The organism is Kitasatospora sp. NPDC089509 (assembly GCF_044749365.1).
GTDB lineage: Bacteria > Actinomycetota > Actinomycetes > Streptomycetales > Streptomycetaceae > Kitasatospora.
Map to the genome: position 1 here is coordinate 1 of NZ_JBIVHS010000011.1, position 54,264 is coordinate 54,264.

The following is a 54,264-nucleotide window of genomic DNA, read 5'->3' on the forward strand; positions in this document are numbered from 1 at the left end:
GCGCGCCGTCTGCTCCGCAGACATGACGCGCCGTCACTACGTGACGGAGCGTTGTGGCGCCCCTCCGGGGCGCAGTAGCACAGAGTGATGTTGCGGCGCGTCGCGCCGCTGGTCGGGGGTGGCTCCGGTCGGCGGTCCAGTGCCCCTCCTTTGGGGTGCCGGCGCGTCCGCGCCGGGCTCTATGGCCCTGTCTCGGGCTGGTCTAACTTGGTAATTCTAATGGTGAGTTGGAGTTTTTGGCGCACTCCGTGCGCCTAGCTATCTGGGGAGAAGGGGGCTGGGGTTCGCCTTCGACTTTCCCCTGGTGGCTGCGGGCGAACCGGCCGGCCACTCACCTGCCATTGCATTCTGTTACCAGATTGGCCAACGGTACAACCCCTCCCGTAGGGGGCAAGGTGGCCAGCCACCCGGCCAAGGTGGTCTAGACCCATGGCCTTGATCGGCGACCCCGTGCAGCCTTGATGACGCCATCGATGCAGCATGAGAATCACATCATCGGATGATCTCACCATGTTCTGTCCCCTCATTCGGAAGCAACCATGGAATACTTCACCGCCCCGGATGTGTCACGGTCAGTTGTGTAACGTCATGAGTTTTCCATTCGTTACTTGTCAGGCCGTCAGCTCCCTCCGTATAAAGCGAAGTGACGTTACAGAATCCGGTCCTCTCAGATTTCGGCCCCTCACGGAAATCCGTCATCGGCGTCGTCCCTGGGCGGCCTCGGCGAAGGTAAGGCCGTTCCATAGTCGCCCGGTCTGCAGTGTGCGCCCGCGGTGTGACGGGGGTAGGGGCGGACAGCCTCGCATGTCTTCGGTGACGGCCCAGGGATAGTAGTAGTGAGCGGTGCTCAGGGGCCAGACGGTCTGTTGCTGCGTCTTGTGTCGTGTGGGACCTGCGCGTGGTGGCTGGGGCGGGCGCAGTTTGCAGGACTCGGCGAAACGGGTCACGAAAGGCAGGCCGGTGGTCGGGAAGGGCGGAGTGAACAACGGCCCGCCGGGGGCCGCGGCGATGCACCGCACTCGCCCCCTTTGGGCCGCCACAAGAAATGCATCAACAGCCCGAATGTGTAACGCCAGAAATCCCTCAGAAACACCAACCACGATCGGGTCCGTTCGGGCGAGGGTGGCTGATCGTCCCGGTCGTCCCGCAGCTGCCCAAGATCCCCGACAGCATCCGGCTCTCAGTTACCAACGTCATGGGGCACTTCAGGTTGTCACGGTCTTTGCCTGCTGCGGACCTTGCCTGAGGTTGATCAGAGCTCGATGCGGTAAAGCGCCGCGGCGTTGCCGCAGCTGAACTTCCGCCGGTCCTCCTCCGAGGTGAAGTGTCCGACGAAGGCGGTGATGTCGTCGTGGGTCGGGTGCTGGAACGGGTAGTCAGTCGAGAAGATCAGCCGGTCGACAGTGGTGACCGTCAGGGCGTGCCGCAACAGCGCCGGGTTCAGCATGCCGGAGGCGGTGATGTAGAAGTTCGACCGGATGTAGTCCGACACCGAACGCTGGAGGCCTGCGATGCGAGACAGGCTGTTGGTCCGGTCCAGCCAGAACAGCAGCATCTCGCCCCAGTGCCCGAGCACCACCTGAAGCTTCGGGTGCCGGTCGAACGTGCCGCGCAGGATCAGGCGCAGCGCTGCGGTGCCGGCGTCCATGTGCCAGCCCCAGCCGAACGTGGCCAGCGCCAGATCGGTTATAGCGTCGAAGCCGCGGTAGGAGGCGTCACGCAGTGCGTCGGAGGGGATCTGCGGGTGGATGAACACCGGCTGTCCCAGCTCCGCTGCGGCGGCGAAGAAGTCCTCGTACGCCGGGTCGTCCAGGAAGCGGTTGCCGGAGCGGCCGTAGACCATGGTGCCGACATGCCCGGCTCCCGCGGCCCGGGCGAGCTCGGCGGCGACGTGCTCCGGTGAGGACAGGGGCAACGTCGACAGCGCGCGGAACCGCCTCGGGTGGCCGGCCACAGCCGCGGCGGCAAGGTCGTTCGCAGCACGGCTGAGCCGCACGGCCTGCTCCGGGGGCAACGACTGGGTACCGGGAGGCGTCAGAGCGAGAACCGACACGTCGATCCCCTGGGCGTCCATGGCGGCGATCCGCCCGGCGCCCAGGTCTTCCAGGCGCTGAAGGTTATCGCCCATCTCGTTGAGGACGAGACTTTCGTCCGGGCGCGGCATCGCTTTGAGGGCGGCGGTCAGATCGGGGATGAGCCAGTGCTCTTCGATGGCGATGAGGGTCATGTTCCGATCCTTGTCCAGAAGTTGTCGGAAACCAGGTATGACCAGGGCGCTGTCTGACCCGAGCGGTGCGGGTGCGGCGGTGCGGGCCGTGCGCTGCCGTGGGTATGACGGTGGCCGGCTGGTCTTCGGACCGGCCCGGCCACCTGCTTGGCTTGATGACCTTGAATATCAAGCTAAGTGGTGTCAGATCGTGCGTGCCCCGTCAGGGCGATCACCGCGTGGGGAGCGTGGCTGCCGTCGTCTCAGGACCGGGACGCCAGCGCCTGATCGAGCCACGCGAAGGCGATCGGCCCGGCGCCGGGTTCTCCCATGTGCGCGAGCCTGCCTCGCACGACCAGGTCCGTATGCGTGGCGTCGCCGCGGGTAGCGGCGAGGAGGGTGTCCTCGATCGGGAAGATCGAGTCCTCCGTCCCGTTGATGACCAGCAGCCGGCAGGCCGGCGAGTCCAGCACGCCGGAGTCGACGAGGCTGAACCGGTGGGCGTCGGCAGTGTAGGCGGCCACCGCCGCCGCCGGGTCGGCGTTGCGATAGCCGAACTTGTGGGCCAGCGCCTCGGCCAGATCGAAGGGGTACTCCATCTGGTTCTGCGCGCCGATCCATTCGGCGTCGAACATGCGGTGGCCCCCGCCGCCCTGTGCCACCGCCGCGGACAGCCGGTCGGCGTGGGTGTGTGCGACGCGCTGCGCGTAGTATCCGCCGGTGCTGACCCCCCAGGCGAGGATCGTGGCGGGGTCGAAGCCGGACTCGGGGGCGCTGTCGGCGACCCAGTCGAGGATGCTGCTCATCAGGCGGTCGGCGGAGGCGGGGTCGCTCGGCGCCGCGGGGCAGTCCCCGGTGCCGGGGATCTCGAAGGCCAGCGTCGCGTAGCCGTGGTCGACGAGTGCCTGGACGCGCGGCGTCTGGTCGGTCCGGTAGCCGTCCAGACCGCAGATGAACAGCACCACGGGCCATCCGGCCTCGGGCCTCGGGCCGTGGGGTACCCACAGGTAGACGGGGATGTCGGTGTCGTCGTCGCCGGCGGCGAAGTCGGCGTGCTTGAACGGGATGGCGATGGGCACGACCGGCGATTCCGTCAATCTGCCGCCCTGCTCGTAGGCGGCCTTGCCCTTCTCCCACGCCTCCTGGCCCAGCGGCGAGCGGACCACGGGGAAGCGCGCGGTCCGGTAGACGGCCGCCGCGCGCAGGAACAACTCCCGCGCCCGGTCGGTCTCGCCCCGCTCCGCCGCTGCCCGCGCCTCGTCGGCGAGGCGGTCGCCGACCGGCAGGAACGGCCGGGCGAAGTCGTCCTGGCGGGAGAGGAAGGCCGGGTCGTCGCCGGAGACCGCGATCAGTTCGGCGAAGATCGGCTCGAAGTCCACCAGCCGCCCGTCTTCGAACGGGTAGACCTCGGCGGCGCACGGCCCCCGCCACTTCTGCTCCCACAGCGCCGATACCGACTCGTGGTGCGGGAAGTAGGGGAAGCCGTCGCGGAGAGTTTCGGCGGTGGACTGGACGTGGAATGGCGTGGACATGGCCGTTCTCCCGGTCAGAGGGCTCAGGGTGCTGGAAGTTCCGAGATTTCCTTAGAACTTGAAGCAAGTCCCACCGTAGCTTGCTTCGAATTCTAAGGAAATGGGGATGCGGAAGTGACCTACGTCATAGAGATGCTTTGAATTAGGAGCACTATGCTGGGCGGATGACCGAGAGCCGTCCCGACCCCGAAGCCCGGCCCGGTGGCGACGAGCCGCTGAACCCGGCCGAGCTGAAGACGCTGATCGCGCTCACGGAGTCGGTCAACCTGCTCCAGTACCGGCTAGAGCAGCGGTTGCGGGAGATCGCCGGCGTCAGTTTCGTACAGTTCCAGCTCCTGGTCCGGCTGCGCGACGCGGGCGGGACGCAGACCATGACCCAGATGGCGGACGGCGTGGTCTACAGCCGCAGCGGGATCACGTACCAGGTCGGGCTGCTGGAGAAGGCCGGGCTGATCACCCGCGGCCCGGACCCGGACGACGACCGCGCGACCGCCGTCACCCTCACCGACGCCGGCCGCGCGCTGCTGGACCAGGTCCTGCCCCCGTACGTGGAACTGGCCCGCCGCCTGCTCTTCGATTCGCTGACCGGCGGCGACCTGCCGCAGCTGGCCGAGATCATGGCGCGGGTCCGCGACCACATACGGGCCCAGCCCTCCCGCTCGGCCACGACGGTACGGCGCCGCCGCGACGACGCCGGAGCTTGACGCTGTCGGGAAACCGTCAAGAAGCTATCGGGAGGAACTGCGACAGCGTCAGAGCTCCGTTTCGGCTGCATCAGGGCTCTGCGTGATCGTGTGAGACCCCGCCACGCGCTGGTAGGTCTCGTCCAGCAGCAGCCGCAGCTCCCCGAGATGCCACCCAGCGCTCCCGGTCAGGTCGAGCCCGGCCGTGACCTTCTCCCGGGCCGCGCTCCACTCCGGCCCGGCCAGCGGCCTCGCGCGCGGATCACCCCACGTGTCCGCGCCCACGGCGAACACGTCGCGCCGCTCCAGGGCACCGTGCGGCGCGTCGAGCACGCAGAACGTCCACGCCGCCTTGTCGATCAGCCCGGCCGGCGCCAGCTCCGGGTTGCCCAGCACCAGCCGCTTCCACGTCCCGTCGCTCGGCAACCGCTCGTCGATGTGCACCGGGGCCGGCTTGCGCCGCGCCACCAACACCGGCAGGGCTTCGAGCACTGCGACCACCAGGGGCACCAGCCTCGGTCGCGTCCCACGGCACCACGTCCCCGAGCAGCGCAATGAACGGGCGCACCGTCGCATAGCGTTCCACCAGCTGCGCCCGCCACTGCGCGTCGGCGTCCCCGTCGGCTGGCGGCGGGAGGACCTCGGCGAGATCCGCCAACGCCACGATCAGCTCCTGACGGGTCACCACCGCCTCGATCAGCGCCCACGCCTCCGCCACGCCGACCGGGCCAGCCACGCCCTCGGCCGGGGTTTCCAGCAGCACCTCGACCGCGGCCCCGACCTTCGCCGCGGCCTTGCGCAGCTTCGGCCAGGTCCGCAGCTTCTCCTTCATATCCGCCCGCTGCGCCCGCGCCGGCAGCTTCGTGGACATCAGCACGTCGGAGAGCGTGAGCGCGTCGTCGACCGAGGACGATCGGAGATGTGCACGGTGTCGCCCGGGCGCGCGTAGGTGAGCAGTCCGCCGAACTTCGGGCGCTGGAGCGGGTGGAGGCGGATGGAGGTAGCCGGGTCCTCGTCGAAGGCGATCGGGTCCTCGATACTGGCCTCGGCCAGGACGAGATCCTGGCGGGCGCTCGACTCCTGGTCGGTCGACACCCGCTTGTAGAACGAGATTGGCCACGCTGTTTCCCGCTCCTGCCGCCGCATCGGACCTCGGCTGTCATCTTCCCCTGTCGTTAGCCCTCATCGGATCCCATTGGATCGGAGCCGCCGTCAGGCCCCGGAATCACCGGGTTGATTGGATGCCCGCCGCACCTGTCGTCGTTCGATCGTTTGACGACGGGCACCCACGATGAGCGATGGCAGTCTCAGGCCGCGCGGAGGCAGAAGGGATGTCCGGCGGGGCTGGCGTACACGCGGCTGCCGGTGCTGGTGTCCGAGCTGGGCTCCTCCGTGGGGCGCAGGCGGGTGGCGCCGGCGTCGGTGGCGGCGCGGTCGGCGGTCGCGAGGTCTTCGACGGCGAAGTCGAGGTGCATCTGCTGGGCGGCGCCGTCCGGCCAGCCCGGGGCGGTGTGGCCGGGGGCGGACTGGATGACGATCACGGGCAGGCCGGGTGCCTGGATGAAGTGGTGGGTGGGGGTGGTGGTGGAACCGCCGAGAAGGCGGTGCCAGAAGGTGCCTTCCGTCTCGATGTCGGCGGCGTCGATGGTCACGGAGGCCAGGGTGAGGGGCATGGCGGTGTTCCTGTTCTTGGTGCTGGCCGGTGTTCAGACGGTGGGGAGGATGCCGCCGTCGACGCGGAACTGTGCTCCGGTGAGCCACTTCGCGCGGCTGGAGGCTAGAAATGCGATCATCTCGGCGACGTCCTCGGGGTCTCCGGGGCGGCCCACGGGGACATTTAGGTGGCCCACGATCCGGCGGGTGATCTCGTCCGTGGTCACGCCCTGCTCCTCGGCCATGTGCCGCAGATGGGCGGTGGCGCCGTCGGTGACGACGAAGCCGGGAAGCACACAGACCACGCGTACCCCGCGTTCGCCGACCTCGGTGGCCAGTTCGCGGCTGTAGGCGTTCAGCGCGGCCTTGGCCGCGGCGTAGGAGGCTTCCGTGCGCTGGGGCAGCTGGCTGGCGATCGAGGAGACGTGCACGACAACACCGGAGCCCCGCTCGACCATGCCCGGCACCAGGGCCCGGTCCAGGCGCACGGCACTCAGGAGGTTCATCCCCAGGTCCGCCTGCCAGGACTCGTCCGACCGGCTCAGGGTCGGCGCCGGGGGGCTCGCCGCACCGGCGTTGTTCACGTGGCGGGCGGTTTCGGCGGGGGCGGGCTGTGAGCGCGGCGTCGCGGCGGCGTGGTGGGCGGCCAGTACTGGCGGTCGGCGGGCAGGTCCGCTTCCGGGGATTGCGGTGGCAGGTGGTCGCCCTGGCCGGCCAGCGGGTCCACCTGGTTGCCGAGGGCCGGGAGGAAGTGGTGCTGGCCGGGCACCTGTTCGCGGACGCCACGTTCGCTCTCCTCGGCCCCGAGCCGGGTGAGAAGGCTCAGGCGGCGCCGCAGTGGGGCCTGTTCGAGACCGCGCCGACAGCGGCCAGGGAACGGGCGCTGGCGTGGCACCGGCACATCCGCGAGGTGGAGACCGGCCACCCCGACGGGGCGGGCGCGGGCTATGTGGCCAACGCGCGCTACGACCCGAAGCGGTACACGCTGGCGCAGCGGGAGCGGGCCAAGGCAGAGGAGCTCACCGCGCTCGGCTTCGGACGGATCTCGCGTTCCACGGTGCAGAAGATGCGGCTGGACTACCGCAAGCAGGGACTGTGGGGGCTGGTCGACCACCGTTCGACCCGCGGGCCCAGCCCCGCCGGGCGCACGGACGAGCGGGTGGTGGCCGCGGTGAAGGAGGCGATCCGACGCCGGCGGGGGCGCTCCAAGGGGACCGTGAAGGCGCTGTTCCCCGTGGCCGCCCGGATCCTCACGGAGCGGCACGGGGACGCGGTCGCGATGTGCTCACAGGCCACCTTCTACCGGCTGGTGGCTGCGCTCACCGACCCGCGCGAGGGCCTGCCGGGCGCGGAGACGGCGTCCCCGGGCCGCGGGAAGGGCGGGCGTTCACCCCGACCGTCGCGCTGCGCCCGGGCGAGCAGGTGCAGATCGACACCACCCGCCTGGACGTCCTGGCCGTCTTCGACGACGGGGCCCTGGGCCGGCGACGGGTTCGACGAGCTCACGACGGGCGTGAGCTGAGGAGCGCCCGGCGGCTGCTCCCGCGGCAGGGTGGAGGGGTTTCCCGCGTGGGCCACTGGCTGCAACGGGAGTGGGCCGCCCCGAAACGGTAGGCCGAGGTGTCTCTCAGTCCTGGGCCCGGACGCTTCGGGTGCCGTCTGCATTGCGGCGGCATCGCCGCCAGCCCCACCGTCACTCCCGGGTAGTCGACCCGCTAGGCCCGCTCCGATTGGCCCCTGCCCTCCGACCGCCCGGAGGGCAGGGGCTGATGGCGTCCCAAGGGTGGAGTGCCGGGGCCGGTGTCCCGAGGTCAGCCGGAGGGCGGAGGCGGTCCGAGGTAGCTCGCTACGCCCTCGGCGGTCAGCGGGAACGACGCGCCCCTGCCCATCAGTTCCACGAGGCCGTCCGCGCCGACGGTCAAGTTGAGGTGCTTTCTGCGGTAGCCCCACTCGTCCGCGCAGTCCCAGCGGTACCCGAGCGTGGTCCGTTGTTCCACCCAGTACGGATCGTGGTCGAAGTCGCCCTTGAGCTCCCAGACCAGTTCTTCGTACAGGCGCTCGCCGCCGTCCCAGTGCGTCATCCCGGGAGCGGTCAGTGAGCCGTGGACCTCGAAGACCTTGCCGCCGTAGGCCCTCAGCACCTCGTCCAACCGCGCCCTGGCGGCGACCAGTATCTCCGTGGCCCGCTCCTTGTCACCCGAGGAGGAGATCACCTCTCCCTCGCGCCGCCGTGCCGCGGGCGGCGGGGACAGCGAACGCGTTACCTGCGCTGTCTCCGACGGTACGCCCGGCCGCTTCTTCCGGCGCCATCCGAAGATCCCCATCCAGCCCCCTGTGGTAGAGCCGCGATCATACCGGCTCGCCCCGGCGGCGAACACGCCCTCCCCGGCGGCCCGTTGGGCCGGGGCGCCAGGGGACCGACCCGGTCGCGGCGGCTCGCCCCGGCCAGGAAGGCGGCCGCGGCACCCGCGCGCCGGGCGAGGGCCTGAAGACGTCGGCCGGATCCACGCCGCCTTCGTCGCCGACGCCCGCACCCGCGGCGAGGCCTGCGGCCCCGCTCGACCTCCTCCCCCACCCGGAGCTGCCGATCGAGGGCGGCAGTGTGTGCCAGCCCGCCGCCGAGCTCGCCTACACCGCAGGGACCGGCGAGGAGCGGCACCGGCTGCGGGCGTTCGTCGAACGGCACCGCCCCGGTGTCGGTGCCGAGGAGACCGCGGCGCAGCTGGCGGCCTGCGCCGCCCTGTGGGAGCGGTCGGGTCCGGGGCCGGCCGGGGTCGGGCGTGGGAGCGGCGCTGGCGCTCCTTCCCGCGGCTGCTGGTGGTCCTGGTCGGCACGGCGGCCTCCGGGGTACGCGGCACGGTGGCGGACCTGCGGCTCGCCGCCGAGGAGAACCCGGCCGTCGCCGAGATGCTGGCCGCGGTCCCGGCCGGCGCCGCCCGGATCGAGGGCCTGGTCCAGCGCGGCCCGTCCGCACCGGTCTGGCACCCGCTCAGCAGCAGCGGGCGGGCGGGTGGGCCGAGTTATAGGCCTGGTTGTCACCACAAGGTTGATCACTTCGTTGCGCCCGCGCAGAACCGGATCTCGCGGCCCAGGGTGACGTCGGCACCGGCGGGGCGCGGCCGGGCCCGGATCCGGCCACACGTACGACTCCCAGCCGTGGACAAAGAGCAGAAGACCTTCGAGTACACCGACGACCTGATCGCGGCGCAGCGCGCGCTGGTGGCCGTACAGGCCGAGCGCCAGGCGTTCCTGGCCACGCTGCCGTCCTGGGGCGGTGACCTGGAGGCCGCGCGGCGCGGGGTGGGTGAGGAGCAGCTGGCCGAGTCCGCGCGGTTGGAGGAGGCCGAGCGGCAGGCCTCGCACGCGGTGTGGGCCGACGGGTACTGGGCCACGCTATCCGGCGAGGACCGCGTCATCGCCCGCAGCCGACTCCACTACATCGACGACAATCCCGGGGCGAACGCCGCAGAAGGCCCCGCTTCGTAGAGCGCCGATGCGACCGACCGGCCCGGCTCTGGCGGCCGTTCCCTGGCACTGGAGACCCGGTCCACTGCGCGCTCGGGGGCCTGGGCGCGAACCGGTCCCCTCACTGCGGGGGGCAGCGGGGGCGCCCGCCGTGCCAGTCCCAGCGACACGGGTCCGCGGGGCGCGGCTCATGAAAGGCACAGCCACCAACACCGTCCGGCCAGAGCTCGGCGACCGGCCTTGCCGGACGCTCCCAGTTCCGCAAACCGTCCCCGCGCCGTCGCTGGAGCCGCCACGATGGGCCTACAGGCACACACGATGAGCCGAGGCAGAGGCAAACATGGCAGAGCACGCCGATCGCGAACTGAACAGTGAAATCAATGCCTTGTGGGACGATCAACTCAAGGCAATTCCAGCCGAGTGGATTCCTCGCGATGCGGCGCCGAACGTCGCGGAGTTCCTGACGGTCGTGGGACTACCCACAACCGAGGTGAAGGGTATCGCGTTCGTCCATGACAAGCGGATGTCGCACTTGATCGAGCACCTTGATCGCGGCTACCTGCTTCTCGCCACGACCGGCGGGTTACCGTTCGTGGCGGATCCCATCGACGGTCAGGTCGGCACCTTCGTGGGGGGCCGCAGTCCACGCCTGCTCTTCGTTGGCTCAAGCCTGCCGCAGTTCCTGGTCGCCCTGGGTATCTGGCGCCGCGACCTCTGGGCGCCGCCAGCGGCCACGAGGACAGCCGAGTATCTGCTCTCGGCCTGCGCACAGTTCGAGCGGGTCTTAGCCGATCGCGATCCGGCTGCCGTCAAGGCTGGCGCCTACTGGCCTGGTCTGCTCGGGGGCCTCCGCGAAGGGATCGAGCTGTGATCATCGTCGCCGTCCGAGGCCAGCGGACGACCCTCGTGCAGCGTGTCCTGGCGATACTGGCCGCCCTGCTGGCAACGCTGCTGGCGGTTCCAGCGCCCGCGCTCGCGGATGACCAGGGGCCGGTCTTCCGCAGAGTCACTGAGGCAGACTCGGACTGGATTCTCATGATCCCGAATCTGATCTACCGCTCGCTGCATTCGAAGGTGCCGTACGAAATCAGCTACGACCGCAACGTCGGCACGATCTTCATACCGGACGTGGTTCCCGGGAAGGTCCTGTCCATCACGACCGCAAGCATCGACGGGGCCGCGCCAGCCACCCGCGCCAACGGCTGGGTCGCCCATACCAACACGGCTCTCATCCAACTCCTGCTCTTCGATCCGCACGCAACGACGTTCCAGCTCGTCAACTGGGACCTGGAGGCGCTCCGCGACGAGAACGACGCGACCGTCGACTGGCGGGCGCCGACCGAGGCCGGAACGAAGGCGGCTTCCAGCCTGACCTGGGATCTGTCGGACGCGCCCGCTGAAAGGGTCCAGGAGAGGCTGAAGGAAGGCATGATGCACTCCGAACCGCTCGACGGACTGGTCGCGTTCTACTTCAATCAGCTGGCCGAAAAGGCGTACGCCGCAGGCCAGCTGAAAAGCCGTCCCACCGAGCGTAAAGATCTCATCAACCGGACGTCTCAAGTCTCCACCGAGCAACCGCCCTGCAACTACAGCGAAAAGGGCTGCTACACGATGCTCGACACCCGTAGGATTTTCCCCAACGTGGTCAAGGTCGTACACGCCATCGACGATCCGGCCTCTTCGACGTCCGGCCCCGCGGTATCCAGCAGCGAGCGGCTGAAGGTGATCCGCGAGGAACGCATGCGCCTGGCCGAGGAGTTCGTGAACAGCGGCAAGAAGGTGACCGGCCAGGCATCGGCCCTGGTGAAGGCCGATCCGTTCAACAAGCCCGGCAATTCGCCCGCGCCGGGCGCCGCGGTAGCCGCGCTGAACGGCGCTGACCCAGGTGGCATCGACTTCTCCACGCTCCAGCTGCGGTATCTCAACGAGGGCGCCGACGGCCGGTTGCAGTACTCGTTCGCCGCCGCCTCAACGACCAGTCCTGACCACAAGGCCGCAGAGGGTAAGACATCGGTTAACCAGAGTTCAGACGCGTTCTTCGTCTGGCTCAGCCTGCCCGAGTCGACGTTCTGGGTGAACCTCAACCCGACCGAGCCCGACCGCATCGTCGATCCGAAGCTCGGCTCCACCGACGTCGGCCGGATCCTGCTCCAGGCCGACTTCCGGATGAAGACCACCGTGGGCAAGCTCATCCACCCCGATACCGAGCTGGGTAAAGAGTTCTGGGGCCAGTTCACCCCCGGCAAGCAGTCATGCATCTCCATGCGCCAGTGGATCGTCCCCAAGCCAGCCACGGTCTACGAGGAAAACGGCGGCCTGTACATCGTCGACGCCCCACTTGAGGTGAAGATGGAGGCCGACTACCTCAAATCACAGAGCGGCGACTCGGACTGCGCCACGTCGGACGACCGGATGGTGTCGACCTTCCGCTCCAAGGTGCTACCCAAAGTCGAAGAGGACGTCAACAAAGGCGCCGACTTCGCCGACCTGCGCCGCGTCTACCTCAGTCGAGTCGCCGCAGAGTGGTACCGCGAGAAGCACACCAACGGCAGCCTGGCCAAGCTGATCGACAACGGCGACGTGAGCCCGTGGCCAGCCCGCGAATCGTGGTCATCACGGCAGGTCTTCGATGCGTATGTGAAGTCGTACAACAAGAAGGAGTTCGACGTCCACCACACCGAACAGGTCGGAAGCTCCCTCTACGACGTGACCTACAGCTACGGCGGCGTCGACTTTAGCCAGGTCGACCTTGTACCGATGGCCCCGGCCTCATTCGCCGCCCAGCACCAGGGCATAACCGACGCGGTGGCCGCCTCGACCCAACGCCCAGCATCCGACCGACAGGGCGCAATGTGGCTGGGCGGCGCCGCCTACCCGGTCGACCACCACGACCCGCTCCCAGGCGCAGCGCCTGAGAAGACTACCGACCGTGACAGCGGCTTCCCCTGGATCTACGCCGGCGGCGGCCTGGTTCTACTGTGGCTCATCACCACATTCGGCCGCCGCGCCCGCAGGCGCGTCAACAAGTGACCGGCAAAGGACAAGAGGAGAGACAACCAGCTGATGTACGCGACCCCGGCTAAGCTTGACTCTGTCGGTGATCTTGGTGGTTGGGGTCAGGTTCCGAGGGTTCGCCAGGACTTCGACCGCGGGATTCCGTGCTGGTCCAGGTAGGTCTGGAAGGCGGTCGGTGGTCTCGGTGTGGGGGTTTCCTCGGTCTCCGGCCGGTCGCTGAGTCGTTCGATGTTCACCGCGATGGCTGTGAGGACGTGCTGCAGGTGTGCCTCGGGCTCGCCTCGGTAGCGGCAGTGGCGCATGCCGTGTCCGTGGGCGAACTCGTTGACGGTGCCCTCGATGCCGGAGCGGACCGCGTAACGGGCCTTCCACTCGGGGGTCTGCTGCTCGGTGAGCTTCCCCCGCTGGGCGGGAGGTGCTGATTACCTGGTCAGGGCTGGTGTAGGCAGTTCGGCGGTCACTGGTTCGGCCGCCGCCTGGTCGGCGTAGTACTTCGCCTCGTACTCGTCCGGGCTGAGCCAGCCGAGACGTTTCTGGATGCGCCGGGTGTTGTACCAGCCGTCGATGTAGGCGAACAGCGCCAGGTCGGCGTCCGTGCGGGTTGCGAACGTCGTGCGGCGCACGCACTCGGTCTTCAGCACGCTACGGGGCTGGCCCTTTGTCCTGTGTGTAGTCCGAGCGCCTGTTGTGCGTCAGCCCATCCGGGGGGACTCGCCGGGGGCGTTCTTGCTTGTGCTCTGGAGCAGCGTGTCCGCTGTCACTGCGGGTGCCGGTCGGTGCCTGGAACGTCGCCCGGACGTAAATCTGCCGGGCTGTGCGGAGAGGACGGAACATGCGCAAGCTGAGAACTACGGTCGCCGTTTCCATCACGGCGGCCATGGGGTTGGCCGGAGTGATGATCACGTCGCCTGCGGCCTGGGCCATCGTGCCTGTGGCTAGCTGCCGGGTGGATCTGGGAACCGCCGGGATGAGTGCCGTCTGCGAGGCGTCCCCGAACGCGGTGAGAGCGCGGAACACAGTCGTGTGCCAAGACGTCGATGGCGTCAACCAGACGGTCACCGGTCCGTGGACCCGCCTGAGTGTCTCCGAGAAGACCACCATCATCTTGTTCTGTCCGGAGGGGACGGTCTCTGTCGCCGGATCGATCGAGTTCGCGTGAGTGGCTTAGGCCTCTGCTCTGTCAGGACATGGTGCAGACGGGGACAAGCGGGCATGGCGTGATCGGTTGCGTCGGCGAGGGCCGGATTCCTCCAGGACCCCGTGAAGGGCCCGCCTCCCATCCGGAGGCGGGCCCTTCACGGGGTCCTGGGGGTGCGGCGCAGCCGGGGTGGGGGCGATCGCGTGGTCTGGTGCGTGTCGGTACTGCAGGGGCCGCGGGTCGTGTTGCGTGGGGTCCTGGCGGGGTGTCAGCGGCAGCGAGCGGGCCGTCGACGGCTACCGGGGCCGATTCGTACGACGAGGGTGCGTAGGCGGTCGTGCCGGAGGCGGTGGTGTGCACGGCCGTCGCGTCGCACTGGAAGCGTCGGTCGCCGAGCCGCTGGGCGGTACCGGGCAGGCGGTCGGTGGTGCGGGGCGGGGCCTTGGTCGGTGGTCATGGCCGGCCTTTCGTCAGGGGCGCTGCCCGGTAGGCCGGGTGGTAGGGACGGTGGCGGTGTGGCGGGGCCGCGGGGGCCGCGCCGCGCGGTCAGCGGGCCGGGGGCTGGTAGCCATCCTCTTTCATGATCACGATGATCAGTTCGACGCAGTCGGAGCAGACGTTGACTCCCGGTCCTACGACCAGGTGGGCGCTCTGGCTGGCCCGCCCCGAGCTCTCACTCACCGACCAGCACGCCGTCTTCCTTGGCTCCGAAGGCGAGACCGGCGTCGTCGCGGCCGACCCCGCCGACGTCCTGTGGGTGCTCGCCGGCCTGCCGCTCGGCTACCGAGAGACGGGGTCGATGCTCCAGGCGACCTCGGGTAACTCGGGGAGCCCTCTGCAGTCGTCTCGACCACGGTCGGCGCTGCCTCGGGACGGGAGACCCCGCTGCACGAAACTGGCTGTCTTCGAACCGAAGTTTGCTCCATGATCGCGAGGCGGGAGTCCGAGCTGCCGCCGCAGCCCCTCAACGACCAGGAGCCCGCATGTCCGTCGAGCCTGACTTCCCGGAATTTCCCTACGAGGAGCCTCCCCACGGGATCACCTGCTGGCAGAAACCCTGGAACGGCGTCCTCGTCAGGGTGGACCAGATCCCATGCAAGGCCGGAGACGAGCTCACCTTCGACGTCACGGTCTGCAGCGACTTCCACGGGCAGACCCCGGCCGCGACGATCCAGGGCATCGTGAGCATCACCGCCGACACCACCTCGGCCGACTACACCATCCCCTGGGACGGCGTCCTGGACGCCGTCCCCGAGGGTTCCATCACGGTCTTCTACACCCTGACCCCCTCCGACGGCAGCGAGCCAACGACCTCGGAGGGCACCATAGTCCGGTACTCCCGCCGGCAGCCGGGCGGCGACGTCTGCGGCCCGGACAGCTGAACAATCACCGGTCGGCACGTCGGTGAACAACCACCAGCCGTGCCGGCCCTCGCCGTGACTGACAGCTAAAGCAACAGCATTGGTACCCGGGGTACCCGGACGGCGGCGAGCAGGACCAGGACGGCGGCCCGGCGCAGCGGCACCGGGCCCGGGAGCCAGGCCGGCGGGCCAGGACAGCGGACGCACAGCTCCCGGACGGCGGTCCGGCTTCGGTGAGCAGGACACCGAACAGGACCCGGACGGCGGGACGGCGGCAGCGGGCAGGACACCGAGCAGGACGTCGACCGCCCCAACTCCATGCCCCACGCGAGGCATCCGACGACGCCAGGACCCCGCCCCCATGCCTCACGCGAGCCACCACGACGAACAGCAACCCCGACGCAACCAGGCGGGCAGACCGACGACGCGGCACCGGGCACAACGCCCACCAGGACGGCGCCGAGGCGGCACCGAGCGGGACCACGACCGGCGGGACGGCGGCGGGCCCAGCACCACCACGGCGGCCGCCACCAGGCGGACGCGAAAAAGGAGAAGCACAGCGCAGCGACCCACCCACACCGACCAACGCCCCACCCACAACCGCCCACACCACAGACAGCAGGGCCCAGGAAGGTAAGTCGGCCCGGTGAGTTCGGCGAGCAGCGCTCTGACCAGCACCGACAGCCGACCCGCCAGGTGGGGGCTGGACGCCGAACGCGCACCCGGACGAGCAGCCCAGGGCGCACCCGAACACGCACCCGAAAGCGGGGCCGTACGAGCACGGACAGCGGTGGGGCGCAGCGCCGAGAACGGCGGCGACGGGCCCGCGGACGAGCAGCGCGACGACCAGGCCTGCGCCGAGGGCTGGCGGGGGGCTCTGGGGGCCTTGACGGCCGCCGTACGGGCATCGGGGGCCGGGTGCGGCGGGGCGGCCGCCGAGCAGGTCGTGGGCGTCGCGACGCCACGGCCTCACGACGTCACGGAAGCGCCGCAGGCCACCCGCACCCGACAGCGCCCACATCAGAGGACGGCACAGGGAGGGTTGTCAGAATTTCCGGCGGCTCCGACTGGCGGTCTGATCTGCGCGGATGCCGCTGTTCGTTGCGTTCTGGGGTACTGGCATCAGGAGTCGCATCGGGAGTCGCGGCGCGGCCTGGACGGCGACCGGCGGGACGCCCAGGCGGCCCGTGACCCGTCTCAAGTTAATTTGACGAGTCTCAACGGAGTTTGACCGACTCCTCGACCGAGTGCTTCGGCCGGCGGGTTGAGTGTTCGGCGTCGGCTGCTGGGCCAAGTCGGCGGCACGCGGTGGCATGGGCGCTGGTTACACCGAGACCGTCCGCGTCCAGTCCGTCCGACCGAGAGTCCCGGCGCGCAGCCCGTCCGGGGCCGGCCAGGTCGCCACCAGATCCTGGTGGCTGGCGAAACGCGGGCCGGGGACGGCGTCTTGCATCGGTTCGCCGTTCAGCCAGCAGATCTGCCAGGTGACGCTCTCGGTGTCGAGCAGGCAGCAGATCCCACCGCTCGCGGCGGTCAGTGAGGTGAACACCTTCCGGATGCTGGCGGACCGCTCGAACGCCTGGCTCATGCCCGTCGTGGCCGCGGTGAAGCGGAGCGACACGTAGCCGGGGTGCCACCAGGACGTGAACTGGACCGCGAGGTAGATGTATCCGATCGCCAGCCTGCCGTGCTCGTCTCGTTCCCCCTGATAGGTCTCGGAGAACTCGCGGATCGCATCGTCGTCGACGTCGAACATGAGCGTGGTGTCGAGGTGCAGTGTGCTGCCGTCCGAGCAGTCGACAGGCTCGGTCTTGAAGTTCGAGGTGAACGGGAGAAGCAGCTGATCGCCCCCCGGCAGGGCCACCGTGGTCTGCGGCAGTCGACGCGTCCTCGGCACCAGCCCAGCGAGTTCGGTCAGTGCCCTGACGACGTTCCGGGCAGGAACGACGATCTCGTAGCAGTAGTCGATACCCATGCACTCCACCTCTCCGCTGAACAAACCGAACCGTCCCACAACACGCCTGCCCGGGCCAGGCAATTCTTCCCCGCCACGACAGAGTCGGCTACGAGAGTCCCAACACCCTCGAAGAGCGCTACCTCTGGGCTCGGTCAGACTTCGATGAGACAAATCCCTACCGGTCAAACTTCGTTGAGACAGATCAAACTTCGGTGAGACGGGTCACCGGACAGCGGCCCGGCCGTCGCCGGTCGGACTGGGACAACGACCGCGAAAACGTTCCCACCAGCCACAACAACCTGAGACCGTCCCAGCAGACCGGACACAACGGACAAGCTGAGACACCCCTGGAACGACGCCGGCCGACGGGCGCAGCGGCGAGCAGCAGGACGACCAGGCGGACCGGGGCCACGGCCTGGGCGGCGACGGGGGCCGTCGATGAGGTGGCCGGCCAGGTCGTGACGGTGGGGCGGCGCGTGCGGTGCGAGGACGGCGACGGCCTCCCCGGTACATCCGGCGGACAGGATGCCGGCGACGTGCTCGGCTGCGTACCACGTGCCGCCCTCGGGGTGGGGGCGAGCCGGCTCGGCGGCCGCGTCGGCTCCCTCGCCGGCGGCGACCGGCGGCAGCCGGTCGTCGGTCCGTCCCCGCCCCTGGGCGAGGCAGCGGTGCGCGGGCGCTGCCGTGGCGGGTCCGGGAGCCCGTTGTGCAACAGGTCGTCGACAGAGTTCCCGGATTCCCCCGCGCGGGATGGCCCCTGGGGCTGATCATGGCCGGATGCCCAGTGACGCGAACCAGCCCCCACCGACCGGCCCGACGTACTGGGAGGCGAGGTGCACGGCCTACCTCGGCTCGTGCGCCGGGCAGCTGACCCTGTGGGGCCACGACCTCACCGACGGCGCCTGGCCGGACGTGGAGGACCTCGGGATCCTTCTCACCCACACGATCCGGGACCTGGAGGCGGTAGAGGAGACGCGCACGAGCGCCGACCTGCTCTCCCACGCCCTGGTCCCGGTCCGGGCGGCCGACCGCTGGCTCCGCGCCCCCTGCCGCTCCTCGCCCGCCATGGCCGCCCTCCTGCTGCGGGAAGCGGCCGGACTGATGCGCTCCGCCCGCGAACAACTGCTGACCCAGGCACCGGGCGGACGCCCCTACCGGGTACCCGAGCGGGACAGGCAGAGCGGCCCGGCAGGGGTGTAGGGCACGGGCGCGTCAACCGGGCACGCCCGGACGCAGTCGTTCGAACGGATGACGGCCGACCTGCCGCCCCGGACGCCCCCGACCTGGCCGGCCAGATCGAGCGCCCCGGCAGTCAGACCCTCGTGCCCTGGATCTCGTGCACGTCCCAGCGGTCCCAGTCCCGGCCGGCGTGCGCGGCGAGCTCGGCGCCGCGGCACCGGTGACCGAGCAGGACGTCGACCGGGCGCAGCGGAGCCCGGCCCGGGGTTCAGGGCGGCGGGCCGGGCTGACAAAGGGGCAGAACCTGGATGGCGCCGAGCAGGGCGGCGGCGCGCGTGGCGAGCAGTACGTCCACCCCGACCCCGACGGCGGCACGTCACCCGAGCACGAAGCCAGGGCCGCAGTCGCCTGGTAGCAGCTCGCAGCCTCATGCTGTGATCGAGCGCACCTGGCCTGGGTCCAGGTGCAGCTCATACGCGGTGTTGCACTCGCTGATCAACGTGCCCACCTCCGCACCGCAAGGGCACAGTTGGTTCATACCGCTTTGGCCGTCGAAGCCGCAGCACCCCCCGGAGTGCTTCATCCAGTCCGGATGCGGCTGGAGGCCCGACGCGTCATCGGGGTGCAGGATCACCGTGTCCCGGGGGCCCGCGGACACCAGGAACCCGTCACCGTTCGGGTCACTGACGCAGGGCCCGCCAGCGAAGACCTCTCGACATTCGCCGCAGGGCAGGAGCGGGGCGCCCCACGGCTCGGGTTCCAGGGCGAAGAAGCCGAGCGGCAGAGTGGGAGTGGCTCGACGGGATCCGTCCGCTTTGGGAAACCCTTGATCCATCGGGCGAACGGGCACCTCGGGCAGCTTGGTCAACGGCCCAGCAATCGAACGATCGCAGGCCGTGCACACGAACACAGTCACCCGGAGTTAGTAGCACCCGACCAGCACCCTGCCAAACGAATTATCGGCTGCCGGCTTCCGTTCCGAGGCTCCCCGGACGCCGGCATCGAACACAGCGATGCCCGCCCCGACGCACCCAACCCAGTGCCCCACGCGAGGCATCAAGGTACGGCCGCAAAACCACCCCCATGCCGCACGCGAGCCATGGCAGCGCGGGCGCAGCCGGCCCGAGAACGCGTATCGCCCCCGCGCCCGGTAGCGGGCGCGGGAGCGATCGCGGCCGGTTTTACGGGTGGCCCATGATGACGTCTGCAAGGGCGCCGGTGGCGGTGGCCATGTAGCTGGCGGTCACCACGACGGTCGACACCGCGACCACGACAACCCGACGAAGCTTGCTCATTGCATTCCCCCTTTTTCAGCAGAACTGCTGGCGAACACGTGTGTGGCGCTACAGGCGGTGGTCCTGCTCCCCCGTGCTGGGCCGCATCCCTGCGCCCGCGTGGTGGAGGCACAGGGCCACTGGCCGACCTACGGGTGGCTCGCGATGACGTCCGCGAGGGCCCCGGTGGCGGTGGCCATGTAGCTGGCGGTCACCACGACGGTCGACACCGCGACCACGACAACCCGACGAAGCTTGCTCATTGCATTCCCCCAGTCCGACAGGCGCCCCCGCCCTGAGCGGAGGCACAGTTCGATGCTACGCACCGTCAGGGCCACTGCCCCAGAGACGGCCCGCAAACTGCCGGTGGAGCGAAGCCAGCACGACACCAGAAACGGGCGCAGCGGGCCAGCGGGCGTGGTGGTCCAGGGCGCGGGTGGACCGGGCGTAGCGGGTGGGTCTGGGTGGTGGCCGGTGCGCGGGCGGTCTGGGGTCCGGGCGGCGGCGGGCTCGGAGCCGAAGTCGGCCGCTGTCACCGGGCGGCGTGATCTCGGGCTTGGGCTATCTCCTGGGGTCTCTGTTCGGTCGAAGCCACCGCCGGCGCTGCGGGCGCAGGTGTCCTTCCCGTAGTTCCCGGCGCACTTGATCGGCCAGTTCCGTCAGTGCCTGGTCCACGGCCGCATGTGCCTGCTGCAGGCGCTCCTGGCTGTGCGGCAGGTGCGCGACCCAGGGGCCACCCGGGCTGTCCTTATCCAAGTTGTAGTAAGCCGTCCAGTTGCCGTCGGCCCGGAGGAACTTCTCCTCGGCCTCGCCAGCCGCGGTGAATCGGAGCAGTACGCTGTCGAATGCGTAGGCGCGGACCTTGGCCTCGAACTCGAACCTCTCAGGCTGCTGATAGCCGTCCAACCGGCTCGGCAGCGGTTCGGCGCTCCGCCGCTGCAGTTCGGCGCCCTGCCGCTGCTGGTGGAGCACGGCCTCAACGATCTCCTTGCGGAAGGCCGTTTGGGCCGGAAGCGTCTCGTAGACCTCTGCCGTCTTCGCCCACAACCGGGCCTCGCCGGCCGACTCCCGGCTCGCCCGCAGAGTCCGCGAAGTCGTGAGCGACGTCGGCACAGTGCCGACCACCGCGACGACCGCGGTCGCAACCGCCGCGACCAGCGCCGCTTCAACAGGTGGCTCCATGACCGGCAACGATATCGGCTGATCGGGTAACCGCCAGAGGTAAAAGTGTTCACTGGCTGGGAAGTTGGCGGCGCTTCCCATCCTGGCACGACCGGGCCTCGCCACGACGCCCGCCCCGGCTGCAGCCTCCGGGGCGGCCTGCCGGCCACCCGGCCACGGGCGCAGCAGGAACGCAGCTGGCAAGCGGGCCAGCTCCGACCAGCAGGCGTGCCTCTCCGGTTCGCCGGCTACCGGTGCGCGTTGACGATGATGACAATGACGACGACGAGGATGAGGAATCCAACGCATCCGAGACACCCAGCGCCGTCATCAGAGGCGGGCGCCTGCTGGCGGTCCTGCTGTGCCTGGCGCTGCTCGGCGGCGGTGCGAAGCTCGTCCTCCCTCCGACGGTTGTTCTCGATCCAGGCACCCGGTTTGTCGCGCCCGGTGCAGTAGTGCGAGCCGTAGCCGTTCCCCTGCCAATACTCCCAAGTACCGCAGAGACTGCACTGTCGAGCGGTCATGCCTTCCCCCCACAAGACGGGCCACCAGCCCAGGCCACCCAGGCCGTTGTCACGCTCAACACACGGAGAGTAGTCGGATATTTCGATACCGCCTGGCCCGTCGGCCAGCACACGGCACCAGGACGGTGAACCAGCACGCCTCCGGCAGCAGTGGGTCGGCGGCGAGGCGCTCCAGAGCGTGGTGGACCCGGCGCAGCCGGCGGGGGTCCGCGTGGCGGCCGGTGTGCGGGCGGGCGAGGGTGAAGTGGAGCGCGGACAGGACGGTCTCCTTCGACGAAGGCAAGCCGAAAGAGCCCGCCTCCTGGTGGAGGCGGGCCCTTGGCGGGGTCCTGAGGGGTGCGGCGCAGCCGGGGTGGGGGCGGTCGCACGGTCGGGTGCGTGCTGGCGCTGCGGGGGCGCGTGTCGTGCCCCGAACGCGACCTGCCCACCGCCGCGGTGGGGGCCGGGGGCTACCACGTCGCGGCTCAGACAATCGGAAACCAGCGTCATCGGGACAGTCATGCCCCGGGGCGAGGCCTCAGGTTCGGTTCTGCTCCTCCCAGGCCTCGTTCGCTTCGATGTAGAGCGGTTCCAGATACTCCCAGGGGTCGAGGCCCTGCTCGCGCATCGTGCGCTCGACGCGCCAGTGGATGAACCGTGAATGGGGAGCCCCGAAGACCAGGCGCCGATCGAAGTCGATGTCCGCGGCCTCGGTGAGCCACTTCACCAGGAGGCCGGCCATGCTCAGGTCGAACTCGACGAAGGGGCGGGGGCGTTCCCACAGCACAACCGGCCATTGCTCCGGAACGGACCCCGTCGTGCGCCAGTAGACGGCACCCCACAGGTCACCGTTGCCGTCCACCAGGCGGAGACCGCACACCAGCGCGCCGGGCTCCGGCCACAACGGATAGTCGGACTTCGTGTGCGAGAGCCACGCCGTATTCTCGGGGGTCGGGGTCATGTGGCCCACGGACGGGATCCCCGACTCGTGCTCTCCGCGCACTGCGGGGAGCACCATCAGGCACCCGTCAACGGTGCCCACACCGTAGACGGCGAGAAGGTCACGGAAATCGGCCGGCAACTGGCAACCGAGCTCCCGCTCGACCTCCAGCCAGTCGAGTTGCTCCCCGGTCTCCGGGCCGGGCGGCATCAGCGCCATGAGACGCTCCACGTCAGGGTGCACAGTCGCCGTTCCTCCACAGCCGCATGATCATGAGCGGCCCAACTGTACGCCCGCGGCATCACACCCAGGCTGCCTCGACTGGATCACAACGGCCATCGTCGGCAGGACCGGCCGGGAACGTACCGGCCGGTGTTGGGGCCCAAGATCTGCGAGCCCGGGAACGGGCGGGCCCGCTCCCGACCCGGCAGGGACGGTGGTCAGCGAGCGAAGTGCTTGGTCCGGTCGGGGTACTGCGCCGGCCGGCCGGGCCGCACGATGCCCGGGGCGATGGCTGTAGGAAGTCCCACGGGTTCCCTGACAGGCACTCAACGCTACCGGGCTCCTCGACGACGACCGCGTGCCCGCCATCGTGCCCTGATTCGAGCGCAAGACCGCCGGCCGGCCCGACCCGATGGCCGAGGAACTGCGCACCTGGTTCGACATCGCCCGACTCGGCCACGTCACCGTGCCGCGCTCACGCCCACGACCCGAGCAGACCATCCACCTCCTGCTTTCCGGGGCGCTGCCCGTGCTGCAGAGCTGGGCTGCCAGCTCGGACTCCCTGCGCTCGATCAGCCGCCAGCACGTGAAGGACGCCCTCGCGCCGTACGAGGGCGACCGGGCCCACTCCGTGCTCCAGGGCCCGCGAGCAGTCTTCCGCACCCTCAAGGCGCACAAGGTGGTGTTCATCGACCCGACCAGCCGGATCAGCCTGGGGACACCCGCCTCGGAACCGCCACTGCCGCTCGCCCTCGAACCGCTCCTCGCCGCCGTCCACTCCCCCGAGCCCACCGGCGCGGCTCTGGGCTCCCTCCTCGCCTTCCACGCCCTGCGGCCGGCCCAGCTCAGGGCACTGCTGGTGACCGACCTGGCCGACGGCCGACTGCGCGTCGGCGACGGCCGGGTCATCCTGCTCGCGACCGAGGTTCGCCGCCGGCTCCACGCCTACCTCGCCGAACGCACCCGCCGCTGGCCCAGCACCGCCAACCCCCACCTGTTCGTCAGCCAGTTCACCGCCCTGCGCACCCGCCAGGTCACCAGGACCTGGGTCAACCAGACCCTCGGGCTGTCCGCGCAAGCGATCCGCGAAGACCGCATCCTCGACGAAGCACTGGCCGCGGCGGGAGACCCGCGGCGCCTGTGCGACCTCTTCGGCCTCACAGACAACGGCGCCCAGCGCTACACCTCCGTCCTTGGGCGCACCGACCTCAACGAGCCCCCCACCTGAGGAGCCAGCGAACCCCGCGCGTCATCGGCTCTCGCAATCGAGGTCGTGCTCGGTCTCTCGCTCGACACCGCCCGAAACATCTCGCCCAGCGTCCTCAGTCGTCGCCGTCCTCGACCCCTCCCCGCAGGCCCCACTCGTCAAGACCGGAGTAGATCAATGCAGTACGACCCCGGGGATAGGAGAGGGCCTTGGCCTCCCCTGCGTAGACCGCCACCAGTGAGTCGGATCCCCTCCACCAGGTATCGGCCAGGCCCATCACCTCGCGCACTGGCTTGTAGCCGTCCAGCACGATGCCATCGACGTCATCGCCGGTGACCTTGGTGATCCGCTTCGCCCACATGGACGCGTGGTGGCTCAGTGCGAGCGACTCCACCCAGCCCTCGACGGTCGCGTGGAGAGGCGCCCACCGACCTGCGTGAATGCCGAACTCACCAGAGGGACTGATCATGAACGAGTAGGGAACCGCGGTCCGTTGCGTCCCCGCTTCGAACCACCACCCTGCAGAGTCTGATTCCGGTGAGTCCGGATCGAAATACTTGGGCCCGCCGTCGTATTGCGATGCGGGTGGCAAAAGCAGACCGCCCCAGCGCTCTTGATACGCCGCCATCCGCTCGACCACCGCTGCCGGGATGCCTCGCTCACGCCACCACTGCCTGTGCCCTTCGACGGGCCTGACATCGACCTTGACACCGTGCGAGCCGACGAACAACCGGGCGCGTCGAGTCAGGCCATCGGGCACATCGTTGAAGAGGTGAAGATTCACCAGGGTGACGCTACCCAATAGCCCTGGTGAGGCCGCGAGGGGCCCAGTCTGCTTCCTGAACCCAGTTCCACAGCAGGCCGACCGGCTACGGTGGACCTCCGGGTTCCGCCTCCGTCACCCTTCAGAAATCGCGAACTCATGGGACGTCGTCATTCGGCGCAGCAGGAGCAGGAGGCGCTCCGCGGTGCCGGGCGGTGCGGGGGTGCGGTGGTGGCCGGTGGTGGGGTCGAGGTCGGCGCGCCAGGTGGTGGCGAGGGTCTGGAGGGGGTGGGGGCGGATGTAGCCGGTGGGCAGCAGGGTTCGGGTGCGGGTGGGGTGGCCGAGGCGGTGCAGGGCGTCGTGCAGGGGGTGCAGGTCGGTGTCGGCCCAGTAGACGGCGGTGGTGAGCCGTTGCGGGCGGCGGCGAACTCGGCGAGGGCCTGGTCGGGGTCGATGGCGTGGTCGGGGGCGCCGGGGGTGTGGGGGCCGGTCAGGCGCAGGGTGCGGTCGTAGAGGGTGGTGCTGGCGGTGTCGAGGAGGGTAATGCGGGCGTGGCGACCAGGACGCCGACCAGGCGCGGCGGGACCGGGCCCGGAGCTCAGGCCGGCGAGCCAGGCCGGCGGACGGGCGGGACCAGGGCGGTGCCCCGGCGCAGCGGCGCAGTGAGTCCTGCGGCGGGCGCGGCGAACGGCACACCCAGACGGGAAGTCCTCCCGTGCCCGCCGCCTCCGACGGGTGCGACGGTGGCGACGAGCGGCACTCGGGCGGCAGGGCCTGTATCGGTCGCCCTCGCGTCTTCAGGGCCGGGTCCGGGTGTGGCTGTTTGTGTGCAACCTGACTGGTTGTGTGGTGTTGCGGGCGGGTCGCGGGCCGGTCACGGTGAGGGCGTAAGCGGCTGTCTGCTGCCGTTCCCCTTTGCCTCATTGAGCACTTTGTTGAGTACGGGGACAACTGTCACTGCACAGGATTCGGAATCCGATTGAAACTGACAGCATGACATAGGTCCTGGGAGCAACTACCTGAAGAAGTACATGCCTTGCATGAAATGATGTGGGTCCCTGGCGCGACTTCTCCCGCCGGGCAACCAGCGAGTGGATCCGAGCTGACCGGATCGATGACCGCCGCCTCTGACCGGACGGCGATCGCCTCCAGCATCGTCTGACCACCGTTGGGATTCATGGTGGTGGCGCGGGGAGCGGCCACTGCCGTACCCGCCATTGCAGAGGTGGCCAGCGCCGCGATCAGTACAGCAACGGCAATACGACTCGGCTTCACGTGATACCGCCTTCGTGGTGGGCTGCGGGTGAGGAGATCCGAGCTGCACCCGTCAGTCATACCCCGGATTGTCATGGAAGTGATAAGACGTTTAGCTGTCACCCGAACAATGCAGCCGTGTTCTCCGGCGGAGGCCACGGCAACGCAAAGCTGACGGCCTTTGCCTCAGTAACGGGCCGCCTTCGGTGCTGCCCGCGCGAGCAGCACCTCCAGGTCGAGACCGAGTTCCTCGACCAGCTCCCGGCACAGCTCTGTGATCTGCTACCGGGGGTGACGATCCACGGGCCGGACATCGGCCGGTGGCTGGAGCGCCAACGCCAGCACATCGTGTAGCAGGGGCTGATGGACGAGCAGCGCGAGCGCCGGGCCGCGCTCGACATCACACCGCTCGCGGCCCCGGCCGAGCATGAAGGCGCAGCAGGTCGGAGGAAGACCGGCGCCGGGAAGCCGAGCGCCTTCGACCGCGGCATGACCGCGCTCGCCCAGTACCGGGAACGCACCGCAACGGTGACCCTCCCCCGCAGCCACATCGAGGACATCCCCGACGGCGACAACGGCACGGTCGAGGTGAAGCTCGGAGTGTGGATCTCCAACACCAAGACCCGCCGAGCCATGCTCACCCCAGAGCAGCTCGACCAGCTCGCCGCGCACGGTCTCCACTGGCACTGAACGGGGACGGGCCCGGCGCCCGCCGAGAAGCGCCCCCAGGCAGGCCCGGCCCGCCTGCGCCCGCCGCGCCCGAGGACCCCCAGACCGGACTGACCGCCACCGAACGCGAGCTGCTGCGCCTGCTCGGCTCCGGGCTGACCAACGACGCCGCCGGACAGCGCCTGGGCATCTCCTCCCGCACCGTCAGCCGCCACATGTCCTCGATCATGGAACGCCTCGGCACCAGCAGCCGCTTCGAAACCGGCATCAAAGCCGCCCAACACGGATGGCTATGCCCCCCGTTACCTTCTTCGTGGCCCCGCAATGGGGCTCCCGGCCTCCGGTCCGGCATGACTGTTCCCCCCTGCAGTTCGCATGATCCGGGGGGGGTGGTGCCACCGGGCCGGAGGCATCGGTAGACCACTGATGGAGGCAGGACCACCAACGTGCCGGGAGGCTCTTCGTCACGTGGATGCCGGCGATCGATGCCACGCCAACGAGGCCGGGACAGCACAACCTCGTAAGGGATCAGCGTGATCGACACCGGCGACGTGGACGTCTTCCTCGGACTGGACGTCGGCAAGGGCGAGCACCACGGCACCGCCGTGACCCGGGCTGGCAAGCGGGTCTTCGACAAGCGTCTACCGAACAGCGAGACCAAGATGCGGGCCGTGCCGGACAAGCTCACCGCGAAGCACGGCGCCGTCCTGGTCGTGGTCGACCAGCCGGCCTCCATCGGCACCCTGCCCCTGGCAGTGGCCCGGGACGCCGGCTACCGGGTCGCCCACCTGCCCGGCCTGACGATGCGGCGCATCGCCGACCTCTACCCCGGTCAGGCCAAGACCGACGCCCGCGACGCCTTCGTCATCGCGGACACCGCCCGCACCATGCCACACACCCTGCGCGGCATCGAGCTCACCGACAAGGCCATCGCCGAGTTGGAGATGATCGTCGGCTTCGACGACGACCTCGCCGGCGAGGCGACCCGCGTCGCCAACCGCCTGCGCGGACTGCTCACCCAGATCCACCCGCACCTGGAGCAAGTGTTGGGACCCGGATCGATCACCCGGAGGTACTGGCCCTGCTGGAGCGGTTCGGCTCACCGGCCGCCCTGCGCAAGGCCGGACGCCGTCGCCTGCTCGGCGTCGCGCGGCACCTGGCCCCGCGCATGTTCGAGCGCCTCGTCGAGGAGATTCTCACCGCGCTCGACGAGCAGAGCGTGGTCGTCCCGGGCACCGAGGCGGCCGCGCTTATCGTGCCGAGCCCGGCCGGCTCACTGCGGGCCGTCCTCGACCAGCGCAAGCTCCTGGAGAAGCGGATCCAGGAGCTGCCGGACGAGCACCCGCTGTCGCAAGTCCTGACCACCATGCCGGGCATCGGGACCAGGACCGGTTCCCGAGTCCTGATCGACGTCGGCGACGCGAGCGACTTCCCGACCGCCGCCCACCTGGCCTCCTACGCTGGCCTCGCCCCCGCGCCCCGCAGCTCCGGCTCCTCCATACGCGGCGAGCAACCCTCCCGCCGCAGCAACAAGCAGCTGAAACGGGCGTTCTTCCTGGCCGCGTTCGCCTCACTCGGCGACCCTGCCTCCCGCGCCTACTACGACAAGAAGATCCGCCAGGGCAAACGGCACACTCAGGCTCTCCTCTGCCTGACCAGACGCCGCATCGACATCCTGTTCGCCATGCTCCGCGACGGCACCCTCTACGAGTCCCGGTCCACAGCCGTCAGCAGCTGAACTCCACGGGGATCTGCCAGCAACACCACGCGGTCCGCCACTGGATCGAACCCGAGCACCGGGTTCCCCCAGCCGCCTCCCGCCGTCATCCGCACAGGCTTGCCCAGTCGGCGCCCGATCAAGCCCAGGAAGGCGCACAGGATGTCCACCCCCTCCTGGCCCTGCAGTTCCCGAAGGTCGACATCGAAATCGATCTCACCCGACGACATCGGCCAAAAGTTCACCAGCACATCCGGACACGGCCACACCCGCAGCACGGCCATATCCGCGTCGGCAGGACGCGACAACAGCGCCTCCGCGGAGGGCAACGGAACCAGGCCCTTGCCCTCCCAGTACTCCCACATCCAGCCGCACGACCGGACCAGGTCAAACACCAACTGCCAGTCCTCGACCGACGTGCCCTCCACACAGATGTCCGGCAGGGCACCCATCAGGTCAGGGTCGAAGAAGTCCTTGACGTTGTCCCACAGCAGATCCGGCATGCCGTCATGTTGCCCGCCGGGCCACCCGACCGCAGCCCGATTTCGTTGACGACCCCATAGAGGCACCCCCCGCTGGCGGCCGGGGGTGGTGGTTCGCGTCAGGCACGCACACAACCCGCGAGCAGACGAAGACACCTACCCGGCCCAAAGCCGAGTCAGCCCCGCCAGGACGAGCACGCGGGCACGCACCCGGAGGTAGCCCCGACACACCCTCGCCCCGCTACCGGTCCCGGTGACAGCCGCGTGCCGATGTGACGTCTCTCGTGCCTCGGCACGGCGGAGGAGCAGCCAGGCACAGCCGGGGCAAGGCGTCGTGGCCACAGGGCGCCGGGCAGGCGCACGGGCACCGCGACGGGCCGATGGCGGGCGGCCCAGCTGCCGAGGCCGTGGGCGAGTTCGCGCCTGAAGCGGTCGGTCCCGCCGGCCGCCGCGGACCTACTCCCCGGGCCCTCGGCCCTCCGCCGCCCCGCTCCGGCCGGGGCCGCGCGCGGAGCGTTCGGTTCCGGCGTGCAACCCTGGCGACGGCGCGGCGGTGAGTAGGGCAGAGCGATGGCCCGGTCGGGCCGTCGCGCCGATACGAAGAGGAACCGGATGACCGTGAGCATATTGCCCGTCCCGGTGGAGGACGGGCCCGCGCCCGGACCCCCGCCGACACCCGCCGGCGGCCCCGGGCCGTGGGGGGCCGACACGGAGGCGGCGGACTTCGAGGCGGCGGACCTGGAAACGGTGGACACCGCAGCGCTGCGCCCCGAGGCGGTGGGCTTCGAGGAGTACGCCGCCTCCCGCTGGCCGCGCCTGGTGCGCACCGCCTACCTGCTGACCGGCGACCACCACGAGGCCGAGGACGTGGTGCAGGCGACGTTCGCGAAGGTCTTCCGGAACTGGCCCCGGATCAGCCGCCTCCACGAGCCGGACGCCTACGTCCACCGGGCCCTGGTGAACAACAACCTGAGCCGCCACCGGCGGCGCCGGGTACGGCAGTTGCTCGTCCCCGTGCTGCCGGAGCGGGCGCACGCCGCAGGCAGCGGCCACCGCGACGTCGAGGAGCGGTCGGTGCTGATCCAGGCGCTGGCCCAACTGCCGCAGCGGCAGCGGGCGGTGGTCGTCCTGCGGTACTGGGAGGACATGAGCGAGCAGCAGGTCGCCGAGGTCCTCGGCTGCTCGCTGGGCAACGTGAAGAGCCAGGCCAGCCGCGGCCTGGCGAAGCTGCGCACCCACCCGGCGCTGGACCCGTACGCGGCGGGTACCGGATCGACGACGGACGGCACGGACGGAGGCAACAGGTGATGGACACCGAGGACATGGTGCGCGGGGCCCTGCGCGACGAGGCGTCCGGGCTCGCCGTGGGGCAGTGGTCCGCCGAGCCCGTACGGCTTCTGGCCCGCCGCCGGCAGCGCCGGCGCCGTACGGTACTGGGCGCGGCGGCCGTGACGGCCGCGTTCGCGGTGGCGGCCGGCACCGGCACCGTGCTCTCCGCACAGCACGGGGACCGCGGCACCGCCCCGGCCGCCCGGGCCCCGCAGCTCCCGGCCGGGCCGGCTCCCGAACCCGTCGTGGTGCAGCCCGGCCAGCAACTGCCGCTGGGCCGCCCCGACTGGTGGATCCGGCTGGCCGACCGGGAGATCTGCATCCACGACGCCCCCTCCTACCACGGCGGCCCGGGCTGCAGCGGCTACTCCTGGCTGCCGGGCGGCGGCACCGAGATCACCATGCAGTACTACGGGGACCCCGCCCAGAGCTCCGAGGGCCTGTACAACCTCGTCTACCGCGGCCCCGGACCGGTCGCCCGGATGACCCTCGAAGTAGACGGCCGCGCCTACTGGGCCACCGTCACCTCGCTGCCCGGCACCCCCGGCTACACCAGCGGCCACGCCTGGGCCCCGGCCACCCCGAACGACCACCCCCTCCAGGGCGTCCGGCTCGCCGCGTACGACACCCAGGGCAAGCTCCTGGCGAGCAAGACCCTGTAGCAGGCCCGTGCGGGCCCGGACCGGTCAGCGGCCCGGGCCCGCCGCCCCGCCGTACCCCCGCCCGAGTCCGGACAGCAGAGCCCGGTACTCTGACCGCCCGGGTCCACCAGGCCGGCGGTCGTGACCGGCGTACCGATGGATGTGGAGCATCATCCGGGCTGACAATCCGTCGGCTCGACACGTGCCGAGGGGTCGGCCGGGAGCGCTGGTAGAAGTCGGGCGATCCCGCCGAGCAAGCGCGGGCGGGACCGCACCTTGTGACACCGCCATGGCCGCACGGCCAACGACCAGATCGGGGCAGCACGCTTGAAGCCGGTGAGGGTGTATCCGTTGTTCCAACGCCTGGTCATCGTGGCGGTGGGAACGATGTTCTTCCTGTTCTCCGTGGCGGGCATCGTGCTGGAGCCGATCGGCGCCAAGATCATGTTCGCGGTCATCCTGCTCTTCTCCGCCGCCTGGACCCACCAGGGCGTCCGAATCGGCCTGGTGATCGGCCCGGACGGCATCGTCGAGCGCTCCATGGGCCGACCACATCGCATCGCCTGGCCACTCGTCGCGGAGGTGGCTGTCGCGAGCCCGCCGAACCCTGGCCCAGGCGTCTCGATGATCGTGGTGCGCCTGCGGGACGGCCGCGCGATACAGCTCCGCGGAACCGCGCGCTACGGGAAGAACAGCGTAGAAGACATCGAACACCGCCTGAACGCCTTCCGCTCCGCCGCAACCGGCCCGGCCGCCTGACGCCGAACCGCGGCCGAGGCGCACTTCGGCCGCTCCGGTGGTCGACCCCAGCGGCGGGCACAGCAGCACCGAAGACGGCCACCCGGCGCGCAGCAGGGGTCATCGGTCTCGTCGCTGCCCAGGATGCGCCGCCCGGTGTGGAAGGCTCCGAGGAAGGAGGCGTAACCGTACCCAGGCCGGACCGGGCACGGCAGGCCTCGGGGGTTGGGGACGGCAAAAACCGGCACGGGCACGGTCACCGACCACAGGCAGCTGAGCCGGACGGCGGCCCACTCACCAGGTGCCACCGGGCGGCCCGGTCGAGGGCGGACAGCACTGCGGTGGTCGCCGGGTCCAGCCCGACCAGTGAGATGCCACCGCAGGCCGAGGCCGGGGTGGGCAGCAACTCGGCATCGACCGGGTCCTCATCCACCGGGGCTCTCCTTGTCGTCCACCCGCTGCTCGGCCTCGGACTCGGCGTCACGGTCCGCGCGGTTCATGTCCTTCTGTGCGGTGCGGGTCGAAACTGCCGTAGGGCGGCCGCTCGTGCTTCGGTGGCCGCCCTCGTCACAATGCCTCGGCGGTGACCTCCGAACCGGATTCGATCTTGTAGTAGCCCAGAGTCCTGGCGTCCTGCAGTTCTTGAAGTCGGTGGATCAGGACGACGTCCTGCGGGTTGGCCTGAAGCTTCCCGGCGACGGTTTGCCGCAGGTGCGCCACAAGCGTGTCCGCTGTCAGCCCGTCGATCGTGAACGAGCGGAGCCCTCCCAGCACGTCGACCGATTCCACCGTGATCGAGAAGGTCTGCGCGGACTCGGACCGCTGTGCCGCGGTGAGGGTGTGGGCTCCGGCAGGCACGGCCAGGGCCTGGCCGGCGCCGAGGGAGAACAGGCCTCCCAGCGCCAGTGCCGCCGTGGCGACGACGGAAGCGGACCGACGGAAAGCAGTGCTGGGCGACACGATGCTCCCTGGACTTGTTCTTGTACTCCGGGGTCGAACGAAGTGGCGGACCGAGTTGCTTCCCCGGGGATCCACCGGATGTGGGAGCGGTGTCCTCCCGGCCCTGAACCCCGTTCAGGGTGTGCGTGAGGCATCGTAGCGGCCGTTGAAGGCACGCTTGCCGCCTCGTTCTCCCGGCAGCCCGTGTGTCGGGGCGGATTCGTCCGGATGCTCCGTCACCCTCGCAGTCGTGGCCGGACGCCCGGGGTACCCGCGGGACGTGGCGCGGGAGCCGGCGGCTCCTGGCAAAGGCACCGAGGAGCTGCTCGCGTGCCGCCGGTACGCGCTGACCGGCAACACGCGAACAAGCGAGCGGTTCTGATGCCGCAGGTCAGGGCGGGGGTCTTGACTGGTGAGCTCGCCTGTTCAGGTGTCGCGTATTCGCGGCTGAGCGCAGTTGAGGCTCACGGTTGGTGATCTGCGCAACCTCAGCGGGACCCGGCTGTCCGCTGGTCGGCGATTGCGATGATGGGCGGCGGCAGGTCTCAGGTGTCTCTGGAGGAGCGATTATGGCGTTCAGGACCGAAGCCGATTCCGAAGTCGTCGGACGGGACGAGTGGTCCCATTCGCCGGCTGTCGGTGTCGGACCGCTCCGGTTCGGCATGACAGTCGACGAAGTGGTGGAGGCGACCGAGATCCTCGGCCAGGCGAAGGTCACCGAACTCGCACGGGACTACCCGGTCTTCTCGCCGACATGGAAAGTCGAGCTCCACCGTCACGGAGCGGCCCCTTCGACTCCCGCCGTCACGGCCTACGTGAGCCAGGCCGCGGGACTGTTCTGCGTCGCTGCCGACGCCGTGCGGGGTCCCCAGGTCGCGTACGACGGCATCCCGCTGGTCGGGCGGGACCTGTCGGAACTGGAGAACGACCTGATCGCGTACGCCGAGACAACGGACGTGCACCTGCGCTACACACCTGAGGGCTACCCAGGACCGGACTCCGGGGTCCTCATGCGCGGCCAACCGGTGGGACAGGTCCTACGATCGCGTCCGCTGTTCATGGTGACGCGCGACGGCGCGCATACCGAATGGGACTCGCTGCCCTCCGAGGAGTACCACGTCAATGGCCGGTCCACGGCCTGACAGGGTGTGTGGCTCGGCCCCGATCACTCGGTCACGGGTCATGGCCATTTTCGAGGAGTCATTGCCAGCGCTCAGCGGCGCACCGGCTCCAGGCGGCCCCGATGTCGGTCGCGGCCCGCTCGGTGGTGTAGTCGGTGCAGCCGAGCGCCTTCGCGGCGACGGGCGGCGCAGTGTGCGCGACGAACCGCCGCAGTGCCTCGGCGCGGCCGACGCCGGGCGCGATGCCGGCGTCGACGTGCGCCTGGCCCAGGACGGCGGCAAGCGCGGCGGCCGCGCGGCTCGCCGGAGCCGCCCCGCAGTACCGGCCCCGTACGCCGACGCTGCCCGGACGGGGCCGAGCACCGGTCCTGGCACGTCTCCGGCTGGCCGGGGACCCGTCAATATCCTGGCCCGACCTCGCCGTTGAGCATGCCTGCGGGCTCACTACCAGTTCTGCCGCGACCAGTCACCCCGGGCTCGATATGCGCGGCCGTCACCGATGTGCCGCACCCCGCCGGGGACAACGTCCCCGTGGTACGGGTACCGCTGGGTCACCGCCGCCAGCAGGAACTCCAGGAAGCCCCCCTCGAACAGGTCCCACTCCAGCATCGAGTCGAACTTCGCCGCGACCGGCCACCGGTCCGGATCCGGGCCCCGCATCAGCCAGAAGAACTGGTCGGAGCCCCAGTTGTTGCCCCACTTCAAAAGCCCGCCCTCAGCCGGGAACAGCGGATGGGGGCACTCGTCGTAGTCCCCGTTCTCGTAGGCCTGGGCCAGCATGGCACAGTAGCCGTAGGGCTCCGTCGTGTAGTAGAGGAATCCCTCGAAGCCGAGCGGCTTCCCCCTCTTGGGACTGGGCGCTGTCGATGGTGCGTGAACGTGCAGTTCGTCGCTGATGCTGACCCTCCCGTACCGGTCGACGAACGCCCGAAAGTCCGCCGGCAACTGGAAACCGACCGCCCCGGGCGCGAGCTCCCACGGAACCGGGACCACCCCGCCCTCGGGCGGCGGCCCGATCACCGCGCCGAGCCGCACCAGCATCTCCCCGATGTCCACATCCACTCCCCCCGACAGCCACCCACACCCAGCGCAGGCTATCCACTCCCCCTGACACCGCCCCCTTCAGCCGGGCCAGGCCGATCGGCAAGGACCCGGTCATCCCCCACAGCCGGCTCCGGCACATCAACGGCCCACCGACCAAAGCGTCCTCACGACGTGGGCCGCGCTGCTCAGCGGGCGGGAGTCACCGCAGGCGCAGGTTGCCGTTCTCGTCCACAAGGATGGTCAGCTCGCCGCCGGAGTTCTCCCGGAGGATCCTCCGGTTTTGGCGGCAGTTGCTGATCTTGAGGGCCGTGAGTGTTCACGAGAAATAGCAGCACGAGCAACGCGCAGTGCGTCGCTCGTGGCCTCTGCCGGGTGTCACCGTCCGGCGCGTGGCCGGGTGAGTCCGGCTCCGACTCTGGTCAGCATCTGACCGAGGAGGTGGAGGGCTCGTGCCCGTTCCGGTGCTTCGCGTGCTGTTCCCGCCCAGTAGGCGTCGGTGAGGCTCTCGGTCATGGTGCGGATCCGGTCGTCGTCCTGCTCGGCCAGCACGAGGACGAACCGCACGAAGTCTCCGATGTCGGTGCCCTGGGAGTGCTGGTCCGCGAAGCTCTGCAGGCGCGGCGCCAGGGCGGCCAGAGTGCGATCCGTCGGGAAGACAACCGCGAGGCCGGCGAGGACCAGTCGAACCGCAGGGCATTCGGCTGACCAGCGGGTCAGCAGATCCGGAGTGCGGGCCTGGACTGCGCTGCGAGCCCGGGCCTCGCTGTCGGGATCGGCGTGCCGCGGGGTGGTCGGCCAAGCCTCGGCGAGGTGGCGCTCGGCAACGGTGGCCGCCCTGAACAGCAGATGGACGGCTTGGAACCGATGCCGGGCGGGAACTCGGTCGTCGACGGCGCGGGCCGCGAGCAGGGTGAGGCCACCAGCGGTATCGGGGCGGCAGGTGTCCTGGTGGAGGATCTCGCCGTAGAAGTCGCCGAGGAAATCAGCGTCGTCCCGGTAGGGGGCGATCTCGGCGTCGAACAACATCGCCGCCTGGGGCGGCCTGAGGCCCGGAAGGCGGTCGGCGATGACGCCCCGGAAGAGTTGCCGGATCGGCGGACCGGAAGCGATCGCGCCGCTCCCGGGCTGCTCGGGGTCGGCATGCATATCCATGGCCAGCGCAGCCTACTGGAGCGTTTCGGACGGTCGACCGCCTGCACGCCACCTACGCCGTGGAGGCCGTGCCGTGGACCTGGGCGGAATCGGTGCGCCCGGGCGAACGGATCGTCAACCCCTGGGGCAGGTTCGAGTACGTGGCCCTGACCGTGGCCGAGGCCAGTGGGAGCGCTCGCGGCCGGGTTCACGGCCCCGCCCAGTTCATGGCCGACCGCACAAGCCCCGGCCAGGCGAGCAGCGGACCGGCCGCCTACGCCGCGGTGCGCTCGGGCGTCGACCCCGAGGTCCGACGGATACTGGACCGCGACCCGGCAGGCCTGGGCGACTGGGGCCTTCGGCGGGCGGTGCGGGTCGCCGTGCCGGACGCCGTGGTGTTCACGCATTCCGGGCCGAACGGGCCGGCCGTCCTGTCGAGCGGGGGTCGGCGCAGGGCGAGGCTGGCGGTGTCCGGCATCAGGCACCGTCCTCGGAGCCGTGCTCCAGGCGCTCGTCCTCGGCGTCGACCCGGGCTTGGAGGTCCAGCCGCCGCTGTGTCCGGGCCGCTTTCTCCTGCCGGTAGGCCTCCGCAATGCCGGGGGCGTCCTCCAGTCGGTCCATGTCGACCAGGTAGACGGCGAGGCGCTCGCCCTCGTAGGGGCCGCTCTGTTCGGTGAACTCCCGGTCCAGGCCGGTCCGTTCGACGACCACCTCGTCGCGGTCGAGGTCGAAGGTCTGACGGGCGACGCCGAAGTAGACCCGTTCCCCGGTGAACTGCCGGCCGCCGATGGTGACCTGGGCTCCGGACTTGTACGCGGCGGCGAGCGCCTCGGGCTTACCGACCGCGCCGAAGCCCAGGTGCCCGCGGGTCTTGATACGTGTGATGATCCCGATCGGGACGTCCACTCCTGCCTCCCGGTGCTCTGACGAGATGTCAGCTTGGATGTCCCGAATCTACAGCCTCAAGCTGTAGCAGCATGGGGGTGCGGCCCGGGTGCGGGAGCAGGCCGATGAGAACGGGGCAGGCCTGGCATGGGAACGGGGCTGGCGCTGGTCGGCACGGCGGCCTCCGGGGTGCGCTCGGCCGTGGCGGATCTGCGGCCGGCCGCCGAGGAGAACCCGGCCGTCGCCGAAATGCTGGCCGCCGTCCCGGTCGACACCACCCACATCGAGGACCTGGTCCAGCGCGGACCCGCCGCGCCCGTCTGGTACCCGGTCAGCGCGCGGGGCGGGCGGGCGCGCGGGTGGACCAGGAAGTAGATCGAGACGGATTCGGTGTTCACGCGCACCAGCGTGATCACCGCATCCACCGCCGGCAGTGTCTCAGGCGGCGAAAGAACTCCCGTCCAGGACTCGCAACGCGGTTCGTGCCGCCTGTCCGTCGTCGGTTCGTGCCAGTTCCTCCAACGCCTGACGATCGGCCCACCCGAACACCTCCCGCAGTTCGGGAGTGAGATCGAATCCGATCTCTTGAGCAACCCAGTCCGCGATCACCAGGGCGTCCGCGACGACCGCCGGATCAGTGGCGACCTCCGGTCCGAGGAGCGAGAGGCCTCCGTCGTTGGCTCCGTAAGCGAGCGCCAGCGCCACCAGGGCCCAGCGGGCCACCCGGTTAGCGGGATCACGGACCAACTGTTCGCCGGCGTAGTCGTGCAGCTTGTGGATCGTCACGCATTCGTTCGCCCAGCCACGCCAGAACTCATCGTCGCGTGGCAGCGCTTCCAGAGCCGATAAACCGTCACGCAGAGCCCGCACCATGCGCTCAGCGAACTCGGCATGGCCAGTGTCGAATCCGGACTGTCGCAGCTGCTCGATCTTGGGCTGGTTCACCTGACCATCATGAGGGCCGTGAACGTCCACCGCCTCCAAAAATGAACTGGCCCCTCCGCCCCGCGCCTGTCAGGGACACGGACCGTCAGGACCCGGATCACAACCTACCGGCCCAACCCCGGCTCGTCCTTGCAGACACTCCCACCCACGTCACCCAAACAGGTGGCTCCCGTTCTCACCGCTTACCATGAACCTGCACCGCTGTCCATCTCCCTCACAAACGGACCAATGCGGCTCTCAGGGCCACCGCCCGAGTGGCTCCCGTTCGACCCGCCGAAAGCAGTGAGCCACTACGGATGGAGCGCGCGAGCACAGGCCGTTGGAGCCGCACAAGTCAGTAGGGCTCTGACAGAAAGGCGGTGACCTCGGCGGCGAACTGCTCAGGAGCATCGTGATGCACGACGTGTCCGGCCTCCGGTTCGACCAGGCGGGCCCGCAGGCCGAGGCCGGCGACCATGTCCTGGGCGTGATCGGCCGCCAACTCGTCGCTCCTTGTTCCACGGACCAGCAAGGTGGGGCAGGACACCGCCATCCAGTCGTCCCAGTGATCGCCGCTCAGAGCCTTCTGCGATGTCACGGTGTCGTCCGTTCCGAAGGAGAAGCCCCAGCCCCGATCCCGCTGCCTGAACGAGCACTCCAGATAGGGCGCGGCCGCGCCCAGGGCGGCTACCAGGGACTCTCTCGACGGAGCCGTCGAAGGAAGACGCGTAGTAAAGGACCAGTCACAGTCCACCACCGCGCCGATGTCCTCCACGATCAGCCGGCTGACCCTGCCAGGGTGCCGGGCAGCGAACTGGTAGGCGTTCACCCCGCCCAGTGAGTGACCCAGTATCGGCACCGGGCCGAGGCCCAGATGCCGGTGGAAAGCGACGAGATCGGCGACGTAGTCGCCTCGCTCGTAACTGGTGGCACGGTCGGAATCTCCGTGTCCGCGCTGATCGAGCGCGATCACCCGCCACTGCGGCGCCAATGCCGCTGCGAGCGGCGCGAACGCGGACGCCTCGTTGTAGTGCCCGTGCAGGGCCAGCAGCGGCCGCCCCAGACCACCGAAGTCCAGATACGACAGCTTCAGCCCAGCCGCTCTGAAGAACTCACGCATGACGCGGAGCATAGAACTCAGCACCGACAACCCACGGCTGACAAGGAGTTCACAACACTCCGACTGTCCACGCAGCCGTGCCCCAGGCACGAATCATCCCCGCCAACCAGCGCTTCTGATCCAAGTCGCACGGCAAAGCAGTAGAAGACTCACTTACTGCCCTCTCAGGACCAGCGACTTCCTAGAGCCCGGCTGCCGAGGATCGGACACAGTTCCCAGGAACACGTTCGGAGGAAACGAGCGTGGAACTCCGCAGCCTTGCAGGTCATAGCGATGCCGCTGGACACCGAAACGCGGAACCGACAGCCGCGCACTGGACCTGTCGGAAGTCCGGCCCACCCGTAGCCAGCTGCCAGAGCCGGGGCGACGTCGGTACCGGCGGGGCGCGGCCGGGCCCGGATCCGGTCGCACGTACGATTCCCTGCCGTGGGCAAAGAACAGAAGACCTTCAAGTACACCGGCGACCTGATCACAGCGCAGCGCGCGTTGGTGACGGTGCGGGCATAGCGCCGGGCGTTCCTGGCCACGCTGCCGTCCTGGGGCGGTTCGGCCGCCAGATGCCCGGCGCGGCCGCAACCGTCCTCGCCCTGCTGCCCGCAACGTGCGACATCCGACGCTGGTCAGAGCGGGGGCTGGGTGTCGGATGATTCACGTGCCGGACGCCCGGCACGTACGAAGTCGATGTATTCGTCTTGTACCAGGCCGGTGTTGACCCATCGGCTGCTGACCGTTCCCGCGCGACCCGCGGCCTCGGCCAGGGCGGTCAGCGGGTCGTCCGCAGTGGCGACCAGACGACCGAACTCTTCCTCTTCGTCGTCCAGGTCGAGCGGTGGGAACTCGACGAGGTCCATGAAGCCCGGGTGGCCGACATCCTCGGCAGTGTGGAGGAAGACCTCGTAACGTCCGGAAGCTGGTCTGACCTCGACCCAGCGGACACCAGGCCGTTCCGGCGAGCCGGTGGGACCCAGAAACTGCTCGACGGACCGACCCCGCCTCAGTGCTCCAACGGCGCAGGCCTCTACCAGATAGCGCATCCGTGCACCGTAGAGGACGGTCCCGTGCTGTCTGAAGCCGACCGGGGCAAAGGGCCAGGCACGGGCCAGGAGCCGGCTCCCGATGTGGAGGCCGCGGCAGGCGGGGCGCGGGCCGCCGCGTCAGGCCGCTGAGTGCTCGGCCTCGGTACGTTCGCGGAGTCCGGTGCCCCCAGCACGTCGGGCTGGGCGGGCACAGCGGTTCGTGTCGTGGTGTCAGGAGCAGTACTCCCATGGTACGACGCAGAAGTGGGCGGCGCTGATCGTGGTGTCGCCGGCGCGCTCGGACTGCACCCAGACGTTGAGGTCCCGAGATCCCTGGTCTCCGGACGGGCTGTAGTAGAGGCCGAGTCGGCGGTCGTCGAGGTATCGGGCGAGGTCGGCTTCGACCGCGGAGGGCCTGCGGCCGATCAGCTCGATGCCGGCGAGGACGACCCGGGGGCCGGTGCGTCCGTGGACGGTCACCCCGCCCAGCTCGGGCCTGTCCCCCACGTGCCAGTAGTGCGCGGTCAGCCCGGCCCGCTCGAAGCGTTCCCCGGTCACGTGCCATTCCTCGGGATCGCCGTGGGCCCCACAGGGTGTGACTCGGCCAGCAGACTTTCCCCGTGTACGGCCAACACGGCAGCCCTGAGCGGGAATCGGATCCGCTCCTGTCGCTCGTCGCGTCCGGGCTGGTGAGGATACAGGGCTGGCAGGGCGAGGGGGCCCGCCGTCGGCCCTACGACGCACGGCTACAACTGGGCTTGGATCGGCTTGCCGTAGCCTGCGCCCGCGACAGACCGCCCCTGTCGGGGTAGGCCTGGTGCCACTGGTAGGCCGACTTGCAGCTCACCCGGAGTTGCCGGGCTACCTCCGGAGGCTTGACCCCTTCGTCGAACAGCGCGGCAGCCTCCAGGCGCACGGTCTCACGGCGCTGACGTGCCTTCGCTGTCAGCCCGCCCCCATCCGCATATCGCATGCCAGACGGTCTTACAACGGCAGGTGACCGTCCCTCAGCGAAACGGCAGATCCATCACCCCAAAGAGCTGATGTCAGTAAGCGCGATGGCGCACCTTCTCCACCTCGTTCAACCGCGCCGCGTCCCGACCCAGCGCCCGGGTCAGCTCCTGCACCGTCGCCGGCCCCGACGCGGCCAGTGCCGTCTCGAAGACCTGCTGGTAGGCACCACTCAGCGCATCGGCTCCAAGCCCCGCCTGCCACACCGGCGGCCGGGCGTCATAACCCTCCCGCAGCACCGGGCCCGCCCCGCCCCGCCCACGGGCTCCTCCACCACGGCCGACGCTCCTGATACCCCGTCACTCTCCCGGCCCGCAGCCACTCCTCCGGCGAACACGAGCGCCACCTCCTCACGGGCGATCCACGCATGCTCCAGCCGCTGCCGGGCCGACTCCGCCTGCACCTCAACCTCCCGCACCACCTCCAGCCAGGACTCCAGATCCTCCCGAGCCCGCGCCTCCCGGACCTCCAGCAACGCGATCACCGACGGCATCCCGCACCTCCAGGGCTGGGCACTACACCGCTGGCGCCACAGTGCGGTCACCTACGACGCCGAGAACGGCACCAGCACCCCGATGCTGCTGGCCCGCTCCCGCCACGCCTCCGTCCGCTCGCTGGAGCGGGACGCCCGCCCCCGGCGTCGACGCGGCCGCCCAGCACGTCGCCGCCCAGGGCCCGCCGCCGCTGACCAGCAATCACGCCAGACATCGTCCCAGGTCAGCGATGCCCGTTGTATTCGCGGCGGATGATACGGCGCCCCCAGGATCGATCGCGCCGACTCACTGATGCGGGAGGCGTCGCAATTGGACGAGAACAAGTGAGGTCAGTGGATCGGGCTCAACATGCGCCGCGCGCACGGCATAGCACCCAGGCTCCAGTGCGACGCGCAGGTGATCATCTCCGGTGATCTCGTTCCCGGACCAAACTGCGTCGAACAAGAGCACAGGCCCTGATACAGCCCAGTGCAGGTCAGGTTCCCACGCGGCCGCGCCAATCGCAGCTCCAATGCTGTAGAGGAGCTCCGCCTCAGATTCCGCAGCACACCACCGCACGAACAGGTCGTGCTCAGGAAGGAACGTGGTCGAGGCGGGATCGCCACCGAGGACCAGGACGTTCTCCTGGCCAACAGGGACAAGGCCGGTCCAGCTGTCTACGCCGCAGGCCCTGTCGTAATCATCCTCAGAACCATCGCCATCCGATCCAAGCCATGACAGCAAGGCAGTCTCCGGGACCACGACCAGCGGCCCGCCGTTGGACTCCACCCACTCAGCCACACCTGGATCTGCATACCTGACCACGTGAGGAAGCTACAGGCGGGCAGTGACAGCCAGCCTGCCTTTGTGACAACCATCGCGCTTCGGCTCAGTAGCTGGCGGTTTCTGGAAGTGATAGTTAGCGGCCTTCGCGACCGTCGATTACAGAGCGTGAGGCGCGCACCCAGACAGCGGTTACGTCGATCCTTTGCCGCAGCTGACGGGTGCTGACTTCCTCACCAATGTGGATCGGCGTCCCACTCGGGGTCGGGCTCTCTGTTCTGCTCGTACGACTCGAAGGTGTGGGTGTCGAAGTAGCAGGCGATGGAGAACGGCTGCCTGTGATCCGTGAGGACCCGGTAGATGAACTCGCTGGTGGAACCGTCGAATCGCTCCCAACCGGCGGCGACATCGTCATGCGCCTGAGCGAGGATCGGCCAGCGGTCGGGATCGGCGGATTCGGTCAGCCAGAAGAACTGGTCGGCCTGGACCGAGTCCGCCCACCGAAGTAGGCCCCCGGCGGCCGGGAACACGGCATGCGGACGAAAGAGGTCGCCGATCCAAGGGTCGGCAGCGGCTTGTTCGCCCAGCCGCTGGGAGTTCTTGATCAGATCGTGGTGCGGGCCCGGCGTGTCAGGGGTTTCGAGCTGCAGGAACCCGTTGAACTCTCCCGAACCGAACCACTCCGCCAGTTGCTTGTAGTCGGTCGGCAGGGCGATGCCGAGCCGGGCCTCGACCGAGGGCCAGTCGATCACCCTCTTCGTAGCGGCCTCCCAGCCCGTGATGGTTGCCAGCTTCTCACTCCACGTTGCTGCTGTGTCCACGGTGCCGAGTAAATCGCAATGATCTGACAATGCTCGGCGCGGGGCCTCTGCACCCCTGCTTCAGAGTCGCAGTCACTGAGCCCGGGACACGCTAGTTGGAACCAGTGAGGCCCGGTGAGCTGGTGGCTGTTGGATAGTGGACACGCTTGTTGGCAGCACGTGGTCACGCTTCTTGCAACAAGCCGTGAGTTGTCAGTCTTCTTGGCCCCCTTGCGCGCTTATGAGCACTCCCAGAAGAAGCGGCCTTCGCGGTGGTCGGGGCTGACGAAGGCGTAGCCGTAGCCGTAGCCGAAGTTGAGGAAGTACGGATCGTCCCCGCCCTCGCCGGCGTCACTGATCTTGAAGAGGAAATGCCAGGGGGCGTCGACCCTCGCCTCGTGGTTGGGGTAGGTGGCGGTGCCGCCGTAGTAGTCGTGCAGTTCCTCCCCGTCGCAGTCGTCGATGTCAGGACCGTCGCCGCGCATGCCTCGCTGGTATGCCGCTTCCTCGTCGATTGTGCGGTCGACGTCGGGCGGCACCGGCTGAAGGTCGACGCGCCATTCGACCGGGATCTCGGTGTCACCGGGACCCCAGCGCCACAGGGTCCGTCCGCGCGTTCCGGGCGGGCCGATGGCGGCGAAGAGCGGGATGCGGCCGTCCGGTTGCACCAACAGAACGGCCTCGCCGTCCTCCGGGTCGATTCCTCCCATGACGATCTGGTCCTCGTGGAGGAAGAGGTAGGCCAGCCGGAGTTCGGGACCGGGTACGGGGAACTGTCCGATGAACACCAGCGGTTCGCCGGACTTCGGATGCACCGGCCAGGTCGGTTCGGCGAGCCAGACGGGTTCGCCGCCGAACTTGGCCACCGGGTCGGCAATCGGCTGCTCGGCGGCGCTGAGGATCATCTGCTGGCGTGGCAGGAAGGCGGCATCGTACGGCCCCTCCGCTTGCCCAGTGGGACGCGCGATCATGAGCGGACCCTACGGCACACCAACGACGAACCGCGCGGTCCAGTCAAGGCCCGGAGGGGAGGAACAGACGACTGCGCGCTTATCTGCAAGGTCGGCGTTCGCGCGGGACGGAACCCGGTTCCAGCTTGCCTGAGCAGAACGCAAGGCCGAGCACTTCCTCGCCTTCGCCGGCATCGCCGTGGTGTTCATCTGCTTCCGTCGGACGGCCGCCTGAACCAGCGGACCGAGGTGGCATCCGGGCCGATTAGAGACCGGCCGGGTGGCTGGAAAGCCAGCTGGAGTGCCGGTCGCGCATCCGGTCCCGTTCTTCGGACGTGGCGAGGAAGACATCGGCACCGCCGTCGTAAGGGTGGTGAATGCGCCGTAGCTGGGTGTCGGTGATGAGGACGCCCGCCACCTTGTCGTCGGCGACTTCACGCAGCAAGTCATCGAGGCACCCGTGCCGCCAAGGCCTGCGGGCAGCGAAGAGGTGAGAGTAGGTGCGGAACTCCGGGTCAGGGTCGTCCTCAACCAGCAGACTCTGCCAGTAGCCAGCGTCCGGTTGGCGCGTCGGGACATCGGGCTCGGCCGTCCAAACAGGCGTGATCACATACACATCCTCGCCAGCGAACAGTTCGTCGAGGACAGCGTTGTAGCGCTGCAGCACGACGGCGTACTCGCTCTCGTCCTGCGCGTACCGCGTCGACTCGGGAAGGCTGTGAAAGCGCACCCAGACATCCCGGTAGGGACCACGGAGTTGGTACCCGACGGGAGGACAGCTGGGCCACCGCTGGCTCCACAGCTCCGTCAGCGCTGCCTGACCGCTTCCAGACACCCGCGGCACCGATCCTCTCTCTCACGGCCCCGACCAGCGACCATGATGCCCGAGCGTCGCCCGCCAAAAGAAACGATTTCTATTGACCCGAAACGGTAGGGGTTCTGGGTCGTCGAACGCTGCGTGAGTGAACTGGTGGGGGGACGCGCGGCATTTGTCGCCGTCGGCTCAGGAAGCGTTGCGGCTGCGGGCGGTGGCCGCGCTCGAGGAGGGGCGGGCCCGCGAGGACGTCGCGGTGATGTTCAAGGTGTCGCTGAAGGCGGTGGACGGCTGGTGGGCGAAGTGGACGGCCGGCGGCCGCGAGGCACTGACCTGCCGCCCTCGAGGCAGGCGGATCGGGGAGCATCAGCTCCTGTCCGAGGCCGAGCGGGCTGCCGTGCGGCAGGCCGTGCTCGACCGTCAGCCCTGCGAGCTGGGGCTGGCCGGGCAGCTGTGGACGCGCTCGCAGATCGGTGAGCTGATCGCGAAGCTGTACCGGGTCCGGCTGACCGAGCAGGGGGTGGGCAAGCACCTGCGGCGCTGGGGACTGTCGTTCCGGCGGCCGGACAAGCGCGCGGTCGAGCAGGATCCCGAGGCGGTGCGCGCCTGGCTGGAGGAGTTCTGGCCCGCGATCCGCGCGAAGGCGAAGGCTGAGAGCGCGGAGGTGCTGTTCGCCGACCGGGTCGGCATCCGATCCGACCAGGTCACCGGCCGGACCTGGGGCGAGAAGGGCCGCACCCCCGTCGTGGGCCGCACCGACAACCGGTTCTCGGTCAACGCCGTGTCGGCGATCAGTACCAAGGCCGCATGTACTTCATGGTCTTCACCGAGATGTTCGACGCGAAGACGATGTGCCGCTTCCTCGACCGGCTCGCCGGCCATTTCGAGCGCAAGGTCCACCTGGTCGTGGACCGCCACTCGGTCCACCGCTCGCGAACGGTCCGGGCTTGGCTGGACAACCATCCCGGCCAGGTCGAACTGCACTTCCTGCCCTCGTACTCACCGGAGCTGAACCCGGACGAGCCGGTCAACGCCGACCTCAAGCGCAGCCTGCCCATGAGCAGCCGCGCCCGGAACCGAGCGGATCCGGCGGCCGAGGCCCTCCGGTTCTTCCACCGCCGACAGCGCCAACCCCACATCGTCTGCGGCTACTTCCACGGCCCTCACGTCCGGTACACCCTCGACGAGAACCAATTGAGTTTCTGATCAATAGTGCCGCATCAGGCAACGTTCGCCTCGTCGATGTGCCATCCGGCTGCTGGGCGAATCATGATCACGACGCTGTTATGCGTCGCCGGGCTCGCCGGGTCTTGATGTCGCGGTAGCAGTACCCGGCTGCGGACAGGACGGCCAGCACGAGCACGACCCACAGGGTTACACCATCCGCATAATAAGGATTATCCGCGACGATGGCCACGTTCTTCGCAACCTCAAGAACGAGGGTGGCAACGGCAACGTACCCGGTTCCGCGCATCAGGCGGGTGGAGTGCGGTCTGAGCCTGGCCGTCCACACCCAGAGGACCACCGTTTCTACCAGCAGCCCGATCCCACCAAAGGGGAGCACCGAGAAGAGGAGGAGCAGCCACAGCAAGGCCGAGAGGACGTACCGTGTCGCGCGCCTGAGGCGTGCCGGGGTGTGAGTCGATGCGTCCGACCGTACGGAGAGGCTACCTGCTCTGCGGGTGGGGGCCGTAGGCGGCAGGGAGGCCGTCGCTGTCATGGAGGAGGGTCGGGTGGTCGCTCCCGCTGGTGGCGCAGGGCCCCCGGCGGGCTCCGGTGTGTGGCCGAGGTGTTGTAGCGCCTGGGAGAGGTCGGTGGCGTTCGGGTACCGCTGTTCGGGGTTCTTTGCCAGCAGCCTCAGTAGGAGGTCGTCCCACGCGAAGGGTATGCCGGTGGATAGCGAGCTGGGCATGGGCGGTTCTTGTGTGAGGTGTGCCGAGAGGTATCCCAGGGTGTCGGGTGCCTGGAAGGGGAGCCGGCCTGTGATCAGCTCGAAGAGGATGCAGCCGAGGGCATACAGGTCGCTGCGCGGTTCTGGGAATCCGCGTGCCTGCTCCGGGGCCATGTAGGGCGGCGTGCCGACGATGAAGCCGCTCTCGGTGAGACGGGTGTCGGTCGGGTCGACGGCGCGTGCGATGCCGAAGTCGAGGACTTTGGCGGTGCCCGCCGGGGTGATCAGAATGTTGGACGGCTTGATGTCGCGGTGCATGATTCCGGCGTCGTGCGCCGCGGCCAGCGCTTGGGCGATCTGTTCGCCCCATCGAGCGGCGTCGGCCAGAGTGGCGGCGCCCCGACGCATCAGTGTGTCGAGACCCTCGCCCCTGACCAGTTCCATGACGAGGAAGGGGACGCGGTCCTCTCCCTCACCGTGTTTGCCGAGGTCGTGAATGGTCACGATGTTGGGGTGCTGAAGGCGGGCGGTGAGGCGGGCTTCCCGCAGGAACCGGGCCCGCGCCTCGCCACCACGGCTCCCGCCGCCGGTGAGCAGGGAGATGACCTTGACGGCTACAGGCCGGTCCAACGTCTCATCCTGGGCCTGCCACACCTGCCCCATGCCACCTTGGCCGAGCTGACGCACTAATCGGTACCGCCCGACAAGAAGCTGTGCATCCACTGCCATTACTCCCCCAATTGCTCCTCAACTCGCCTACCCTACGGGGGTTCTGCAGCCGCAGGGAACGGTGCGGAGGGCCGATCCAGATCACTTCCAGGCCCGGGAACCGGACGACCGGCCACAACGAGACGAAGCTCGCCTGATGCGGCACTAGACCTTTGGGAGCGGGTCGTTCCGGTCCCCGGTCAGGGGCTCGTCGGAGCCTTGATGAAGAGTTCAGGGTGGGCAGTGTGGACGTACTTCATCGCGGTGGTGTCCGAGACCCCGAAGACCCGCATCAAGTGGACCGGGTCTTCCGACTCGTGGGCTTCGTCGAGGAGGCGGTCGATCCGCAGCCTGTCGGCGCTGACACCCAGTCCGGCGAAGACCTGCTTGACCGCGGTGGGGCTGATCGGCGGAGCCGTCGGATCGAGGGCGGTCATCTGTGTCATGAATAGGTGCGGGTTGGTGCTGCGTGGCCAGCGTTCGGCGCGTTCGCGGAGCCAGTTGTTCAGCAGCACGGTGGTCAGGTCGTCGAGATAGACCGTGTGCCAGCCGCCACTGCGGTGGGGGACGCGACGTCGCCCCTTGGCCCGGTCGAGGCCGGTCAGGCGCGTGGTGCGGAGCGTTTCGGGGCCGAGGGCGTGGACGGCGACCAGGACAACCAGGGCGTTCGCCATGGCGCTTGGGGCGCGGTCGAGCAAGCCGACGAGCCGGTCGGTGGGGATCCGTCTCGGGACCGTGACGACCTTGGGGATGGAGTACTTCCGTGCCGGGTCTCGGAAGGTCACCCGCTCGCGCTTCAAGGCTCTGAATAGCGACCGCAGGGCGCAATGGGTGTCGTGGCGCCTGGATCCAGCCCGCTCGTCGACGGCCGTCTCGACGTCCTGTGGTGTGGCCTCTCGGAGGCTGGTCATCCGCTGGCTCCACTGCTGCAGCACCGGGGCATGGGCCTGCGCGTAATGGCGGATTGTGGAACAGCGCATCGTGATCGACGGGGTCCTCCTGCGGCCGCGGCAGACGTCCACCCAGATTTCCGCCTCCTCCCGGATCTGGTCCGGGAGGGCGGCCAGGAGTCGGTTGACTGCGGCCTCGTCGGCGTCGACTCGCTCGACCGGGACCAAGAGGCTGCGTTGGGCGGGGTAGTGGCTGACGCGTCGGCTGGCCCAGTTCTCTCCGAAGGCGGCGACGGCTTCCAAGTCGGCCTGATGGATGGACACTTCGGCGCCGAGCCAGCCGGTGACGAACAAGAGCGCTCTCAGGTTGATCTTGATGGAATCCTTGTGCCAGCCGCACCTGTTCGCGAACTCCACGAAATCTTGGGCGAGTTGAGCCCCTGCTGGCGTGGGGTGGAGGAGGGGTGATGTGCTGCAGCTTTGCCCAGTCCCGAGCCGGGGTGCGGAACAGTTCCAGTTGGTTGGGGTCGACCAGGATCTGTGAGGCATCGGGGCGCATGGGCTGGCTGACGCGAGCTGCTTGGTTCAGGCGGTTCCGGCCGGGGGTGAAGCCGATACCGAGCCAGAGCTGGTCACCGCCGGCGGAGCCGAAGCCGCGACGGTGGTCGACCAGGACCAGGTGGCAGTAGCGGCAGCGGCAGCGGCAGCGGCAGCGGCAGCGGCAGCGGCAGCGGCCATACCCGACGCGTGCCACCAGGTGCGGATTCCCGGAGGTCGGCGGCGCTGTCCCGGGTGCCGGTGGAGGGCGGGCGGCTCATCGGAGGCGGTAAGGCAGGCGGTGACGGAACGGGCTTCGTGCAGAGCGGTCTGCGGGCGGTCGTTGTCGATGCTCAGACGCTGGATCGCGGCGACGGCGCGTTCGAGCTGCTCGGTGCGGTCGCGGTTACGTAGCGCGAGGTCGTCCACGAGCTGCAGGCACCAGGTGAACAGCGGGCCCATGACCTCTTCGGGGATCCGCAGGCCGGAGCCCGGTGCGGACCATCAGGTCGCAGAACGTCTTGTTGCGTGCCGCCCACCGGCCCAGAAACCCCGGCAGCGGCAGGCCTGCCGCGTCGAAGCCCCGCACTCCGACCTCACGCCACACCCGGGCCCGTGAGACTGGTGAGCTCGCATGTTGAGGTGTCGCGAATCTGTGGCTGAGGCCACCATGTCATTACACTGAGTGATCAGTCGGAGACGTCCATCGGCGGTCTGGCATGATCGCGCGGTGAGCGTTGCGAGGGTGCAGGCCGCCGAGGCCGTCGAGTCGCATGTCCGAGAATTCTTTGACGGACATGCCGTGGAGGTCGTCGAATACGACCTTGGGCCGGGGCACCGAGAGGTGCTGGTCGACCTGCGAGTTCTCGTCGTGGGCCCCGGCCCGCGCACCGACTGCTGGGCCTATGTGACGGCCGGTTGCTGGTCCGAGGTGGAGCAAGACGGCCATGGACTTGAGTTCGTCATGACCGCCCACGTCCGCGACCAGCGGTTCGTCGAACTCATGGCGATGATCGCGTACTACCACTGCGGAGGGCACCTGCTCGACGTGGAGCACAGCATGCCGATCGGTAAACCGTGGGTGCCGGGTTCGACCTGCGAGCACCTGCTTATCAGCCTGCCCTATCTCCACGGCCCTGACCTTGAACACTGTCCACTGCCCGAGGGACACGCGCGCATCCTGTGGGCCCTGCCGGTGACGACGGCCGAGATCGAGTTCCGTAGGCATCACGGCCACGAGGCGCTGGAGCAACTCTTCGACGAGGCCGAGATCATTCCCACCGACCCCTTCAGGGCATCGGTCGTGTGAGTTCTCCTCCGGCCGCCCGGGATCATGGGGTTCGATCCCCGCTGGCATGTCGGTTCCGGGTTCCGCCGGCCTCCGTGACGAGGTGGGTGGTGGTCTTGTCGTGGTAGCCGAGGGCCCGGGCGACGACGGGAGCGGAGGCTTGAAGTACCAGCTGGCGAATCGCTGAGGCCCGGCCGCGCTGGGCGGGAACCCCGGCGGCTCGAAGCTGGTCGAGCAGGCTGGTCGGGTCCATCGGATGCCCAGACTGCCGGCCGGGGAACAGCCAGGCCCTGCTCCGGCTGTCCGGGGCCGCTGAGGCTATGCGGCGCCGGGGGGCAGGTGGACGGTCATGATCAGGTGGCAGGGTTCGGTGCCCGAGCCGCGGTAGGTGTGTGCGTGGTCGGCGTCGAAGGTAGCGGTCTGTCCGGCCGCGACGGGGTGCTCGGTGCCGTCCACGACGAGGACCATGTGTCCGGTGGTGACGCTGACGGTCTCCACGACGCCGGCCTGGTGGGGGTGGCTGGGGTACTCCTCACCGGGTTCCAGGATCCAGCGCCAGATCTCAGTGGCCGCCGGGCCGCCGGTGGTCAGCATCAGGCGGGCTTCGCCGCCGCGCTCGCCCTTCCACAGCGGCATGACGGCGTCGGCGCTCACCACCCGGACGCGCTGCTCGGGGCTGCCTTCCAGCAGTGCGGAGACGGAGATGCCGAGGGTGTCGGCGAGGCGGACCAGGGTGGCGAAGTTCGGATTGCCCTGCGCCTTCTCCAGGGCGACCAGAGAGCCCTTGCTGACGCTGGCACGGCGGCCGAGTTCGTCCAGGGACAGGCCGGCGCGGGTACGGGCCGTGCGGACGTTGTGCGCGAGCGTCCGCAAGGCCGCCTCGGTCTCAGCCATCGCTGTCGTCCTTCCATCGATAGATCAGTGCACTGCACCACACGGTCGTTCGACTGGCCATCGCCGGTCGGTTCGTTGTACGGTTTAGTCGTTCTATTGATAGTAAGGGATGTACCTCCGTGATCGCTCTGCTGCTGGCCCTGGGCAGCTCCCTGGCCTACGGATGCGCCGACTTCCTCGGCGGCCTCGGTGCCCGCAAGGCCCACGTCCTGCGCACCGTGATGATCGCCGCCCCGGCCTCGCTCACCGTCGAACTGCTGCTGTGGCCCTTCCTCGGGGCCTCCTTCGCCCCCGCCACTCTCGCCTGGGGCGCGGCCTCCGGGGTCGCGTCGGCCGCCGCGTTCGCCCTGCTCTACCGCACGCTCGCGATCGGCCCGATGAACGTCCTGTCCCCGATCACCGCGCTGGTCTCGGCCATGCTGCCGGTCGGCGTTGGGCTGGTGCAGGGCGAGCGCCTGGGCCCGGCCGGGCTCATCGGCCTGCCGCTGGCACTGGCGGCGGTCGTCCTGGTCAGCGCCGGACACGGCGCCGACAGCGCGCGTCCCTCACGCACCGCGCTGCTGCTGGCCCTCGGCGCCGGGGCCGCCATCGCCCTCCAACTGGTCTTCCTGCACCAGGCACCCTCCGACAGCGGCGTCGGCCCACTGATCACCGGCCGTGCCGTCTCCTCCGCCGTCACCCTGGCCGCCGCCGGCGCCATGTTCCGCAGACTGGGCCCGGACAAGCCCGCCTACGCCGTCTCGGCGGCAGCCGGCGTACTGGACTCGATCGCCAACCTGCTGTTCCTGCTGGCCGCCCGCAGCGGCGACCTGGCCGTCGTCGCCGTGATCACCGCCCTGTACCCGGCCGGCACCGTCCTGCTCGCCCGCAGCGTCCTGGCCGAGCGCATCCACCGCGGCCAGCTGATCGGCCTGGGCACCGCCACCCTCGCCGTCAGCCTCCTCGCCCTCACCTGACCCACACCCCGCCCCGGAGGACCCGCCATGTTCATCCAGCCCTGGGACGCCGCCCTGGACGACGCCGAATGGAAGACCTGGATCGCCGACGGCCACGACTTCGGCATCCTCAGCGTCAACGGCCCGCCCGGCCAGGCACCCCTCACCGTTCCCACCCACTTCACCATCGACGACCGCACCCTGCTGATCCACCTCGCCCGCCCCAACCCCGCCTGGAAGGCGATCGAAGCCGACCCGAACGTCACCTTCACCGTCACCGGCGACTACGCCTTCATCCCCGGCCCCTGGCGCGCCAAGCCCGGCACCCCGCCCACCGACGGCGTCCCCACCAGCTACTACGCGGCCGTCCAGTTCACCTGCCGGGCCACCGTCATCGACAACCCCGACGCCAAGGCCGAACTGCTGCGCCGCCAGATGGCCCACTTCCAGCCGGACGGCGACCACGCCCCCATCGCCCCCGACCAGCCGCCCTACGGCCGCATGCTGCCCGGCATCCGAGGACTTCGCCTGGACATCACCGAGGTCCGCGCGAAGTTCAAGTACGACGACCACAAACCCGTCGAGCACCGCACCGAAACCGCCCACCGGCTCACCGAACGCGGCCGCCCCCTGGACGCCCCCACCGCCGGCCAGCAACTGCGCCGCCTGGAGCGCACCGGCCCCTGGAAGCCGTGACCCCGCCGCCCCGGCCCGCCCTCCCGAAACGGACCCCCTCACGATGACCGCCCTCCGCCTCAGCCCCGCCGTCGCCGAAGCCTTCCCCGACGCCCTCATCGCCGTCGTCACCGCCACCGGCCTGCGAGGCCGAGAACCATGGCCCGCCACCACCGCCGCCCAGGAGGACCTGGAACAGCAGCTCGCCGCCGGCACCTGGGCCCCCGCCGACGAGAACGACCCCCGCATCCAGGCCTGGCACACCGCCTACCGCTCCTTCGGCACCAACCCCCGCCGCATCCGCCCCAGCGTCGACGCCCTCGGCCGCCGCCTGGCGAAGAAGGGATCCCTGCCCCGGATCAACCCCGCCGTCGACTCCTACAACACCGTCTCCGTCCGCCACGGCCTGCCCGCCGGCGCCTTCGATCTCGCCCACGTCACCGGCGACATCGAGATCCGCTACGCCGACGGCGACGAAGCCTTCACCCCGCTCGGCGAACCCGACACGGTGGAAACCCCCAAGACCGGGGAGATCATCTACACCGACACCACCGACGTCCTCACCCGCCACTGGAACCACCGCGACGCCCACCGCACCCGCGTCACCGAAGACGCCACCAACGTCGTCTTCGTCCTCGAAACCCTCCACGCCACCCGCGACGAACACCTCCTCAAGACCGCAGCCGGCGAGTTGCAGGACCTGCTCACCGAGCACTCGGCCCAGAGCGCCGTCCACTACCTCAGCCCCGCCCACCCGCACGTCACCATCGGAGGCCACGCCTCCGCGCGCCCGGCCTGAACCCGCCGAGAAGGCCGACGGGTGGTCGGCGGCCGTGGCAGAGTGGCCACCGGACGGCGCCACAGCCGGGACCGAGCCAGGGCCACGGCGGTGACCGTGAGATGGATCAGTCCCGCTGGGCTTCGCTGGAGGCCGACTGTCCCGACCGCTTGGACTGCCGCTGGGTGATGCGCCTGGTCATCAGGGTGACCGCGGCCCAGGTGATCAGCGACTCGGAGTGCTGGACGAGGCGTTCGTAGTCCCGGGCGTGCCGGCGCGCGTGCATCACCCAGGCCTGGGACCGTTCGACCACCCAGCGGCGGGGCAGGACGACGAAGCCCTTGGCGTCCTTGGGGCGGCTGACCGTCTTGACCGTGAGGTTCAGGTACTTCCTCGCCCAGCCGACGAGCTGTCCGGCGTAGGCGGAATCGGCCCAGACGATCGTGATCTCCGGGTGCATCAACCTGAGCCGGAACAGGCCCCCCTTCGCCGCGTCGCGGTCGGTCATGTCGGCGGGGGTGACCATGACGAACAGCGGCAGGCCCTTCGTGTCCACGACCAGGTGCCGCTTCCGGCCGTTGATCTTCTTCGCCGCGTCGTAGCCGCGCGAGTCGTGGCCGACCGTCTCGGCGGCCTTCACCGACTGCGAGTCGATGACGGTGGCGACCGCGCCCGGAGCCCGGCCCACGTCACGGCGGACCCGGGCGCTGAGCTGGTCGCGGATCTGGCCGGTCACCCCGGCCGCCGCCCAGCGCGCTATGAAGCCGAACACGGTGCGCCAGGGCGGGAAGTCCTTCGGGAGCGCGCGCCACTTGCAGCCGGTGTCCACGACGTAGCGGATCGCGTCCACGATCTCCCGGCGCGGGTGCTTCTCCGGGCGCCCGCCGGCCTTCGTCTCGCAGGCCGGTATCGGTAGCAGCGGCTCGATGAGTGCCCACTCGCCGTCGAAAGTGTCCGAGGGGTAGCAGCGTCGACGCGTCACGAACTCCCCCCTTCGGGTAGTTGGCGGGCCCGGGGGATCGGTGAGGGTCAGGCGTCGCTGTAGTCGGCGATCACGTCGAGCGTGGACTCCACCGAGCTGAGCTGGGTGTTCGGGTGCTTGATCCAGCGGCCCTTGGGCTGCAGTTCGGCGTGCGGGGCGACGACGCCGGTGATGAACCGGCGGATCTCGGTGAGCTCCTCGCGGATCACCGCGACCTCGTACGCCTGGAGCTCGACGGGGTCGGAGCAGAACTTGTAGCCGTCCGCCCTGCCAGATCAGCGGCGGCCAGTTCCGTTCGGCGATGATGTCGCGCAGGCAGGCCAGCCCTGCTCTGACCTGGCTCTTGCTAAGCGCCGAGGCCCGGGTGAGCTGGTCGAAGGCCAGCCCGGCGGGGCGGGCCTCGAACAGGACCTTGCGCACGGTGTCGGCGTGCCGTTCGGCAGCCGCCGACCTGCGCTCGGAGGCGCGGGGCATCGCCTACTCACCCTGGAGCAGGCGGGCCAGCTCGCCATCCATGTCGACCTTCCCGGTGTCGACCGCGGTCTCGATCCAGTCGAGCGTCGCCCGCACCCGGGCCACGTTCTCG

General features: G+C 69.5%; 57 protein-coding genes and 6 pseudogenes (1 of these 63 only partly in view). 24 read left to right on the forward strand and 39 right to left on the reverse strand.

Annotation, left to right across the window (positions count from 1 at the left end; translation table 11 throughout):
• Nucleotides 1-1,252 precede the first annotated feature (1,252 nt).
• Complete coding sequence (locus ACIP4P_RS22855; RefSeq protein ID WP_400921097.1) at nt 1,253-2,227, reverse strand: amidohydrolase family protein; 975 nt, start codon at nt 2,225-2,227, stop codon at nt 1,253-1,255.
• Between the two features lie 242 nt (nt 2,228-2,469).
• The gene (locus ACIP4P_RS22860; protein WP_400921099.1) at nt 2,470-3,738 is read right to left on the reverse strand and encodes an alpha/beta hydrolase family protein; all 1,269 of its coding nucleotides are present in this window, start codon (nt 3,736-3,738) and stop codon (nt 2,470-2,472) included.
• Between the two features lie 164 nt (nt 3,739-3,902).
• Here ACIP4P_RS22860 and ACIP4P_RS22865 point away from each other — a divergent pair, with 164 nt between their 5' ends.
• On the forward strand, nt 3,903-4,442 hold the full coding sequence (locus ACIP4P_RS22865; protein ID WP_400921101.1) for a MarR family winged helix-turn-helix transcriptional regulator: 540 nt from the start codon (nt 3,903-3,905) through the stop codon (nt 4,440-4,442).
• A 48-nt stretch (nt 4,443-4,490) separates the two neighbouring features.
• Here ACIP4P_RS22865 and ACIP4P_RS22870 read toward each other — a convergent pair whose 3' ends face one another.
• The 4 genes and pseudogenes from ACIP4P_RS22870 to ACIP4P_RS22885 all read right to left on the reverse strand — a co-directional run.
• Complete coding sequence (locus ACIP4P_RS22870) at nt 4,491-4,913, reverse strand: hypothetical protein (RefSeq protein ID WP_400921103.1); 423 nt, start codon at nt 4,911-4,913, stop codon at nt 4,491-4,493.
• Nucleotides 4,914-5,291: 378 nt separating this feature from the next.
• The gene (locus tag ACIP4P_RS22875) at nt 5,292-5,516 is read right to left on the reverse strand and encodes a hypothetical protein (protein ID WP_400921105.1); all 225 of its coding nucleotides are present in this window, start codon (nt 5,514-5,516) and stop codon (nt 5,292-5,294) included.
• Nucleotides 5,517-5,728: 212 nt separating this feature from the next.
• On the reverse strand, nt 5,729-6,094 hold the full coding sequence (locus ACIP4P_RS22880) for a VOC family protein (RefSeq protein WP_400921107.1): 366 nt from the start codon (nt 6,092-6,094) through the stop codon (nt 5,729-5,731).
• 33 nt (nt 6,095-6,127) lie between these two features.
• A pseudogene (locus ACIP4P_RS22885) lies at nt 6,128-6,658 on the reverse strand (SDR family oxidoreductase); the annotation flags it as partial.
• A gap of 113 nt (nt 6,659-6,771) precedes the next feature.
• On the opposite strand from ACIP4P_RS22885, the gene ACIP4P_RS22890 reads away from it, so the two are divergent.
• Entirely contained in the window at nt 6,772-7,596 is an 825-nt protein-coding gene (locus tag ACIP4P_RS22890) for a hypothetical protein (protein ID WP_400921109.1), read from the forward strand.
• 289 nt (nt 7,597-7,885) lie between these two features.
• Here the strand turns inward: ACIP4P_RS22890 and ACIP4P_RS22895 are convergent, their stop codons facing one another.
• Complete coding sequence (locus ACIP4P_RS22895; RefSeq protein WP_400921111.1) at nt 7,886-8,287, reverse strand: hypothetical protein; 402 nt, start codon at nt 8,285-8,287, stop codon at nt 7,886-7,888.
• A 529-nt stretch (nt 8,288-8,816) separates the two neighbouring features.
• On the opposite strand from ACIP4P_RS22895, the gene ACIP4P_RS22900 reads away from it, so the two are divergent.
• The 3 genes from ACIP4P_RS22900 to ACIP4P_RS22910 all read left to right on the forward strand — a co-directional run bounded on the left by ACIP4P_RS22900 (nt 8,817) and on the right by ACIP4P_RS22910 (nt 12,569).
• On the forward strand, nt 8,817-9,560 hold the full coding sequence (locus ACIP4P_RS22900) for a hypothetical protein (protein WP_400921113.1): 744 nt from the start codon (nt 8,817-8,819) through the stop codon (nt 9,558-9,560).
• A gap of 319 nt (nt 9,561-9,879) precedes the next feature.
• Nucleotides 9,880-10,410 (forward strand): SUKH-4 family immunity protein, encoded by a 531-nt coding sequence (locus ACIP4P_RS22905; RefSeq protein WP_400921115.1) that lies wholly within the window; start codon nt 9,880-9,882, stop codon nt 10,408-10,410.
• Complete coding sequence (locus ACIP4P_RS22910) at nt 10,407-12,569, forward strand: hypothetical protein (protein WP_400921117.1); 2,163 nt, start codon at nt 10,407-10,409, stop codon at nt 12,567-12,569. The genes ACIP4P_RS22905 and ACIP4P_RS22910 overlap by 4 nt, the downstream gene beginning before the upstream one ends.
• 86 nt (nt 12,570-12,655) lie before the next feature.
• Here ACIP4P_RS22910 and ACIP4P_RS22915 read toward each other — a convergent pair.
• Together ACIP4P_RS22915 and ACIP4P_RS22920 are read right to left on the reverse strand one after the other, a co-directional pair.
• A pseudogene (locus ACIP4P_RS22915) lies at nt 12,656-12,934 on the reverse strand (transposase); the annotation flags it as partial.
• Nucleotides 12,935-12,976: 42 nt separating this feature from the next.
• Nucleotides 12,977-13,195 carry an IS3 family transposase gene (locus ACIP4P_RS22920; RefSeq protein WP_400921119.1) on the reverse strand — a complete coding sequence of 73 codons (219 nt, stop codon included), beginning with the start codon at nt 13,193-13,195 and terminating at the stop codon, nt 12,977-12,979.
• A 191-nt stretch (nt 13,196-13,386) separates the two neighbouring features.
• Between ACIP4P_RS22920 and ACIP4P_RS22925 the strand changes: the two genes are divergently transcribed.
• Nucleotides 13,387-13,713: a hypothetical protein gene (locus ACIP4P_RS22925; protein WP_400921121.1), complete on the forward strand. Its 327-nt coding sequence runs from the start codon at nt 13,387-13,389 to the stop codon at nt 13,711-13,713.
• A gap of 525 nt (nt 13,714-14,238) precedes the next feature.
• On the opposite strand, the gene ACIP4P_RS22930 is transcribed toward ACIP4P_RS22925, so the two are convergent.
• Entirely contained in the window at nt 14,239-14,373 is a 135-nt protein-coding gene (locus tag ACIP4P_RS22930) for a hypothetical protein (RefSeq protein ID WP_400921123.1), read from the reverse strand.
• A gap of 302 nt (nt 14,374-14,675) precedes the next feature.
• Between ACIP4P_RS22930 and ACIP4P_RS22935 the strand changes: the two genes are divergently transcribed.
• A complete protein-coding gene (locus ACIP4P_RS22935) occupies nt 14,676-15,074 on the forward strand; it encodes a hypothetical protein (protein WP_400921125.1) in 399 nt (132 codons plus the stop codon).
• Between the two features lie 1,303 nt (nt 15,075-16,377).
• On the opposite strand, the gene ACIP4P_RS22940 is transcribed toward ACIP4P_RS22935, so the two are convergent.
• Nucleotides 16,378-17,028, reverse strand: a complete 651-nt coding sequence (locus ACIP4P_RS22940; protein WP_400921127.1) for a hypothetical protein — start codon at nt 17,026-17,028, stop codon at nt 16,378-16,380.
• A 759-nt stretch (nt 17,029-17,787) separates the two neighbouring features.
• Here ACIP4P_RS22940 and ACIP4P_RS22945 point away from each other — a divergent pair.
• Both ACIP4P_RS22945 and ACIP4P_RS22950 read left to right on the forward strand, forming a co-directional pair.
• Entirely contained in the window at nt 17,788-18,210 is a 423-nt protein-coding gene (locus ACIP4P_RS22945; RefSeq protein WP_400921129.1) for a hypothetical protein, read from the forward strand.
• Between the two features lie 136 nt (nt 18,211-18,346).
• Nucleotides 18,347-18,604 carry a hypothetical protein gene (locus ACIP4P_RS22950; RefSeq protein WP_400921130.1) on the forward strand — a complete coding sequence of 86 codons (258 nt, stop codon included), beginning with the start codon at nt 18,347-18,349 and terminating at the stop codon, nt 18,602-18,604.
• Nucleotides 18,605-18,616: 12 nt separating this feature from the next.
• Here ACIP4P_RS22950 and ACIP4P_RS22955 read toward each other — a convergent pair whose 3' ends face one another.
• The 4 genes from ACIP4P_RS22955 to ACIP4P_RS22970 form a co-directional block, all read right to left on the reverse strand.
• A complete protein-coding gene (locus tag ACIP4P_RS22955) occupies nt 18,617-19,057 on the reverse strand; it encodes a hypothetical protein (RefSeq protein WP_400921132.1) in 441 nt (146 codons plus the stop codon).
• Between the two features lie 967 nt (nt 19,058-20,024).
• Nucleotides 20,025-20,645: a hypothetical protein gene (locus ACIP4P_RS22960; protein ID WP_400921134.1), complete on the reverse strand. Its 621-nt coding sequence runs from the start codon at nt 20,643-20,645 to the stop codon at nt 20,025-20,027.
• Between the two features lie 227 nt (nt 20,646-20,872).
• A complete protein-coding gene (locus tag ACIP4P_RS22965; protein WP_400921136.1) occupies nt 20,873-21,148 on the reverse strand; it encodes a hypothetical protein in 276 nt (91 codons plus the stop codon).
• 517 nt (nt 21,149-21,665) lie between these two features.
• On the reverse strand, nt 21,666-22,286 hold the full coding sequence (locus ACIP4P_RS22970; protein WP_400921138.1) for an SMI1/KNR4 family protein: 621 nt from the start codon (nt 22,284-22,286) through the stop codon (nt 21,666-21,668).
• Nucleotides 22,287-22,701: 415 nt separating this feature from the next.
• Here ACIP4P_RS22970 and ACIP4P_RS22975 point away from each other — a divergent pair, with 415 nt between their 5' ends.
• Nucleotides 22,702-23,517 carry a hypothetical protein gene (locus tag ACIP4P_RS22975; RefSeq protein WP_400921140.1) on the forward strand — a complete coding sequence of 272 codons (816 nt, stop codon included), beginning with the start codon at nt 22,702-22,704 and terminating at the stop codon, nt 23,515-23,517.
• Nucleotides 23,518-23,611: 94 nt separating this feature from the next.
• Here the strand turns inward: ACIP4P_RS22975 and ACIP4P_RS22980 are convergent, their stop codons facing one another.
• The gene (locus ACIP4P_RS22980; RefSeq protein ID WP_400921142.1) at nt 23,612-24,280 is read right to left on the reverse strand and encodes a hypothetical protein; all 669 of its coding nucleotides are present in this window, start codon (nt 24,278-24,280) and stop codon (nt 23,612-23,614) included.
• Between the two features lie 1,596 nt (nt 24,281-25,876).
• On the opposite strand from ACIP4P_RS22980, the gene ACIP4P_RS22985 reads away from it, so the two are divergent.
• The 3 genes and pseudogenes from ACIP4P_RS22985 to ACIP4P_RS22995 all read left to right on the forward strand — a co-directional run bounded on the left by ACIP4P_RS22985 (nt 25,877) and on the right by ACIP4P_RS22995 (nt 27,920).
• A complete protein-coding gene (locus ACIP4P_RS22985; RefSeq protein WP_400921144.1) occupies nt 25,877-26,203 on the forward strand; it encodes a helicase associated domain-containing protein in 327 nt (108 codons plus the stop codon).
• Entirely contained in the window at nt 26,116-26,601 is a 486-nt protein-coding gene (locus ACIP4P_RS22990; protein WP_400921146.1) for a response regulator transcription factor, read from the forward strand. Before ACIP4P_RS22985 ends, ACIP4P_RS22990 begins: the two co-directional genes overlap by 88 nt.
• Nucleotides 26,602-26,715: 114 nt before the next feature.
• Nucleotides 26,716-27,920 (forward strand): annotated as a pseudogene (locus ACIP4P_RS22995) (IS110 family transposase).
• Here the strand turns inward: ACIP4P_RS22995 and ACIP4P_RS23000 are convergent.
• On the reverse strand, nt 27,887-28,402 hold the full coding sequence (locus tag ACIP4P_RS23000; RefSeq protein WP_400921148.1) for a hypothetical protein: 516 nt from the start codon (nt 28,400-28,402) through the stop codon (nt 27,887-27,889). The pseudogene ACIP4P_RS22995 and the gene ACIP4P_RS23000 overlap by 34 nt on opposite strands.
• A 726-nt stretch (nt 28,403-29,128) precedes the next feature.
• On the opposite strand from ACIP4P_RS23000, the gene ACIP4P_RS23005 reads away from it, so the two are divergent.
• The 3 genes from ACIP4P_RS23005 (at nt 29,129) to ACIP4P_RS23015 (ending at nt 31,110) form a co-directional block, all read left to right on the forward strand.
• Entirely contained in the window at nt 29,129-29,689 is a 561-nt protein-coding gene (locus ACIP4P_RS23005) for a SigE family RNA polymerase sigma factor (RefSeq protein ID WP_400921548.1), read from the forward strand.
• On the forward strand, nt 29,689-30,372 hold the full coding sequence (locus ACIP4P_RS23010; RefSeq protein WP_400921150.1) for a hypothetical protein: 684 nt from the start codon (nt 29,689-29,691) through the stop codon (nt 30,370-30,372). The genes ACIP4P_RS23005 and ACIP4P_RS23010 overlap by 1 nt, the downstream gene beginning before the upstream one ends.
• 330 nt (nt 30,373-30,702) lie before the next feature.
• On the forward strand, nt 30,703-31,110 hold the full coding sequence (locus ACIP4P_RS23015; RefSeq protein WP_400921152.1) for a hypothetical protein: 408 nt from the start codon (nt 30,703-30,705) through the stop codon (nt 31,108-31,110).
• Nucleotides 31,111-31,345: 235 nt separating this feature from the next.
• Here ACIP4P_RS23015 and ACIP4P_RS23020 read toward each other — a convergent pair whose 3' ends face one another.
• Both ACIP4P_RS23020 and ACIP4P_RS23025 read right to left on the reverse strand, forming a co-directional pair.
• Nucleotides 31,346-31,522 carry a hypothetical protein gene (locus ACIP4P_RS23020; RefSeq protein WP_400921154.1) on the reverse strand — a complete coding sequence of 59 codons (177 nt, stop codon included), beginning with the start codon at nt 31,520-31,522 and terminating at the stop codon, nt 31,346-31,348.
• Nucleotides 31,523-31,656: 134 nt separating this feature from the next.
• The gene (locus ACIP4P_RS23025; RefSeq protein ID WP_400921156.1) at nt 31,657-32,049 is read right to left on the reverse strand and encodes a ubiquitin-like domain-containing protein; all 393 of its coding nucleotides are present in this window, start codon (nt 32,047-32,049) and stop codon (nt 31,657-31,659) included.
• Between the two features lie 548 nt (nt 32,050-32,597).
• On the opposite strand from ACIP4P_RS23025, the gene ACIP4P_RS23030 reads away from it, so the two are divergent.
• Nucleotides 32,598-33,170 carry a hypothetical protein gene (locus ACIP4P_RS23030; RefSeq protein ID WP_400921158.1) on the forward strand — a complete coding sequence of 191 codons (573 nt, stop codon included), beginning with the start codon at nt 32,598-32,600 and terminating at the stop codon, nt 33,168-33,170.
• Nucleotides 33,171-33,593: 423 nt separating this feature from the next.
• Here the strand turns inward: ACIP4P_RS23030 and ACIP4P_RS23035 are convergent, their stop codons facing one another.
• From ACIP4P_RS23035 to ACIP4P_RS23045, 3 genes are all read right to left on the reverse strand, one after another.
• Complete coding sequence (locus tag ACIP4P_RS23035) at nt 33,594-34,205, reverse strand: hypothetical protein (protein WP_400921159.1); 612 nt, start codon at nt 34,203-34,205, stop codon at nt 33,594-33,596.
• Nucleotides 34,206-34,568: 363 nt separating this feature from the next.
• Entirely contained in the window at nt 34,569-35,345 is a 777-nt protein-coding gene (locus ACIP4P_RS23040) for a hypothetical protein (RefSeq protein ID WP_400921161.1), read from the reverse strand.
• 456 nt (nt 35,346-35,801) lie between these two features.
• Nucleotides 35,802-36,230 carry a hypothetical protein gene (locus ACIP4P_RS23045; RefSeq protein ID WP_400921163.1) on the reverse strand — a complete coding sequence of 143 codons (429 nt, stop codon included), beginning with the start codon at nt 36,228-36,230 and terminating at the stop codon, nt 35,802-35,804.
• Between the two features lie 126 nt (nt 36,231-36,356).
• Here ACIP4P_RS23045 and ACIP4P_RS23050 point away from each other — a divergent pair, with 126 nt between their 5' ends.
• A complete protein-coding gene (locus ACIP4P_RS23050; protein ID WP_400921165.1) occupies nt 36,357-36,584 on the forward strand; it encodes a hypothetical protein in 228 nt (75 codons plus the stop codon).
• A gap of 63 nt (nt 36,585-36,647) precedes the next feature.
• Here ACIP4P_RS23050 and ACIP4P_RS23055 read toward each other — a convergent pair whose 3' ends face one another.
• The 10 genes from ACIP4P_RS23055 to ACIP4P_RS23100 all read right to left on the reverse strand — a co-directional run bounded on the left by ACIP4P_RS23055 (nt 36,648) and on the right by ACIP4P_RS23100 (nt 44,016).
• Nucleotides 36,648-37,154 carry a hypothetical protein gene (locus ACIP4P_RS23055; protein ID WP_400921167.1) on the reverse strand — a complete coding sequence of 169 codons (507 nt, stop codon included), beginning with the start codon at nt 37,152-37,154 and terminating at the stop codon, nt 36,648-36,650.
• Nucleotides 37,155-37,488: 334 nt separating this feature from the next.
• Nucleotides 37,489-38,253 carry an alpha/beta fold hydrolase gene (locus tag ACIP4P_RS23060; RefSeq protein WP_400921169.1) on the reverse strand — a complete coding sequence of 255 codons (765 nt, stop codon included), beginning with the start codon at nt 38,251-38,253 and terminating at the stop codon, nt 37,489-37,491.
• Between the two features lie 620 nt (nt 38,254-38,873).
• Nucleotides 38,874-39,287, reverse strand: a complete 414-nt coding sequence (locus ACIP4P_RS23065) for a hypothetical protein (RefSeq protein WP_400921171.1) — start codon at nt 39,285-39,287, stop codon at nt 38,874-38,876.
• Between the two features lie 213 nt (nt 39,288-39,500).
• Entirely contained in the window at nt 39,501-39,827 is a 327-nt protein-coding gene (locus tag ACIP4P_RS23070) for a hypothetical protein (RefSeq protein WP_400921173.1), read from the reverse strand.
• Nucleotides 39,828-40,002: 175 nt separating this feature from the next.
• A complete protein-coding gene (locus tag ACIP4P_RS23075) occupies nt 40,003-40,242 on the reverse strand; it encodes a helix-turn-helix domain-containing protein (RefSeq protein WP_400921175.1) in 240 nt (79 codons plus the stop codon).
• Between the two features lie 73 nt (nt 40,243-40,315).
• A complete protein-coding gene (locus ACIP4P_RS23080) occupies nt 40,316-40,519 on the reverse strand; it encodes a hypothetical protein (protein WP_400921177.1) in 204 nt (67 codons plus the stop codon).
• 540 nt (nt 40,520-41,059) lie between these two features.
• Entirely contained in the window at nt 41,060-41,578 is a 519-nt protein-coding gene (locus tag ACIP4P_RS23085; protein WP_400921180.1) for an Imm21 family immunity protein, read from the reverse strand.
• Between the two features lie 191 nt (nt 41,579-41,769).
• A complete protein-coding gene (locus tag ACIP4P_RS23090; RefSeq protein ID WP_400921181.1) occupies nt 41,770-42,357 on the reverse strand; it encodes an SMI1/KNR4 family protein in 588 nt (195 codons plus the stop codon).
• 218 nt (nt 42,358-42,575) lie between these two features.
• Nucleotides 42,576-43,307: a hypothetical protein gene (locus ACIP4P_RS23095; protein WP_400921183.1), complete on the reverse strand. Its 732-nt coding sequence runs from the start codon at nt 43,305-43,307 to the stop codon at nt 42,576-42,578.
• 244 nt (nt 43,308-43,551) lie between these two features.
• On the reverse strand, nt 43,552-44,016 hold the full coding sequence (locus ACIP4P_RS23100) for a hypothetical protein (protein WP_400921185.1): 465 nt from the start codon (nt 44,014-44,016) through the stop codon (nt 43,552-43,554).
• Nucleotides 44,017-44,359: 343 nt separating this feature from the next.
• On the opposite strand from ACIP4P_RS23100, the pseudogene ACIP4P_RS23105 reads away from it, so the two are divergent.
• Both ACIP4P_RS23105 and ACIP4P_RS23110 read left to right on the forward strand, forming a co-directional pair.
• Nucleotides 44,360-44,863, forward strand: a pseudogene (locus tag ACIP4P_RS23105) (winged helix-turn-helix domain-containing protein); the annotation flags it as partial.
• 86 nt (nt 44,864-44,949) lie between these two features.
• A complete protein-coding gene (locus ACIP4P_RS23110; protein WP_400921187.1) occupies nt 44,950-45,306 on the forward strand; it encodes a transposase in 357 nt (118 codons plus the stop codon).
• A 67-nt stretch (nt 45,307-45,373) separates the two neighbouring features.
• Here ACIP4P_RS23110 and ACIP4P_RS23115 read toward each other — a convergent pair whose 3' ends face one another.
• From ACIP4P_RS23115 to ACIP4P_RS23125, 3 genes are all read right to left on the reverse strand, one after another.
• Nucleotides 45,374-46,720, reverse strand: coding sequence for a serine/threonine-protein kinase (locus ACIP4P_RS23115; RefSeq protein ID WP_400921189.1), 1,347 nt, complete (start codon nt 46,718-46,720; stop codon nt 45,374-45,376).
• A gap of 179 nt (nt 46,721-46,899) precedes the next feature.
• The gene (locus ACIP4P_RS23120) at nt 46,900-48,006 is read right to left on the reverse strand and encodes a hypothetical protein (protein WP_400921191.1); all 1,107 of its coding nucleotides are present in this window, start codon (nt 48,004-48,006) and stop codon (nt 46,900-46,902) included.
• Nucleotides 48,007-48,174: 168 nt separating this feature from the next.
• The gene (locus ACIP4P_RS23125; protein ID WP_400921193.1) at nt 48,175-48,588 is read right to left on the reverse strand and encodes a hypothetical protein; all 414 of its coding nucleotides are present in this window, start codon (nt 48,586-48,588) and stop codon (nt 48,175-48,177) included.
• Between the two features lie 283 nt (nt 48,589-48,871).
• On the opposite strand from ACIP4P_RS23125, the gene ACIP4P_RS23130 reads away from it, so the two are divergent.
• Nucleotides 48,872-49,435 carry a suppressor of fused domain protein gene (locus ACIP4P_RS23130; protein ID WP_400921194.1) on the forward strand — a complete coding sequence of 188 codons (564 nt, stop codon included), beginning with the start codon at nt 48,872-48,874 and terminating at the stop codon, nt 49,433-49,435.
• A 297-nt stretch (nt 49,436-49,732) separates the two neighbouring features.
• Here the strand turns inward: ACIP4P_RS23130 and ACIP4P_RS23135 are convergent, their stop codons facing one another.
• Complete coding sequence (locus ACIP4P_RS23135; RefSeq protein WP_400921195.1) at nt 49,733-50,308, reverse strand: helix-turn-helix domain-containing protein; 576 nt, start codon at nt 50,306-50,308, stop codon at nt 49,733-49,735.
• Nucleotides 50,309-50,427: 119 nt separating this feature from the next.
• Here ACIP4P_RS23135 and ACIP4P_RS23140 point away from each other — a divergent pair, with 119 nt between their 5' ends.
• From ACIP4P_RS23140 to ACIP4P_RS23150, 3 genes are read left to right on the forward strand one after another with little or no spacing between them, the layout of a single operon-like run.
• The gene (locus ACIP4P_RS23140; protein ID WP_400921197.1) at nt 50,428-51,264 is read left to right on the forward strand and encodes an EamA family transporter; all 837 of its coding nucleotides are present in this window, start codon (nt 50,428-50,430) and stop codon (nt 51,262-51,264) included.
• A 27-nt stretch (nt 51,265-51,291) separates the two neighbouring features.
• Nucleotides 51,292-51,939 (forward strand): FMN-binding negative transcriptional regulator, encoded by a 648-nt coding sequence (locus ACIP4P_RS23145; protein WP_400921199.1) that lies wholly within the window; start codon nt 51,292-51,294, stop codon nt 51,937-51,939.
• 43 nt (nt 51,940-51,982) lie between these two features.
• Entirely contained in the window at nt 51,983-52,717 is a 735-nt protein-coding gene (locus tag ACIP4P_RS23150) for a B3/4 domain-containing protein (protein WP_400921201.1), read from the forward strand.
• Between the two features lie 106 nt (nt 52,718-52,823).
• Here ACIP4P_RS23150 and ACIP4P_RS23155 read toward each other — a convergent pair whose 3' ends face one another.
• The 3 genes and pseudogenes from ACIP4P_RS23155 to ACIP4P_RS23165 form a co-directional block, all read right to left on the reverse strand.
• Nucleotides 52,824-53,678 carry an IS5 family transposase gene (locus ACIP4P_RS23155; RefSeq protein WP_400921203.1) on the reverse strand — a complete coding sequence of 285 codons (855 nt, stop codon included), beginning with the start codon at nt 53,676-53,678 and terminating at the stop codon, nt 52,824-52,826.
• Nucleotides 53,679-53,725: 47 nt separating this feature from the next.
• A pseudogene (locus ACIP4P_RS23160) lies at nt 53,726-54,152 on the reverse strand (RacP protein).
• 3 nt (nt 54,153-54,155) lie between these two features.
• A pseudogene (locus ACIP4P_RS23165) lies at nt 54,156-54,264 on the reverse strand (DUF6192 family protein) (its annotated part continues 239 nt past the right edge of the window); the annotation flags it as partial.

Excerpts from the sequence above, each read along its gene's own strand:
- ACIP4P_RS22855 (WP_400921097.1), bottom strand. The coding sequence starts at position 2,227 with ATGACCCTCATCGCCATCGAAGAGCACTGGCTCATCCCCGATCTGACC.
- ACIP4P_RS22860 (WP_400921099.1), bottom strand. The coding sequence starts at position 3,738 with ATGTCCACGCCATTCCACGTCCAGTCCACCGCCGAAACTCTCCGCGAC.
- ACIP4P_RS22865 (WP_400921101.1), top strand. The coding sequence starts at position 3,903 with ATGACCGAGAGCCGTCCCGACCCCGAAGCCCGGCCCGGTGGCGACGAG.
- ACIP4P_RS22880 (WP_400921107.1), bottom strand. The coding sequence starts at position 6,094 with ATGCCCCTCACCCTGGCCTCCGTGACCATCGACGCCGCCGACATCGAG.
- ACIP4P_RS22905 (WP_400921115.1), top strand. The coding sequence starts at position 9,880 with ATGGCAGAGCACGCCGATCGCGAACTGAACAGTGAAATCAATGCCTTG.
- ACIP4P_RS22925 (WP_400921121.1), top strand. The coding sequence starts at position 13,387 with ATGCGCAAGCTGAGAACTACGGTCGCCGTTTCCATCACGGCGGCCATG.
- ACIP4P_RS22935 (WP_400921125.1), top strand. The coding sequence starts at position 14,676 with ATGTCCGTCGAGCCTGACTTCCCGGAATTTCCCTACGAGGAGCCTCCC.
- ACIP4P_RS22940 (WP_400921127.1), bottom strand. The coding sequence starts at position 17,028 with ATGGGTATCGACTACTGCTACGAGATCGTCGTTCCTGCCCGGAACGTC.
- ACIP4P_RS22945 (WP_400921129.1), top strand. The coding sequence starts at position 17,788 with ATGCCCAGTGACGCGAACCAGCCCCCACCGACCGGCCCGACGTACTGG.
- ACIP4P_RS22960 (WP_400921134.1), bottom strand. The coding sequence starts at position 20,645 with ATGGAGCCACCTGTTGAAGCGGCGCTGGTCGCGGCGGTTGCGACCGCG.
- ACIP4P_RS22965 (WP_400921136.1), bottom strand. The coding sequence starts at position 21,148 with ATGACCGCTCGACAGTGCAGTCTCTGCGGTACTTGGGAGTATTGGCAG.
- ACIP4P_RS22970 (WP_400921138.1), bottom strand. The coding sequence starts at position 22,286 with ATGGCGCTGATGCCGCCCGGCCCGGAGACCGGGGAGCAACTCGACTGG.
- ACIP4P_RS22975 (WP_400921140.1), top strand. The coding sequence starts at position 22,702 with ATGGCCGAGGAACTGCGCACCTGGTTCGACATCGCCCGACTCGGCCAC.
- ACIP4P_RS22985 (WP_400921144.1), top strand. The coding sequence starts at position 25,877 with ATGGACGAGCAGCGCGAGCGCCGGGCCGCGCTCGACATCACACCGCTC.
- ACIP4P_RS23000 (WP_400921148.1), bottom strand. The coding sequence starts at position 28,402 with ATGCCGGATCTGCTGTGGGACAACGTCAAGGACTTCTTCGACCCTGAC.
- ACIP4P_RS23010 (WP_400921150.1), top strand. The coding sequence starts at position 29,689 with ATGGACACCGAGGACATGGTGCGCGGGGCCCTGCGCGACGAGGCGTCC.
- ACIP4P_RS23030 (WP_400921158.1), top strand. The coding sequence starts at position 32,598 with ATGGCGTTCAGGACCGAAGCCGATTCCGAAGTCGTCGGACGGGACGAG.
- ACIP4P_RS23040 (WP_400921161.1), bottom strand. The coding sequence starts at position 35,345 with ATGGATATGCATGCCGACCCCGAGCAGCCCGGGAGCGGCGCGATCGCT.
- ACIP4P_RS23050 (WP_400921165.1), top strand. The coding sequence starts at position 36,357 with ATGGGAACGGGGCTGGCGCTGGTCGGCACGGCGGCCTCCGGGGTGCGC.
- ACIP4P_RS23060 (WP_400921169.1), bottom strand. The coding sequence starts at position 38,253 with ATGCGTGAGTTCTTCAGAGCGGCTGGGCTGAAGCTGTCGTATCTGGAC.
- ACIP4P_RS23065 (WP_400921171.1), bottom strand. The coding sequence starts at position 39,287 with ATGCGCTATCTGGTAGAGGCCTGCGCCGTTGGAGCACTGAGGCGGGGT.
- ACIP4P_RS23075 (WP_400921175.1), bottom strand. The coding sequence starts at position 40,242 with ATGCGATATGCGGATGGGGGCGGGCTGACAGCGAAGGCACGTCAGCGC.
- ACIP4P_RS23095 (WP_400921183.1), bottom strand. The coding sequence starts at position 43,307 with ATGATCGCGCGTCCCACTGGGCAAGCGGAGGGGCCGTACGATGCCGCC.
- ACIP4P_RS23110 (WP_400921187.1), top strand. The coding sequence starts at position 44,950 with ATGTGCCGCTTCCTCGACCGGCTCGCCGGCCATTTCGAGCGCAAGGTC.
- ACIP4P_RS23115 (WP_400921189.1), bottom strand. The coding sequence starts at position 46,720 with ATGGCAGTGGATGCACAGCTTCTTGTCGGGCGGTACCGATTAGTGCGT.
- ACIP4P_RS23125 (WP_400921193.1), bottom strand. The coding sequence starts at position 48,588 with ATGGGCCCGCTGTTCACCTGGTGCCTGCAGCTCGTGGACGACCTCGCG.
- ACIP4P_RS23135 (WP_400921195.1), bottom strand. The coding sequence starts at position 50,308 with ATGGCTGAGACCGAGGCGGCCTTGCGGACGCTCGCGCACAACGTCCGC.
- ACIP4P_RS23145 (WP_400921199.1), top strand. The coding sequence starts at position 51,292 with ATGTTCATCCAGCCCTGGGACGCCGCCCTGGACGACGCCGAATGGAAG.
- ACIP4P_RS23150 (WP_400921201.1), top strand. The coding sequence starts at position 51,983 with ATGACCGCCCTCCGCCTCAGCCCCGCCGTCGCCGAAGCCTTCCCCGAC.